We start from the raw sequence: 57671 nt of genomic DNA on the forward strand, positions 1-57671 counted from the left end.
CGCTAAAGATCTTCGCCATCTCCAGTGGTTTAAAAGACAAAGTTCCCGCACACCCTACCAAAATTGGCTGGATGGTCGGGGTCCCCGCTGACAGTCACTCCACCGTCCGCGGCGACCTTCGCCAGCACGCCGCAACCTACCCCGCAATAGGGGCAGGTGGTCCTCACCTCGCGCGCTTCGCCAGGTTCCATGCTTCAGGCCGCGCGGCTGGCCAGCGCTTTCAGCGCAATGAACAGGTGCTCGCCCTCGATCCGCACAGGAATGGTGCGCACCACGCCCTCGTCGGCGCCGAGCGCCTTGCCCGTCTCCAGCGAGATGACCCAATTGTGCAAGGGACAGGTGACGGCGGTGCCGTGGACGATGCCTTGGCTCAGCGGCCCACCTCTGTGCGGGCAATGATCGTCGATGGCGTAGACCTGATCGTCCTGCGTGCGGAAGACGGCGATCTTACCCTCGGGTGTGTCGACGCAGCGCGCGCCACGCCGCGGGATGTCGGAGAGTGAGCCGATCGATATCCAGTCCATTTTGATCACTCCGCCGCCTGCGCAAACCCGACAGAAGCCATTGGCCGGAACTCGTGCTTGTCCTTGCCGGAGACGCGTTCCGACCACGGGTCGACCTGGGCGAATTTCTGGCTGAAGACGAAGCGCTCGTAATAGGCCTTGCGCTTTGCACCGTCGTCCATGATCTGGCGCTTGATCTCGGGGATGCCGATGCGCTTGGCCCATTTGTAGATGCGCTCGAGATAGCGGCCCTGCTCGCGATACATCTGCGTCAGCGCCACGATATGCTCCAGCGCCTCGTCCTCGGTCTTGACCAGGCCAAGCACTTCGGTGCCCTTGATGTCGAGGCCGGCGGCGCCGGCGAAATGGATCTCGTAGCCACTGTCGACACAGATCACGCCGACATCCTTGCAGGTCGCCTCGGCGCAGTTGCGCGGACAGCCCGACACCGCCATCTTAACCTTGGCCGGGGTCCACGAGCCCCACATGAATTTCTCGATGCGAATGCCGAGGCCGGTCGAATCCTGCGTGCCGAAGCGGCACCAGTCGGAGCCGACACAGGTCTTCACCGTGCGCAGGCCCTTGGCGTAAGCATGGCCTGAGACGAAGCCGGCCTGGCCGAGATCGGCCCACACCGCCGGCAGATCCTCCTTGCGGATGCCCAGCATGTCGATGCGCTGGCCGCCGGTGACCTTGACCATCGGTATCTCGAACTTGTCGACGACGTCGGCGATGGCGCGCAGTTCGGCGGCGTTGGTGACGCCGCCCCACATGCGCGGCACCACCGAATAGGTGCCGTCCTTCTGGATGTTGGCGTGGACGCGTTCGTTGATGAAGCGCGACTGATAGTCGTCGGCGTAATCGTTCGGCCAGTCGCAGACGAGGTAGTAGTTGAGCGCCGGCCGACATTTTGCGCAGCCGCAGGAGGTCGTCCATTCCAGCTCCTGCATGACGGCGGGAATGGTCTTCAGGCTCTTGGCGATGATCAGCCGGCGCACCTCGTCATGGCCGAGCGTTGTGCAGCCGCACATCGGTTGCACGGCGGCCGGGTTGTATTTGTCGCCGATGGTCAGCACCATCAGCTTCTCGACCAGCCCGGTGCACGAACCGCAGGAAGCCGATGCCTTGGTGTGGGCGCGCACGTCGTCGAGCGAAGCCAGGCCCTTGGCCGTGATCGCGCCGGTGATCTTTCCCTTGCAAACGCCGTTGCAGCCGCAGATTTCCGCATCATCCGGCAAGGCTGCAACGGCCGCCATAGGGTCCAGCGGGGCACCCCCCTGGTAGGACTGGCCGAAGATGAGCGTGTCGCGCATCTCCGATATGTCGGTCTGCTTCTTCTTGAGATCGTTGAACCAGGCCCCATCCGCCGTCTCGCCATAAAGCACGGTGCCGATGATGCGGTCGTCCTTGAGCACAAGGCGCTTGTAGACGCCGGCGGCGGCATCGCGCAGCACGATCTCCTGGCGGTCCTCGCCTTCGGCGAAGTCGCCAAGCGAGAACAGGTCGATGCCGGTGACCTTGAGCTTGGTCGGCGTGTCCATGTGGACGAAGGCCGCTGCCTCGTTGCCGGCCAACTGGTTCGCGGCAACGCGCGCCATCTCATAGAGCGGCGCGACCAGCCCGTAGACCTGGCCGTTGACCTCGGCGCATTCGCCGAGCGCGTAGACGTCGGGGTCGTTGCTGCGCATGCCGGCATCGACGACAATACCACGATTGACGGCTATGCCGGCCTCCTTGGCCAGCGCCGCATTCGGCCGGATGCCGACCGCCATCACCACCAGCGTTGCCGGGATGATGGTGCCGTCGGCAAGCTCCACCTGCCCGACCTTGCCGTTGCCGGTGATCGCCTGGGTGTTGGCCTTGGTGATGACCTTGATGCCGCGCTGTTCCACCGCGCGCTGCAGGAGATAGCCGGCGGCTGGATCGAGCTGACGCTCCATCAATGTCGGCATGACATGCAGCACGGTGACGTCCATGCCTTGGGCGTTCAAACCTGCTGCCGCCTCCAGCCCGAGCAGGCCGCCGCCGATGACCACGGCCTTGGCGCGCGACTGGGCGGCAAGCATCATGGCCTGAACATCGTCGAGGTCGCGATAGGTCAGCACGCCCGGCAGATCGTGACCGGGCACCGGAATGATGAAAGGCACTGATCCGGTGGCGATGACGAGCTTGTCGTAAGGCTCGGTGACGCCGTGGTCGGAGGTGACGGTCTTGGCCGCCCGGTCGATGGCGACGATCTTGTGACCCTTGTAGAGGGTGATGTTGTTGGCGATGTACCAGCCGTCGCCGTGGATGATGATTTCCTCATAGGCCTTTTCGCCGGAGAGAACCGGCGACAGCATGATGCGGTCGTAGTTCACCCGCGGCTCGGCGTTGAAGATGGTCACGGTGTAGCGGCCCGGCGCCTGTTCGAGCAGATGCTCCAGCATGCGCCCAGGGGCCATGCCGTTGCCGATGATGACGAGCTTTTCGGTCATGGCGTTACTCCGCGGCTTCGACGAAGCGATGACGTTCATAGAGGAACTTCAGCACCGCTTCGCGGCAGCGCAAAAAGGTGCGGTCGGAAGAGAGTTCGACGCGGCGACGCGGCCGTGCCAGCGGCACCGCAAGCACCTCGCCGATGGTAGCCGCCGGACCGTTGGTCATCATGACGATGCGATCGGACAACAATACCGCCTCGTCGACATCGTGGGTGATCATGATCGTCGTCGAGCCGAGCCTGGAATGGATGTCCATGACCGCGTCCTGAAGATGGGCGCGCGTCAGCGCGTCGAGTGCACCGAACGGCTCGTCGAGCAACAGGATCTTCGGCTCCATGGCAAGCGCCCGGGCAATGCCGACGCGCTGCTTCATGCCGCCCGATATTTCGGCCGGCCGCTTGTCCTTGGCATGGGCCATCTGCACGAGATCAAGATTGCGCATGATCCAGTCATGCCGTTCGGTCCTGCTCTTGGAACGACCAAAGACTTTCGACACCGCCAGGCTGATGTTTTCGTAGACGGTGAGCCATGGCAGCAGGCTGTGGTTCTGGAACACCACGGCGCGCTCGGGTCCGGGGCTGTCGACCTCCTTGTTTTCAAGCAGCACGGCGCCGGCGGAAACCTTGGTCAGCCCGGCGATCAGATTGAGCAAGGTCGACTTGCCACAGCCGGAATGGCCGATGATGGAGACGAATTCGCCCTTGTCGATGGTCAGCCTGATGTCCTTGAGCACCTCGCTGACCTGACCGCCGCGGGCAAAGGATTTGTCGATATGGTCGAGCTTCAGATAGGCCGTCATCGCCCTCTCCTCACTTTGCCGTTGTGCCGCGGGTGACGAAAGCGCCGACCGCAGCGACCAGGCGGTCGAGGCAGAAACCGGTGACGCCGATATAGGCGAGCGCGACGATGATGTCGGGCAGCCGCGACGAGTTCCAGGCGTCCCAGATGAAGAAGCCGATGCCGACGCCGCCGGTCAGCATTTCGGCGGCGACGATGGCGAGCCAGGACAGGCCGATGCCGATTCTGAGGCCGGTGAAGATGTAGGGTGCGGCGGCCGGAACCATGATCTTGACGAAGAATTCGAACTGGTTGAGCCGCAAGATGCGTGAGACGTTGCGGTAGTCTTCCGGAATGTTTCGCACGCCGACGGCGGTGTTGATGATGATCGGCCAGATCGAGGTGATGAAGATAACGAACAGCGCCGACGGGCTGGAATCGCGGAAAGCAGCCAGCGACAGCGGCAACCAGGCCAGCGGCGGCACGGTGCGCAGTATCTGGAACACCGGATCGAGGCCACGCATGGCCCAGATCGACTGGCCGACCAGGGCGCCGAGCGCGACGCCGACGATCGCCGCCAGGCCGAAGCCGATGGCGACGCGCTGCAGAGAGATCAGCACCCGCCACGCAAGGCCGATATCCTGCGGGCCGTTGTTGAAGAACGGATGCGCGATCAGGTCATAGGCCTCGTTCCACACCTGGCTGGGCGGCGGTAGGCTGGCGGTCGGCGACGAGCAGGCGATCTGCCACACGACCAGCATGAAGGCGATAACGATGACCGGCGGCACCAGGGCGGTGGCCAGCCTGCCGGCGATCGCGATCGGGTCGAAGCGGCGCCGCGCTTTGGCGGTGAAAGCGATGACCGCGGCAGGCTTGGCGGGGAACGCCTTCACCGTGGTTTCCTCAATGGCTTGGATGGACATGTCTGACAATAACTCCGGGGTCGATGCGGGCGACAAACGGCGCAACGCGCCGTTTGCGCCGGTCAAGCCGATGCCTTGATCTTCAGGCTGTCGAGATAGGCCGACGGGTTGGCCGGGTCGAAAATCTTGCCGTCGAAGAAGGTCTCGACGCCACGCGACGACGAGGCCGGAATATCGGCTGCGGCAACGCCGAGATCCTTCGCCGCCTCGCGCCAGATATCCTCGCGATTGACCTGATCGACCAGCGTCTTGATGTCGGTGGTCGGCGCGAATTTTCCCCAACGGATGTTTTCGGCGAGGAACCAGCTGTCGTGGCTCTTGTAGGGATAGGAGACGCCACCCTTCCAGAATTTCATGTAGAGGTCAGTGCCGGTGGCCACGCGGCCATTGCCGTAGTTGATGTCGCCCTTGAGGCGGCCGATAATGTCGGCGACAGGCACGTTCATCCATTGCCGCTTGCCGATGATGGCGGCCATCTCGTCCTTGTTCTCCGTGGCCTCACACCATTGCTGGGCCTCCATGACGGCCATCACGATCGCCTTGGTGGCGTTCGGGTATTTGTCGATGAATTCGGCGCGGAGGCCGAGCGCCTTTTCGGGATGACCCTTCCACAGTTCGCCGGTGGTGGCGGCGGTGAAACCAACGCCCTGGTGGACGAGCTGTTCGTTCCACGGTTCGCCAACGCAGAACACGTCCATGTTGCCGACTTTCATGTTGGCGACCATCTGCGGCGGCGGCACGACAATGGTCGAGACGTCCTTGTCGGGATCGATGCCGCCGGCGGCCAGCCAGTAACGGAGCCACAAATCATGGGTCCCGCCCGGGAACGTCATGGCGGCCTTGATTTCCTTGCCGGCCGCCTTCTTGGCGGCGAAGGCGTCCTTCAGCTTGGAGGCGTCGAGGCCGACACCGGTGCCGGCGTATTCCTGCGCAACCGAAATGCCCTGGCAGTCGTAGTTGAGCCGCGCCACGATAGCCATCGGCATCGGCTGGTTGTTCTGCGTCACCTTGCCGATGTGCATGAGATAGGGCAGCGGCGTCAGGATGTGAGCGCCGTCGATGCCGTTGGCTTCGCCGCCGAGCATCAGATTGTCGCGCGTCGCGCCCCAGGAGGCCTGCTTGAGCACCTCGACGTCGGGCATGCCGAACTTGGCGAACAGCCCCTTCTCCTTGGCGATCATCAGCGGCGCCGCGTCGGTCAGCGCGATGAAGCCGAGCTTCGCGCCGGTGACCTCCGGAGCGGTCGTGGCGGCATAGGCGCCCGAGGGGAAGAGCTTGCGGGCCGCCACGAACAGGCCGGCCGTCATGGCGCTGCTGACAAGAAAATCGCGGCGCGTCACATCCTTGAGCGATGTTCCCGTCCCGATCCATTTCCCTATTTTTTCTTTCATCGTAATCTCCGGTTGAACGCGAGGGCTTCGTCGAGTGGCCAAAACAAAAAAGCCGCCGTCCAGGCCTCGCGCGTCCGTACATCCGGGATCGCGTCGTTGACCTGAGCGGCAGCTTTGCCTGTGGCGCCCGCCATTGGACGCCTGTTCCGTGACCCGCGAAGGGCCTGGCTAATTCAAAGCAGGAACCGTGCCAGTTCTGAGTGAAACGAAAAACCTAAATGAAATCAACATTACGCGCCAGACGCCGGCACGCGAGACGACATCGCAAGCAGGTCAAAGATTGTTCATTACAGCAATCGCACGCACATTTTTTGTGCAATGCACAAGAATGGCGCGAGAATGATCAGGCTTCCGCGCGAGCGGCTTTCTGGCGCGCTATATAGCCGTCGATCTCGTCGGGGTCGAAGGTCTGACCGTCGAAGAAGCCGTCTGGCCCAAGCACCAAGCCTGCCCCGGTCGCACCGACAGCCGTAGCGACCTTAAGCGCGCCCTCGACCTTCGCATTGGCGCCGGGAAGTGCAACGCCAAGCGGCTTTAGCGCCGAGCGGTAGAGGTCGGGACGGTAGCAGTCACGGGCGATAGCAAGGTTTTCCGGCGTGTGCTCGACATGCCCCCAGCGCACCATCTGCGTATAGAACCACAGCGCATGGCTCTTCCACGGAAAGTTCGCCGCCTTGTCGAAGGGCAGGAAGAAGTCGTCGACATCCAGTTCGGCGCCGCCGCCCAGTTCAAGATGGCCGGTCAGGATCGGCATCTGGACAGCTGGTGGCAGGCCGAGGAAGCCAGCTTGAGCCATCACACCAGCCAGTTCGGCGTGGTTGTCCCGATCCTGGCACCAGCGCGCCGAATGATGCAGCGCGCGCAGCAATGCTGCCAGCGCGACCGGGTTCTCCTGCGACCAGGCCTTGCGCACGCCGATCACCTTCTCCGGACTGTTGCGCCACAGCAGCGCCTTGACGGTGACGATATGGCCGGTGCCGGCGGCGACCGAGGCGCTGTTCCAGGGCTCGCCGACGCAGTAGCCGTCGATCCGCCCGGCGACCAGCGCATCGGCCATGAAGGGCGGTGGCACGATGACGATCTCGATCTCGCGCTCCGGATCGATGCCGCACCCGGCAAGCCAGTAGCGCAGTTCGTAATTATGCCCCGAATGCGGGTGCACCACGGCAAAGCGCAGCGGATCGCCGCCAGCCCCGGCGCGGTCGCGAATGAAGGCACCGAGGGCTGCGCCCGCGCGCGCGGGCTCAAGATCGGGTATGGCGCCGTGTGCCGCCATGCCTTCCCAGACGGCGTTGGAGATGGTGATGCAATTGCCGCCAAGCCCGAGCGAAAACGGCACGATGGTCTCGGAAGCAAGCGGCGTCAGCCCGAGATTGCAGGCGAGCGGCATCGGCCCCAGCATGTGCGCCAGGTGGAAATGGCCGATGGCGATGCGGTCGCGGATGTTGGCCCAGGAGGTCTCGCGGTGCAGTGTGAGATCGATGCCCTCGCGTGCGGCAAATCCAAGCTCACCCGCCGCAACCAGCACGGCACTGTCGAAGAGCGGCATGAAGCCGGCGGTGATCTGGTGCTCGGCGCTCATGCTCATTCGTCCTCCGACGGCCCGAGCAGCCCGGCGGCAGTCACCAGGCTCTGGGCAATGTCGCCGATCTTGCGGTTCTGGTTCATCGCCGTCTTGCGCAGCAGCGTGTAGGCGGCCTCTTCGGTCAGGCCGCGCGACTTCATCAGGATGCCCTTGGCACGGTCGATCACCTTGCGGCTCTCAAGCTCCCCTCGAACCTCTTCCAGCTCGCGCGCCATGCGCGAGAAAGCGTTGAAGCGGCTGACCGCCATGTCCAGGATCGGCTTGACGCGCTCTTGCCTGAGGCCGTCGACCACATAGGCCGAAACGCCGGCATCGACCGCCGCTTCGATCGATGCCTGGTCCGATCGGTCGACGAACATGGCGATCGGCCGCTTCACCGCACGCGACAGCTGGAACATGTTTTCCAGCATGTCGCGGTTCGGGTTTTCCAGATCGATGACGATGACGTCCGGCTCGATCTCGGCGATGCGCCGCGCAATGCCGGTCACGTCGTGGATGACGGTGACCCGCTCATGGCCGGCCTCGCGCAAACCTGCCTCGATGATCGCGGCGCGGATACGGTTTTCGTCGATGACCAGGACGGCGAGTGAGCTGCGGACCATGCGTGCATTGTGGGCAAGGTCGCAAAATTGTGCAATGCGGCATGGTCACAGGCTCCCGCCGCGGAGCAACCCCCGACCGACAACGACCCGGTCTAGGTGGTCGGGACAAGGAATGCAGCGCAACGCTGGCACTGGTGATGACAGCCTTGCCGGTCGCCTGGTGCCCTACCCAACGGTCTAGGTGCGATGAGACTTGCACCGCAACATCGGCTTGTTAAAGGTGGGGGCAACGACGGACATAGCTGTCCTTGCTCGCCGATCTGACCGGAAGGTTACCGCACGATGCTGCTCATGAATCGACGATTGGGAGCCAGCAAGCTGGCGCGCCCGGCACGGCGTCTCGGAGGCCTGACGACGAAGTTTGCCCTGATTGCCGGGCCGTTCGTCCTTGGGATCGCCCTCCTGCTGGCTGGCCCGGCACAGGCGCAGTCACCGGCCGCAGTCGCGCCCGACAAGGTCAAACAGCTGTTCGAGCTTCTCGACGATCCGTCGGTGAAGGCCTGGGTGGCCGAGCAACGAAATCCGGCCGCTGGATCAACGGAAGCGCCTGCTGCGGCTGGCGCTCCGCCGGCCGACGCCGTGGCCGCACCGGGCCAGATGAATACAATGGCATCCTCGACGCTCGATCGGATCAAGCATCACATCGAGAAAATCGTGCGAACCGTGCCCACACTGCCAGGCCAGTTCGCGCGCGTCCGGGCCCAGACAATGGACGATATGTCCAGCAAGGGCCCCGTCAGCATATTGGTGCTGATTGCGATCTTTATCGCTGCCGGCCTGGCGCTCACCTGGGCAATATACAAGCTCACCCGTCCATTTCGTCTTTGGATCATCGCGCAACCCAGAGATACGCCCATCGGGCGGGCCAAGAAGATCGGCGGCCGCACGCTTTATTCCAGCATGATGATCGGCTCGTTCGCGCTGGGCAGCGCCGGTGCGTTCATGCTGTTCGACTGGCCAGCGCTCATCCGCGAGATTGTGCTGACATTTCTGATGGCTGCGGTCTTTACGTGGGCTGTGCGCCTATACGTGATGGCCACGCTCGTCCCTTCTTTCATGGAGGTCGAGCACGCCATCGAGGTTCGTGCCCTGCCGATCACCAACGGAGCTGCTGACCATTGGGCTTATTGGCTGCCCCGGATCGTCGGCGTTTTCGCCTTCTTCGCCGCCGCGTTTGTCCTCTTGCCGGGTCTCGGCATAGACCAGGACGGAATGATGGTCCTGTCGGTGGGCGCCGATTTCATCCTGCTGTTGCTCTTCCTGCTGGCCATTTGGCGTCGGCCAAGAACGCAGCGAGACGGCGCGCGCCACAGCGGTCACACGGCAGTGACATGGTTGTTGACGGCTTACTTCGTCGTTCTGTTCCTCGAACGCATTGCCGGCCTCTACACATTCTTCTGGTTTACCTTCACCGCATTCTTCCTGCCTTTGGCAATTGTGCTGACAGAGCGCGGGGTTAATTTCGTCCTGCGGCCCGGTTCGGAAGATGCCGGCCGGCCGACGATCCCGGCGGTGACGATCGCTGTCATCGATCGCGGTATCCGGATGATTTTCATCCTCGCGGCGGCTTACCTTCTCGCACGCGTACTGGGCCTGGACATGCAATCCATGCGCGGCAGCGATACGACCACCATGCTCATATTGCGCGGCTTGATCAACGTCGTGGTCATTGCCCTTGCTGCCGATTTCGGCTGGTCGATCATCAAAGCCTTGATCGAACGAAAGCTGGGCGTCGCGATACCGCAAGCGGTGGTGAGCGAAGAAGACATCCTCACCCTCGATCCGCATCAGGCGCGGCTGCACACGCTGTTGCCGATCATCCAGAACATTCTGCTAGCAGTGATCATCGTGATGGCGGTGCTGATGATGCTCGCTTCGATCGGCATCCAGATCGGCCCGCTGATCGCCGGCGCCGGCGTCGTCGGCGTCGCCGTGGGTTTTGGCGCGCAAACCATCGTCAAGGACGTGATCTCTGGCGTGTTTTATCTGCTCGACGATGCTTTCCGTGTCGGCGAATACATTTCATCGGGCAGCTACAGGGGTACGGTGGAGAGCTTTTCGCTGCGCTCGGTGAAGCTGCGCCACCATCGTGGTCCGCTGTTCACGATACCTTTCGGCGAACTCGGCGCCGTGCAGAACCAGAGCCGTGACTGGGTCACCGACAAATTCAACATCACCGTTGGCTATGACACCGATATCGACTTTGCTCGCAAACTGATCAAGCGAATTGGCCTGGAACTGGCGGAAGATCCGGAGTTCAAACACTGGGTGATCGAACCGATCAAGATGCAGGGGGTGCAGGAGTTCGGCGAGTACGGCATCGTCTTGAGGGTCAAGGTCACGACCAGACCTGGAGGCGCCTTCAGCATGAAAGGCAGGTTCTTTTTGCGCCTCCGCCAGGCCTTCAAGGAGCAGGGCATCGAGCTCCCATTCCCGACCGTCCACGTCCAGGGGCTGCAAGACCCGCATGGGACAGAGAATGCGCGTTTGGAGGTCACACCTGAATTACGAATGGCCGTCGCCCAGTCGCACACCAATCGGCGCAGAAAAAAAGCCGGCACAACGGAGTAGGACGCTGTGATACCCGCCGGTCGCAACACGGCTTTCCGCGCAAAGCCTGGACCCGCGACACCACGCTAGTCGAGCTGCCGATAGCGACGACCTGATCGCCGCCAACCAGCACCAGCGTGGCGTTCTGAGGCCAAGCTTGACGAAAAGAGCAGATATGCTGGCCTTTCCGCGAGGCTCAGAGCGCAATCCAGGCGGTCTTGAGGTCGACAAATTTCTCCAGCGCATGCAGCGACTTGTCACGGCCGAAACCGGACTGTTTGACGCCGCCAAGCGGCACGGTGATATCGGCTCCGCCATAGGTGTTGACGTGGACGACACCGGCGTTGATGGCGCGCACCATGCGATGGGCCGTGGAAAGATTGGCGGTCCACACCGCCGAGGCAAGTCCGTAGACAGTGGAGTTGGCCAGATGCACCGCCTCCTCCTCGGTCTCGAAGCGCATCACGCCGAGCACCGGTCCGAACACCTCCTCGCGCGCCAACTGCATCTTTTGCGTCACGTTCTCGAAGATCGTCGGCGCCATGTAGCTGCCGCCGGTCTCGGTCAGTATCCGTTCGCCACCGGCGACGAGACGGGCGCCTTCGGCTTGCGCCATGGCGACGAAGCCGAGATTCTTGTCCAGCTGTTCGGCGCTCGATACCGCACCGATATCGCTGGCGAGATCGAGCGGGTCGCCGACCTTGAGCCGCGTGGTTGCCGAGACAAGTTCGTCCATGAAAAGATCATAGACCGACGACTGGACGAGCAGACGCGAGCCCGCCACGCAGACCTGGCCTGAATTGCGAAAGATGCCGTTAGCCGAGACGACCGCCGCCTGCTTCAGGTCCGGAGCGTCGGCAAAGACGATGTTGGGCGACTTGCCGCCAAGCTCGAGGAAGACCCGCTTCAAATTGGAACGGGCGGAGTATTCGAGCAGCCGCCGGCCGACCGGCCCCGATCCGGTAAAGGCGATGGCGTCGACATCCATATGGAGGCCAAGCGCTTCGCCGGCGACAGCACCATGACCGGTAACGACGTTGAACACGCCTTCGGGAAGTCCAGCCTCGCTTGCGAGTTCGGCCAGCCGCAGCAAGGTCAGCGAGGCGATCTCCGGCGGCTTGACGACGACGCTGTTGCCGGTGGCCAGTGCGGGCGCAATCTTCCAGGCACCGATCATCAGCGGGAAGTTCCACGGCACGATGACGCCGACGACACCGAGTGGCTCCCTGTGGATCAGCCCGAGCACATTGTCGGCCGTCGGCGCGATCTCGCCATAGACCTTGTCGATCGCCTCGGCGTAGTAGCGGATGGTGCCGGCCGCCGACAGCGGCTCGGCCTTGTAGGCCATGCCGATCTCGGTGCCGTTGTCGCGCACGCCAAGCACGACCAGCTCATCGACATGTTTTTCGATCAGCTCGGCAAATTTCGTCAGCACCTTCTTGCGAAAGGCAGGGGCGGCGCGCGACCATGAACCCTTCTCGAATGCTTTTCGCGCCGATCGGACCGCGCGATCGATGTCGGCGGCATTGCCGTCGGCGATGCTGGCAAAAGGGCGGCCGTCGATCGGCGAAATCACCGCCAGCGTCGCGCCGCTCGTCGCTGCGGCCTGTACGCCATCGATAAACAAGCCCCGCTCGCCGATCTCCGTCTTGCGCAGCGCGTCGATGGCATTCTGGCTGATCATTGGTGGCGGACTCCCAGGAAAACATACAACGTGGTTGGCGCTCGGAATTCCCAGCCGCGAAACACCGGCACCTTGCCCGGCACCAGGCTGAGATCGGGGAAGCGCAGGAGCAGCAGCCTTAATGCAAGGCACATCTGCTCGCGCGCGAAAAACCGGCCCGAACAGAAATGATGACCAAAGCCGAAGGCGGCATGATTGCCTTCCCTGCGGTTGATGTCGAAGCGGTCTGGATCGGCAAAGCGGCTCTCGTCGCGGCTTGCCGAGGAGACAAGTGCAGCGACCGCGGCGCCGGCAGGGATCGTTACGCCGCCAAGCTCGACCGCCCGCGTCGTCTGCCGCGTCTGGGTGCCGATCGGCGCCACCCAGCGCAAGCCTTCATCGACAGCCCTGGGCACAAAGGTCTCGGGATCGGCGAGCACCTGCCGCAATTGTTCGGGATGCGCAAGCAGGCCGGCGAGGATCGAACCGGCACCATGTCCGGGCTCCTGCATGCCGCCAAGCAGGATGACCTTGATGCTTGGCATCAAGAAATCGATCGGCCGCGTCGTGCCTTCCGGCATGCCGTCATGCAGCATATGCGACAGCGCCGAGTCGTCGGGTGCGCGCGCCAGTCTATCCAGAGTCGGCCGGATGGCTGCGCCGACCTCGGCGCTGATCGCGTCGGCGATCTCTTGCCGCTTCGGGTCGTTCTCGAAATTGATGGCGCCCTGCGCAAGGCCATAGAACCAGCGGCGCAGCGTCGGCATGTCGATGTCGGCAAGGCCAAGCGAGCGCGCCAGGCTGAGCGTCGACACCGGCTCGAAATAATCCGCCATCAGCTCGGCGGAGCCTTGTTCGGCGATCCGGTCGAGAAAAGGTTCGGCAATCGACCGTACGAGATCGCCGGCATAGGCGGCGACGGTGCGCGGCCGGTATTTCGGATCGACGCCTTGGCGCAGCTGTCTATGCGTTTCGCCGTCGGTGGTCAGGATGGTCGGCTTGCCGAACGAGCGTTCGACCGGAGACGTACCGACGACGGCGGAGAAGATGTCGGGTGACTTTGCGACGGTCTCGACGTCCTTCCAGCGGGTGACGAACCAGAGATTGACCGCCGGCACGAAAGCGACAGGCGCACTGCGCCGCAGTTCCGCATAGATCGGATACGGATCGGCTTCCAGCGCCTCAACGGTGATGCTCTCGGCAAAGCTCAACGCCGTTACTCCCTTGCGATGGAAAGGGGCGGCGCCGAACGCGCTACCCCCTTGTCCTTTGTCCTAGTCCTTCAGCGGCACGCCGAGATTTTCGAAGGCAACCGGATCCCGGCTCTTCAACGCACCGGCAAGCAGCAGGCCGACCACCGCGGCAATCAGCACCAGCCCCGGCAGCAACACGCCAAGGAAGCCACCGGCCCCGGACAGGCCACCGAAATTAATGACGATCAGGTAGATGATGACGACGAAAGCGATGAAGGCCAGCCCAGGCAGGATGGTGGTCTTCAGCGCATTCTCCTGCGTCGACGGGTTGGCGCGGAAGTACATCACCACGGCGAGCGAGGCCACCGCCATCATGACGATGACTCCCAGCGTCGCGACATTGGTCAGCCAGGAAAACAGCGCCAGAACCGGATCGAGGCCGAGTATCGCGAACAGTCCGATAACGATCGCTGCCAACACGCTCTGGATGACGGAAGCGACATGCGGGCTCTGGTGCACTGAATGCGTCACGCCGATCGCTTCAGGCAACAGCTTCTCGCGGCCCGAGACGTAGATGTAGCGGGCAACCGCGTTGTGGAACGCCAGCACGCCGGCAAACAGGCTCGACACGAACAGGATGCCCATGGCGTGCGACAGCATGGTTCCGGCGTAGCGGTCGGACAGGCCGAACAGGAAAGTCGTCGGATCCTGAAGCGCCTGCAGTGCCGGCAACAATTTGTCGACGCCGGCGCCGACCGCCATCAGCCAGGCCGTGACCATGTAGAAGACGCCGATCAGCAGCACGGAGAAATAGGTGGCGCGCGGAATGGTCACCTTGGGGTCGCGGGCTTCCTCGGCGTAGATCGTCGTCGCCTCGAAACCGATGAAGGCGGCGAAACAGAACAGGATGGCGATGGCGGGCGAGCCGCTGACGATCTGGCTCCAGCTGAACGGCGCCGCAGAGAGACCACTGTCGCCACCGGTCTTGAGGATGGCGAGGTCTAGCACCAGCACAACGATGTATTCGCACAGCACCAGCACCGTCAGGATCTTGGCCGACAGGTCGACCTGGCGGTAGCCCAACACCGCGACGATGGCAACGGCGATGAAGCTCCACACCCACCAGGGCAGGTCGATGCCCCAGCCGGCGAACAGGCCGGCGGTCGCGGCCCCCAGCAGGCCCATGACCCCGATCTGCATGGCGTTGTAGGACAGGATCGCGATGATTGCGGTTGCGCCGCCGGCAAAACCGCCCAGCCCGCGCGCGGCATAGGCATAGAAGGCGCCGGCATTGCCGACATGGCGCGACATGGCGACGTAGCCGACCGCAAACAGCAGCAGCAACACGGTCACGATAAGATAGGTGCCGGCAAAGCCCGCCCCATTGCCCATAAGCATGCCGAGCGGCGTGCCGCCGGCGACCGCGGTGAGCGGCGCCGCCGCCGAAATCACCATGAAGGTGATAGCGCCGACGCCAAGACTGTTCTTGCGCAGCCTGTTGGCGGGCACCTGTTCCGAAACTGCTGACATTTGTCCCTCCAGTCTTACGAACCCCTGGGTTCGCGGCCGCTCGGCCTGTTCCCTGAATGCCATTGGTTCATTATTTGAACCCTTATTTTGAATATAGACTTGCAAAGAATGCGGATGCCTGTCAAGTTAATTCACACATTAAGTTTCTATCCGAGCGGGAGGCTGGATGGGTACGGTCGGCAAGGCGATTTCACTTCTGGAGCTGTTCACGGCGGACGAGCCCGAGCTCGGACTTTCCGATCTCGCGCGGCGGTGCGCCTTGGACAAGGCGACGACGCGGCGGCTGCTGATGGCGCTTGGCGGCCATGGCTTCGTCGAGCAGGATGCCGGCACGCGGCACTATCGCCTCGGCGCCGGCCTGTCGCGGCTGGCGCGTATCCGCGAAGCCTGCTTCCCGTTCCTGCAAACGGCAATTCCCGTGGCGCAGGATTTGGCGGGTTCGACAACCGAGACGGTGCATCTGTCGGAATTCGGCGTCGACAGGCTGATCACCGTTTATGTCGAGCATTCAAGCTGGGCAAACCGGGTGAACATCGATGTCGGCCAGCTTCTGCCGCTGCATTCCACCGCCTCCGGCATCGCCTATCTCGCCTTCGCCGACAACGCGACCGTGAAAGCATGCCTGACAGGTTCGCTTGAGGCCTTCACCGATCATACCCTCGTCGAGCCGGCCGCCATTTCAAAGTCGATCGGCGAGGCGCGCGACCGCGGCTATTCGATCTGCGACCAGGGCCATGAGGACGGCGTGATCGGCGTCGCGGCTGCAATCCGCGCCGCCGATGGTCTTGCGCTGGGGACAATTGCGGTGGCAGCCCCGAAGGCCAGGACGACACCGGCTACGATCGTGGAACGAGGGCTTGCGGTTGTGACCGCGGCACGGGAGATTTCGATGCGCCTCAATGGCGAAAACCTGCAAACCCTGAGGAGGCAGGCCTGATGTCTGCAGATATGGCGACGCCCCGCATCCTGGTCATCGGCACGGGCGACACCAAGACCGACGAACTGCTGTTCATGAAAGCGTGTATCGAGGCATCCGGTGGCCGCGCCGTGATGATGGATGTCAGCGTGCTGGGCGCCCCCGCCTATAGTCCCGATCACGACAAGCATGCCGTTGCGCGGGCCGCTGGCGTGACGATGGCCGAAATCGTCTCGAGCGGCGACGAAAACACCGCCATGACATTGATGGCCGTCGGCGCCGTTCAGCTGGTGCGCCAGCTTCACCAGCGCGGCGAGATCGACGCCTTCATCGCCATCGGTGGTTCGATGGGAACCGATTTGGCGCTCGATGTCGCGCTGTGCCTGCCGCTCGGCGTGCCGAAATTCGTCGTCTCGACCATCGCCTACTCGCATCTCATTCCGCCCGAGCGCGTCGCGCCCGACCTGATGATGATCCTGTGGGCAGGCGGGCTCTACGGCCTCAACACCATCTGCATGCTGGTCCTTTCCCAGGCCTGCGGCGCGGTGGTCGGTGCGGCGAGGATCGTGCTTGCATCCCGTGCTTCGGCCCCGGCGGTCGGACCGACCATCGGCATGACTTCGCTGGGCAGCAGTTGCCTGCGCTATATGAAGACGCTGAAGCCGGCGTTGGAGCAGCGCGGCTATGACGTCGCAGTCTTTCACACCACCGGGATGGGGGGCCGGGCCTTCGAATCGATCGCCAGCCAGGACCATTTCTGCGCGGTGTTCGACTTCAGCCTGCAGGAGATCACCAATCATCTTGCCGGTTCGGTCGTCAGCTCCGGCGCCGACCGGCTCGAGAATGCCGGCGCCCGCGGCATTCCGCAGATCGCAGCCCCTGGCGCCGTAGACATGGTCGATTTGCCGACCTGGCAGGCGCTGCCGACAAAGTTCGCGCAGCGGCCATTCCATGCTCATAACAGGTTGATCGGCTCGATCACCGTCGATGCCGCCGACCGCCGTGAAGTCGCCAGGACCATCGCCGCCAAGCTCGGTGCGTCGAAGGGGCGCTCCGCTTTCATCCTGCCCTCCGGCGGCATCCAGGAATGGGATGCGCAGGGCGAGCCGCTGTACGAACCCGAAGCCCTCGCGGCGTTCACCGATGAGATGCGCAAGGCCATTCCCGCCGGCGTCGAGTTCCACGAGATCGACGCCCACATCAACAGCGACGAGTTCGTCGGCAAAGCGCTCGAAATCTTCGACCGCTGGGTCGAGGAAGGCATCATCCCGCGCGGCATGCCGGCCAAGGGAGTGGCTGCGTGAGCGCTGTTCCTGCCCAGGCGCTCGTCCTCGATTTCGGCGGCGTCGTCACCCGGACCCTTTTCGAGACCCATGCCTTGACCGAACAGGCGCTCGGCCTCGCGCCGGGAACGCTGCAATGGTACGGGCCGTTCGACCCGGATTCAGATCCGCTGTGGCGCTCAATGCAGGCCGACGAGATCAGCGAGCGCGATTATTGGCGCACCCGCACCAGCGAAGTCGGCCGGCTCGTCGGCGAGGACTGGCAGGCGATGGAGACATTCGTCCAGCGCGCACGCGGAGCCGAGCCGGAAAAGATCGTGCGGCCCGAAGCCGTCCGCGCCATCCGGACCGTGCATGCGGCGGGATTTCGCCTGGCGATCCTGTCCAACGAGCTAGATCTGTTCTATGGCGCCGGCTTCCGTCAGCGGCTGCCGTTGCTCGAGCTGTTCGACACCATCGTCGACGCCACCTATACCCGCATCCTCAAGCCCGATCCGCGCGCCTATGCCTTGGTGACCGAGGCGCTTGGCCTGCCTGCCCGCGCCTGTGTGTTCGTTGACGACCAGCAGCGCAATGTCGATGGCGGCCGTGCCGCCGGCATGCGCACCGTTCATTTCGACGTCGCGCGGCCGGCACTTTCCTATGCCGAGGCCCTCGGCCATTTCGACCTCATCTCCTGAGACATTTGCGGAGCCTTGCGATGCGCGACATCAATTTCCTCACCGAGAAAAACGCCAAGCCGATCTGGCATCCGATGGCACACCCGGCCGAGATGCGGGCCAACCCGCCAAAGGTGATCATGAAAGGCGAAGGCGTGATGGTCACCGACATCGACGGCAACACCGTGCTCGATGCGGTTGGCGGACTGTGGAACGTCAATCTCGGCTACTCCTGCGACCCGATCAAGAAGGCCATCGCCGACCAGCTCAGCGCCCTGCCCTACTATTCCGGGTTTCGCGGCACGTCGACCGGCCCGTCGATCGAGCTCGCTTACGAACTCAGCGAATGGTTCGAACCGGAAGGCATGGTGCGGACCTTCTTCACCTCGGGCGGCTCGGATTCGGTCGAAACCGCACTGCGGCTCGCCCGCCAATACTGGAAGATCCGCGGCCAGGGCGACCGGACAAAATTCCTCGCGCTGAAGAAGGGCTATCACGGCACCCATTTCGGTGGCGCGTCAGTCAACGGCAACGCCAATTTCCGCCGCAACTATGAGCCGCTTATGCCCGGCGTCTTCCACATTCCCGCACCCTGGACCTTCCGCAATCCGTTCGATGAGACCGATCCGGCGCGGCTGGCCAAACTGTGCGCCAAAGCGCTGGAGGATGAGATCGCCTTCCAGGGCGGCGACACCATTGCCGCCTTCATCATGGAGCCGGTTCTCGGCGCCGGCGGCGTCATCGTTCCGCATGACAGCTTCATGCCGCTGGTGCGCGAGATATGCGACCGCCACGAAATCCTGCTGATCGCCGACGAGGTGGTCACGGGCTTCGGTCGCACCGGCGCCTGGTCGGGTTCGCGGCTATCCGGCGTGAAGCCGGATTTCATGACCATCGCCAAGGCGATCACCTCGGGCTATTTCCCGCTCGGCGCCACCTTGATCGGCGCCAAGGTCGCCGACGTCTTCGAGGCCGACAAGACCAGCTTCGGGGCGATCGGTCATGGCTATACCTATTCCGGCCATCCTGTCGGCTGCGCGGCAGGGCTGGCTGCACTTGCCGAGACCAAACGGCTTCGCCTGGACGAGAACGCAGCCGCGCGCGGCATCGAGCTCGCGGCGACGCTGGAGGGGCTAAAAGCCAAGCACGCGATCGTCGGCGACATCAGGTACAAGGGCCTGATGGCTGCGCTAGAGCTGGTCTCCGATCGCACGACGAAAAAGCCGGTGGACAAGAAGACCATGGCCGTGGTTTCGGAAGCCACTTATGACGCCGGCGTCATGCTGCGCGTGTCCGGCAACAACATCATCCTGTCGCCGCCGCTGATCATCGGCGCCGCCGACGTGGCAAAAATCGGCGAGGCCATCGATGCAGGTCTGTCGAGGGCCTGATGGACCCGCTGACGCAATGGAGTTTGGTACGCAATGACCCAATCTGAGAAGAACCCGAGCGAGGAAGCGCTCGTCAAGCGGCGTGCCCGCCTGCTCGGCGCGAAATCGCAATTGTTCTACGACGAGCCCGTGCACCTGGTGCGCGGCGAAGGCGTCTGGCTCTACGATGCCGACGGCCGCAAGTATCTCGATGCCTACAACAACGTCGCCCATGTCGGCCATTGCCACCCGCATGTGGTCGAGGCCTTGTGCCGTCAGGCAAGCCTGCTCAACACCCACACACGCTATCTGCACACCGCAATTCTCGACTATGTCGAGCGGCTGACGGCGACCTTCGATGCAAGCCTCGCCACCGCAATCCTGACCTGTACCGGCAGCGAGGCCAACGACATAGCGCTGCGCATGGCGCAGGCCGCCTCCGGCAATATGGGCATCATCGCCACCGACGCCACCTATCATGGCAACACGGCGGCGGTTTCGCAGCTCAGCACGCGCATGCCTCCGATCCGCGGCCGCGCCCCCCATGTCAGGCTGGTGCCGGCCCCCGACAGCTATCGCCATCCCGATGCGATGGCCAATGGCAAGGCCTTTGGCGACGCCGTGCGTCAAGCGATCGCTTCGCTGGCACAGGACGGCATTGGCCTGTCTGGCATCATCTTGTGTCCGCTGCTCGCCAATGAAGGTTTCCCGGCTCTGCCCACCGGATTTTTCGACGACGCCTTGGGGGCCGTGCGCGAAGCCGGTGGTCTGGTCATCGCCGACGAAGTGCAGCCCGGCTTCGGCCGCACCGGCAGCCATTTCTGGGGCCATCAACGCGCCGGCTTCGTCCCCGACATCGTCACCATGGGCAAGCCGATGGGCAATGGCCATCCGATCGCGGCCTTGGTCACCACCAAGGAGATACTGGCGACCTTCCGCGACGCTTTCCGCTACTTCAACACCTTTGGCGGCAACCCGGTCTCCTGCGCGGTCGCGAACGCCGTCCTCGACGTCATCGAACAGGAGAACCTTGTCGCCAACGCACGCGATGTCGGCGCTTATGCGCTTGGCCTGCTGCGCCCGCTGGCCGATCGGCATGAGTGCATCGGCGAGGTCAGGGGCGCCGGACTGTTCTTCGGCGCCGAGCTGGTCCACGACCGCGACACGCGCGAACCGGCGCCCGACATTGCCGAGCAGGTCGCCAATCGCATGCGCCATCGCGGCGTGCTGATGGGCAAGACCGGCATCCACGGCAATGTGCTCAAGATCCGCCCGCCCATGCCGTTCTCGCGTGACAATGCCGACTTCCTGATCGGCCTGCTGGACGAGGTGCTGGGCGAAGTCGGCGGAGTGCCGGCGTGAATTCTGTTTCCACCCAATCCGAGCCCGAAACGGCAGCCGATGTCACGGAGCTCGCCAGGCGTGCGCTCGAACATTGGGGCGTCCGCAACTCTGAGCCGGAACTTCTGAAGCACCGCGAGAACGCCGTCTTCCGCGTGCGGCTGCCGGATGGCCAGCCGGCAGCCATGCGCATCCACCGGCTCGGCTACCACACGGACGCCGCGCTGCGTTCGGAACTGCAATGGATGGGCTTCCTGCAATCCGCCGGCATCGCCACGCCGTCTTGCGTCGCAACACAGGCCGGCGATCCGTTCGTACTTGTCAGCACGGCCACCTCGGCGCAGCCCCGGCAGGCCGATTGCCTGAGCTGGCTGGAGGGCCGCGCCGTGGGCGCACGCGGCGTGCCACTGGTCTACACGGCCGACCAGTCGATCCAGATCTTCACGGCGATCGGGCGGACCATCGCCCATATGCACAATGTCACTGCCTCGTGGGCGCCGCCCGCGGGCTTCGCCCGCCATGCATGGGACTTCGACGGCTTCTTCGGTGCGAACCCGGTCTGGGGCCGGTTCGAGACCTCGCCCTTTCTCGATGGTCCTCGCCGCGCGCTGGTCTTGCAGGCGCGCGAGAAGGCAGTGAAGGCGCTGTCGGAACATGAGCGCAGCGCGCGCAATTTCGGCATCATCCACGCCGATCTGGTGCGCGAAAATGTGCTCATTCATGATGGTGCGGTGCGCATCATCGACTTCGATGATTGCGGCCATGGCTGGCACATGTACGACCTTGCCGTCGCCCTCTACCAGAACCGCGAGGAGGCGATCTACCCGCTGATCGAAACCGCTTTGCTTGACGGCTACCAGCAAGAGCGTGCGCTGATCCCGCAGGACATCGCCGCATTGCCTCTATTCGCCGCCTTGCGTGCCTTCGCGTTTCTTGGCTGGGTGCAAAGCCGCGTCGAAGGCGACATCACCAGGGATGTCGGCTTGCGCATGTCGACCATCGCAGCCGATGTGGTGATTGACTACTTGCGCGGCGAACAGCCCAACTGACGAGCCGATGAGAGCCATCAGCTCTTGGCGAAATGGATGCTGACCGTTCCCGAGCTGCCGAAGTCGGCGACGATCGTATCGCCGGGCCGCGCCTCGACCGGGCGCACAAACGATCCGGACAGCACCACCTCGCCGGCCGCGATGGACATGCCGTAGCGGGCGAGCCTGTCCGCCAGCCAGGCAATGCCCATCGCCGGATGGTTGAGCACGCCGGCGCCAAGCCCGGTCTCCTCGACCTCCGCATTGCGCGAGACGATGGCGCCGATCCAGCGCATATCGGCTTCATCGGGTCGTTGCGGCCGGCCGCCGACGACAATGCCGGCATTGGCGGCGTTGTCGGAAATCGTATCGAAGAAAGTGCGCGCCTTCTTTGTCTCGGCATTGACGCGTTCGATGCGCGTGTCGAGGATTTCGAGCGCCGGCGTGATATAATCGGTGGCGTTGAGCACGTCGAAGATGGTCACGCCTGGGCCCCTCAGCGGCGCCTTCATGACGAAGGCTATCTCGGCCTCGACGCGCGGCTGGATGAAGCGGCCGACGGGTATCGTCGCGCCGTCGTTGAAGAACATGTCGTCGAACAGCACGCCCGAATCCGGCGTGTCGATGGCGAGCGCATATTGCATCGCCTTCGATGTCAGGCCGATCTTCCAGCCCTTCGGGGTCAGCCCGGCATCGGTCTTGCGTTTCACCAGCGCTGCCTGGACGCGATAGGCATCCTCCATCGTCGCGTCGGGAAAATCGAGGCTGAGCAGACGGATCTGGCGGCGCGAACGCTCGGCTTCGAACAGCCTTGCCGCGGCATCTTCAGCTTGCTCGGGGGTCACGATGCTACCTCGTCGACGACGCCGTTGCGGAGCACGCCGATGCCGTCGGCTTCGACTTCGATCACGTCGCCCGGCTTCAGCCAGATCGGCGGGTCGAAGCGGGCGCCGGCGCCGGTCGGCGTACCGGTGACGATGATATCGCCTGGCACCAGCGTGGTGAAGGTGGAGACATAGGCGATGATCTTGCGGAACGAGAAGATCATCCGGCTGGTGCGGTCCTGCTGGCGCAATTCGCCATTGACGCGGGTGGTCAGCGCGATGTCGGCAATCTGCGCCTCGTCGGTGAACGGCACCAGCCACGGACCGAGCGAGCCGGTGCGGTCGAAATTCTTGCCCTGCGTGACGTTGAACTTGGCGTGCCGTACCCAATCGCGAATGGTGCCTTCGTTGCACAGGGATAGTGCCGCGATATGGTCAAGCGCATCCCTCTCGGCGATGCGTCGTCCACCCTTGCCGATGACGATGACGATCTCGCCCTCATAGTCCAGCTGCGGCGATTCCGGCGGCCGCACCAGCGGCGCGTCGTGGCCGACGAAGGAGCGGGGGAAGCGGATGAACAGCGACGGGTTGGAAGGCGCGGCCTGGCCGTCCTTGTACTCTTCGTTGCGGTCCGGGTAGTTGACGCCGACGCAGATGATCTTTTCTGGCGACGGCACAGGGATTTCATAAGCGATGGCGCCGACTGGAAAATCGACGGCGTAGGCTTCGGCCTCTTCCGCCAGCCGCCGTAGCACGCCGGCCTCGATCACTTCGCGCAGCGTCGGCCACTGGCTGTGCCGCGCCGACAGGTCGACGACGCCCTTATCTGTGACCACGCCATAGCGCGTCTTGCCGCCGACGGTGAAGGTGGCGAGCCGCCCATGTGCAGTCATCCCGGTCTCCGTCAGGTTCGCGTCTGTGGTCACGGTGCGATGATCGGCGACGCCGCCAAATCCGGTTGGCGTGCGGCCGCGCCGGCAAAGGTGCTGCCCTCCTCGAACCAGCTTTTCGGCGCCGGCGCGCCCCATAGCGTCTGGCGCTGCGGGTCCTTGAGGTCCCACTTGATCGGCTCCAGATCCGGATCGACCGTCTGGTAGTCCGAGCAGTAGATCTCGATGCGGTGATTGTCAGGATCGCGAACATAGAGGAAGAAGGCGTTGGAAATGCCGTGCCGGCCTGGGCCGCGCTCGATGTTTGCGAGGTAACCGGTCGTCGCCATCAGGTCGAGCAGGTCGATGATGTTGAGCGGTGTCGGCACCCAGAAGGCGACGTGATGCAGGCGCGGACCCACACCGTTGGTGAAGGCGATGTCGTGGACGCCGCCCTTGCGGTGCGTCCAGGCCGCCCACAGCTTTCCGCTACTGGCATCCTCGGTGTATTCGGTGACGCGGAAGCCAAGCTCGTTGTAGAAGGCGACGGACTCGTCGACATTGGGCGAGAAGCAGTTGAAGTGGTCGATGCGCAGCGGCTTCACGCCCTTGTAGAGCGCATATTTCTGATGAATCGGCGGCAGCCTTTCCATTTGGGCAAAGAACTCGAGCGGAATGCCGTGCGGGTCGCGGGTGCGGAAGGTGCGCGACTGGTACGGTCGCTCGACCCACTCGACCGGCAGGCCTTTTGCCTTGAAGAAGTGCTCGGCCTTGTCGAGATCCTCATCCGAGAAAACCTTGAAGCCGAGATCGCGTGCTTCGGCGCTGCCGGCCTTCTTCAGCACGATGCAGTGGTGTCCGCGCTCTTCCAGGGCCCTTAGATAGATGACGTCCGATGTCTCGTCGGTAACCTGCAGGCCGAGCGTGTCGACATAGAAGGCGCGGGATTTCGCAAGGTCGGTGACCGCCAGTTCGACATGGCTGAGGCGCACGATGTTGAAGGCGGGATAGAGGTTTGGTTTGGGCAGTGGCATCCGATGTCCTCCGGTCAGCCGCCGAGTTTCTGGATCGTGTGCGCTGAAGTGGCGAAGGCGATGTTCTTCGTCTCCATGTAGAAATCGAAGGAATGGTCGCCGCCGTCGCGGCCGATGCCGGAATTCTTGACGCCGCCGAACGGCGTCGGCAAATGCCGCACATTCTCCGAATTGACCCAGATCATGCCGGCGTCCAGCGCATCGGTGAAGCGGAAGGCGCGGGTAACATCCGACGTCCAGAGATAGCCGGTCAGGCCGTATTGGGTGTCGTTGGCCAGCGCCAGCGCTTCGGCCTCGTCCTTGAAGGAAATGGCGGTCAGCACCGGCCCGAAAATCTCTTCCTGGGCAATGCGCATCCTGTTGGTGGCGCCGGTAAACAGCGTCGGGCTGACATAGCAGCCACCGCCCGGACCGGCGAACTTGCCGCCGCCGGCGGCTACCACCGCGCCTTCCGATTTGCCGATCTCGATATAGGAAAGCACCTTTTCCTCGTGCACCGGATGGATCAGCGGACCAACCACCGTTTTGGGATCGAGCGGATGGCCAACCTTGATGCGCTTTGCCTTCTCCGCAACCAGATCCGTGAATGTGTCGTAGACCGAGGCTTCGACCAGAAGCCGCGACGATGAGGTGCAGCGTTCGCCGTTGAGCGAGTAGATCATGAACACGGCCGCATCCGCCGCACGTTCGAGATCGGCGTCGGCGAAGACGATCACCGGGTTCTTCCCGCCCAGTTCGAAATGCACGCGCTTCAGCGTATCGGCGCCTTGTTTCATGATCATCGAGCCGGTGCGGCTCTCACCGACAAAACCGATCGCCTTGATGTCAGGGTGCTCGGTCAGCGCCTTGCCGGCGTGCTCGCCGAGGCCGTTGACCAGGTTCCACACGCCTTTCGGCAGGCCGGCCTCCTCGGCGATCTCGACCAGCAGGCGAGCGGTCAGCGGCGAAAATTCGGCCGGCTTGTGGACGACGGTGCAGCCTGCCGCCAGCGCCGGCGCGATCTTCCATGTCGACAGCATGAACGGCGTGTTCCACGGCGTGATGATGCCGACCGGGCCGATCGGCACGCGCGTGGTGATGTTGACCTGGCCTGTCGTGCGCAGCGTCTCGCCGTCGCGCGCTTCCGGCGCGCGGTCGGCGAAGAAGCGGAAATTCTCGGCGCCGCGCAGCGCGGCCTTGGCCATGAATTTCAGCGCCTGGCCGGTGTCCATGCACTCGACGAAGGCGATCTCCTCGGCGCGCGCTTCGATCGCATCGGCTATCTTGTGCAGCAGCTTCTTGCGCCCGTCGCCCGGCATGGCGGCCCAGGCCGGGAACGCCGCCTTTGCCGCCTTGGCGGCGCGGTCGATATCGGCGGCACTGCCACGCGCGACCTTGGCCAGCGGCTTGAGATCGACCGGCGACATGCTCTCGAAGGTCGAGCCATCCACCGCCGGCACCGCTTCGCCGCCGATCTGGTTCAGCACGCCGTCGCGCTTGAAACGGGCCAGATAGGCCTCGGCCTTTTTCAGATTGCCTTCGAGGTTGGACATATCAGCTTCCGTCACTTGCCGCGCAGTCGCGGATGGATTGCGTTTTTCTTCCAGCTCAGTACCGGGTCGATCTCCCTGATCTCCAGGGAAAGAGCGAAATGCGGGGTATCGAACAGGGGGCCAAGGTATTCGCTCACCGCGGCGAAGACCGCCTCCCCGGTTCGTTTCTTGTCCTGGGCGCTGCGCCCGGTTCCAATGCGAAACGACATGTCGAGGAAAGCGTTTTCCGGCAGGCTGTCGGCGATGGCATAGGCTTCCGCACGGAAGGCCCGCACCCGCACCGCGCCGGTTTCAAACAGCCCGGTGCCGAGCACGGTGCGCAACACCAGCGCGCACAATTCGCTCATGTCGACCTTGGCATCGAGGTTGGCCGAATACTCGATGGAAAAGTGAGGCACCGCGTCTCGCCTCCCGGATTGTTGCGCTGCTGTAGTTAACGCGTTAATTACATGCAGCATCACTGAAGTCAAGCCTTGCATCCAAGTTGAGGCGGCGATACGGGATGGAAAGCTCAGGTTTTGGCGTGCGGTCCCGCCGACCGCCCGCATCATTGGGGACGCTGCTTCTTGCTGCCTGAAAACACCCGTCGTTCTCTGCCGATGGCGCTGCTCCATGCCCGCGAAGTGGTGATGGCGCGGTTTCGCCCTATGCTGGCGGCGCATGATGTGACCGAACAGCAATGGCGTGTGCTGCGCGTTCTGAGCGAGGCCGGCCCTGTCGAGGCGACGGAACTTGCCGATCGCGCTTCGGTGCTGCCGCCCAGCCTGACACGCATCATCAAGACGCTCGAGGGCCGAAAATTCATCACCCGCAACAAGGCGGAAGGCGATGGCCGCCGTGTCGTGCTGACGATCGCCCCGGCGGGTTCCGCCCTGATCGATGCCTTGTCGCCGGAACGCCTCGTCATCTACCGCGACATCGAACAGCGCTTCGGACATGAGAGGCTCGAGCAATTGCTCGATCTGCTGGAGAGCCTGATCGCTGGCGAGAGCTGATTGCCGCGGCTCAGCCGCCAAAACTGCCAAGCCGCGTCGGCTGCGTGTAATTGCGGTCGACATAAAGCAGCGCCGAGCCGCCGCTGCCGTGCCTGACGTCGATAACGCGGCCGATCATGACATTATGCGTGCCGACTATGTGCACATCCTCGATCTCGCAATCGAAATTGACGATCGCATCGGACAGCGCCGGCGTGCCTGAGGCCAGCGTTTGCCAGCGCGCCGCCGAATAGCGTGCCTCCATGTCCCTGGTCGCGCCGGCGAACTTGCCGGCCAGGTGCATATGGTCATGCGTCAGCACGTTGACGCAGAAGCGCCGGTTGGCGAGGAACATGGCGGCCTGCGTCGAGCGGCCGTTCATGCACACCAGCAGTGTCGGCGGTTCGTCCGACACACTGCACATGGCGGTGGCGGTGAAGCCGCCGCGCCCGGCCGGACCATCTGTCGTGACGATGTTGACCGGCGCGCAGACCCTTGCCATGGCGTCGCGGAAATCGGCCTTCGAAATCTGCGTGGCCATCTGACATCACCCGGCCGTAGAAGCGAGCGGATTGAGCCAGGTATCTCCCGTCCAGCCGTTCTCGTCATAGTCGGCCATGCAGGTGTCGACCAGTTCTTCCATGGCCTTCAGCCGGCCGCCGCGTTCGGCGCCCTTCAGCACCTGCAGCCGCACCTCTTCCGGCGCACCGGCATAGTTGAGTTCGTAGAGCGCGTGGCGGCCGCCGAACTCGGTGCCGGTCGCGTCCCACAACAGTTTCATGATCTTGATGCGCTCGACATGGCCCATGTCGTTGGAACCGCGCACATATTGCGCGAGGTATTTGTCGATCTCGGGATTGTTGAAGTCGCGCACTGATGACGGCAGGTAGATCAACCCAGAAGCGATCACCCGGCGCACCGTGTCGATGACGCGCGGATAGGCTTCCGACATGAAAGTCCGGTAGGCAAGGGCTGCTTCCAGGTTGGGCAGGACAGCGCCATTCGCCCAGGGGATCGGATTGTAGGCCATGGCGTTGGAGAAACTCCAGAACATGTGCCTGAGCGCGATCACCTCGCCCAGCGCCGCCTGGTTGCCGCGGAAGGCATCGCCGCCGGTGGCGCGCAGCGCCTTTGCCAGCAGGCCGGCGAGGAAGTCGAGCTTGACGGCAAAGCGTGTACAGCCCTGGAAGCAATAGCCATGCATGAAGCCCGAAGCCGGATGGAAGGACAGGATTTTCTGCGCCTCGCGCAGCACCAGCACGTCCTCCCAGGGGATGAAGACATTGTCGAGCACCAGGATGGCATCGTTCTCGTCGAAGCGCGACGACAACGGATAGTCGAACGGAGCCGCCGCCGTGTTGGCCGTCTGCTCATAGGAGACGCGGCAGAACATCTTTACCCCCGGCGCATTCATCGGCACGATGAACATGACCGACAGCGACGGATCTTCGGTGACCGTCGCCGAACTCTGCGCCAGGAAATTGTAGTGGGTCAGCGCCGAGGACGTCGCCACCACCTTGGCGCCGGAGACATAGATGCCGGCGTCGGTCTCCTTGGTGATGTGGACGAAGACATCCTTCACCTGTTCGGCCGGCTTGTGGCGGTCGATCGGCGGGTTGACGATGGCGTGGTTCATGAACAGCACGGCTTCCTGCGCACGCTTGTGCCAGGCGAGCGCATTGTCCTTGAACGGGCCGTACCAGTCGGCATTGGCGCCGAGCGTGTTCATCAGTGCCGCCTTGTAATCGGGCGTGCGGCCCATCCAGCCATAGGACATGCGTGACCACTCGGCGATCGCGGTCTGCTGGGCCGCGAGTTCGCCGGAGGATTTGGCGACGCGGAAATATTTGTGGGTGTAGCCGCCCGAACCGGTATCGGTAGGCGAGGTCAGCGTGCCCTGCCGCTTGGGATCGTGCAGCGCATCATAGAGGCGCGCCAGCGACCGCGCCGAATTGCGCATGGCCGGATGGGTGGTGACATCGGCAATGCGCTCGCCGTTGATGTAGACCTCGCGGCCGTCGCGCAGGCTCTCCAGATACTCGGCCCCGGTGAACGGGCGCCCATTGTCGGCACGAAAGTCTTCCGATCGCATGATGTTCCTCCACTTATGGCATCAACTCTAGCGCTCCTGGCAAGGATCGGTTAGGACGTAACGGCAAAACCGATTGGACTTTTTCCGGCGCCATGAGCCTCAATTCCATTCCTGATTTCTTTGTCTATGGCGAGCCGGTGCGGCCGCTCGATGTCGGCTTCCTGCATGTCGAGACAGTGCTTGCGCGCAGCAACATTCATCTCGGCCAGGTTGCCGCGCACAAACATCCGCAAATGGGCCAGATCACCTACTGGACAAGCGGCTCCGGCACTTATCGCATCGAAGACCAATCCTGGGACTTTTCGGCACCGGCCGTCAGCTTCGTGCCGAGCACTATCGTGCATGGCTTCTCGATCGGGCCCGGCACCGACGCCATCGTCGTTTCGGTCGCCGATGATGCGCTTGCGGCAATAGCAGCTCACAGCCTGCTGCCATTGGACCGGCCCGTCTTTGCCGATAGCCTTCCTCAGCACGTCGCGTGGAAAAGGCTTGCGGCGGTGCTGGAGATGATCGCCACCGAATATGCCGAGGCGCAGGCCGGGAGTGACAAGACCCTGCCGGCGCTGATTGCCGTCGCGCTCTCCCACGTCGCGCGTCTTGGTCCCGAGGTAATGGATGCGACTGGCTCTTCCGATGCTGCATTGGCGCGCGGCTTGCGCCGTCTGGTCGATGCGCATTTCCGCGACAACTGGCCCGTCGACCGCTACGTCGAGGCGCTGGCCACGACACCGCATCTTCTCGACAAGGCCGCCCATACGGTGCTTGGCAGCGGCGTCAAGCGACTCATCGGCGAGCGACGGTTGCTGGAGGCCAAGCGCTTGCTGCTGTTCACCGTGCGCACCGTCGAGGACATCGCCTACGAAATCGGCTTCGAAGATCCGGCCTATTTCTCACGCTTCTTCCGGGAGCGGGTTGGCCAGGCGCCCGCCGCCTGGCGCCGCGCGCAGCTGGGGCAGAGTTGAAGCTTCCGCGCCGGCCAGGATCAGGCGTTTGGGCCGACACGCCGGCTAGGCGCAGCGCCGCCGAGTTGATCCACCTGTTGATAGGTGTTGCCGCGCAGCATCACCCCGCGCACGGCGCGGCATCGAGATTGATGTCGCCGCGAAACTTGCTGGTGTTTTTTTGTCGCTTCCAAACGGTTCGTTATTTGAACCACCATTTTATGTGCTATGAGCGGACTGCAAGGTGGATTGGCTTCCGTCCCATGCGAAGTATCTTGAGGATGCACGATGAGCACAGTCGGCAAAGCGATATCGCTGTTGGAGCAGTTCACGCTCGGCGAACCGGAGATCGGCCTGTCCGAGCTCGCCCGCAAAACCGGCCTCGACAAGGCGACGGCGCGGCGCCTGCTGATGGCGCTGGCCGACCACCGCTTGATCGAACAGGAGCCGGCAAGCCGCCGCTACCGGCTCGGCGCCGGCCTGTCGCGGCTGGCCCGCTTTCGCGACGCGCATTTTCCCTTCGTGCGCGTGGCAGCATCTGTGGTTCGCGAGCTGGCGCTGGAAACCGGCGAGACGGTGCATCTGTCGGAATTCAGCGCCGGCGCACTGCTGACGGTCCATGTCGAGCTGTCGGCAAAGGCCAACCGGGTCAATGTCGATGTCGGCCAGGTGCTGCCCTTGCACGGCACCGCCTCCGGCATCGCCTTTCTCGCCGCTTCGCCTCGGGAAGCGGCCGAGGCCTATGTCGACAAGCCGTTGCCGACCTTCACGCCACACACGGTGACGCAGCCCGACAGGCTGATGAAGGCGATCCGGCTTGCCGCCAAGCGCGGCTATTCCTCGAGCTCCCAAGGCTATGAAGAAGGCGTGCACAGCATAGCCGCGGCAATCCTCGGCTCCGATGGGCGTCCTCTCGGTGCGCTCGCGGTGGCCTCGCCTGTGTCACGCGCCGATGACAGCATGGCGGCCAGCCAGGGCGAAGCGGTGATCAAGGCGGCGCGGCTGATTTCAGCGCGCCTGGCCGGCGAAGCCTGACACCTCTACCGTCGCAGGGGAGATGATTAGCAGGTTAAGTTCCCAGCGGCGCACCGGCTTGCTGCGAGACCGGAACGCTTCGTCTGGGACAGGCGGCTGGAGCGCAGCAAGGAAGAATTGTTGCCGCCCGCCCGCGCGTCGCCCACGATCTCGGAAATCGTCTTTGCCTGCGGGGTCAATTCGAGTGCGCATTTTTCGCGCGCGTTCGAGAGCCGGTACGATGTGGCCCCGCGGGAGTTGCGCCAGAGGCTGAGGGCGGTGGTGCATTAAGGGGTGGGCCGTTTGCCGGATCTCGGAGAGCGCCCTAGCCCGCCGAAAGCCGGCATCCGGCAGCAAGTTCTACATATTGGCAGCGGTTGGCCGCACGATCACTTCGTTGACGTCGACGCCGTCGGGTTGATCAAGCGCAAAACGGATCGCCCGTGCAATGGAGTCCGGTGTGAGCGACTTCTGCCGCCATTCTTTCAGAGCCATGGCGACCTGAGGATCGCTGATATCGTCGCCCAGTTCGGTTGCGGTCACTCCGGGGGAGATGATCGTGGCGCGGATGTCGTCATGCTCCTGCCGCAGCCCCTCGGTGATTGCCCAGACGGCATATTTCGTGCCGCAATAGACCGCCGCGGTAGGCAGCACGATATGCGCACCGACCGAGGCGACATTGACGATATGCCCATTCTTCTGGGCGACGAAGCGCGGCAGCACCGCGGCGATCCCGTTCAGCACGCCGCCGATGTTGACATTGATCATGCGAGACCACTCATCGCGCTTCAGCGCGGCAAGCGGCGACAGCGGCATGACGCCTGCATTGTTGACCAGCACATCGATCTGCCCGAATTCGGCATGAGCGGCATCGGCAAAGGCGTCGAAATTCGCCGCATCGGTCACGTCGAGTTCGCGCCACGCGACGCCTTTGCCTATTTCTGCGGCCAGCGCCTTGAGCCGCTCGGTGCGGCGGGCCCCGATGAACAGTCTGGCGCCGGCACCGGCAAGTTCCCGAACCGTCGCTTCGCCGATGCCGCTGGAGGCGCCGGTGATGAGTACAACCTTGTCTTTAAGTCCCGTCATGATCGTTCCTTTTTCGCTGCGGTGACGGGGAGATAGATGGTCGCGACCCGGCAAAGGCCGGTAGCGTGATCGTCCAAAGAGTTTGCACGATCCTCCAAATGAACTCGAAATGCCTTGCAACATTTTCGCGCCATGAAGATTTATGCGGCATGGAGAAAATCAATGAACTCGCCGAGCTGATCACCCGCTTTGCGCCGAAATCTGGCATGGCCGGCACTGCGGTGCCGCGGCTGTCGCTCATTCGCGCCAACCAGCCCAGTGCACCCGTGCCTGCGGTCTACGAGGCGTCGCTTTGCATAATCGCCCAAGGATCGAAGCGCGTCTCGCTGGCCGACCAGAGCGTGGTCTATGACGCATCGAGCTACCTGCTCGTCTCGGTCGACCTGCCGCTGGTCGGGCATGTGTTGGAGGCGAGCCCGGCGGCGCCCTACCTCTGTTGCAAGATAGATTTTGATTCCACCGCGCTGGCCGAACTGCTTGTGAAAGAAGGACGTGCATCCCCCAGCAGGGATCTGCCGGTGTTAGCTGCCTATCCAAGTGACCCCGACCTGATTGATGCCGCCTGTCGGCTTGTCAGGCTGCTCAATCGCCCCGAGAGCATCACCGTGCTGGCGCCGCTGATCGAACGCGAAATCCTTTACCGGCTCCTCACCGGACCGCACGGTGACACGCTTCGCCAGATGGCGTCGGTGGACAGCCACTTGAACCAGGTCAGCCGCGCCATCGCCACGATCCGCAATCATTTCCAGGCACAACTGCGCATCGAAGAGATTGCGGCGGCATCAGGCATGAGCGCGTCGTCCCTTCATGCCCATTTCAAGGCGATTACGCGCATGACCCCGCTCGAATACCAGAAGCAGCTGCGCCTGCAGGAGGCGCGAAGGATTATGCTTGCCGGCGGCGCAAACGCAGGCACGGCCGGGTTCGCGGTGGGCTATGACAGCCCTTCGCAGTTCAGCCGAGAATATCGTCGCCTGTTCGGTGCGCCGCCCCGGAAAGATATTGACCGCCTTCAGGCGACACCCAGTTCGGCTGCGGCTTATTGAGTTTTCCGAGCGGCATGCGCCAGCCATGGCTGGTCAGGAGCCAGCCGCCTCCAGGTGGCGAAGCGTCCGATCATGCTCGGTAGAACTCCCGGTACCATTCGACAAAGCGCGGAACCCCTATTTCGATCGGGATTTTGGGCTTGAAGCCGGTCGCCTCCTCGAGCGAGCTGACATTGGCGAAAGTTGCCGGAACGTCGCCTGGCTGAAGTGGCATGAGGTTGCGGTTTGCCTTGCGTCCCAGCGCGTCTTCGAGCACTTCGATCAATCGGTTCAGTTGAACGGGCGAATTGCCGCCGATGTTGTGAATCCTGAACGGGGCGTTGCTGGTCGCTGGGTCTGGCGCGACACTTTTCCACTCAGGATTGGGTGTCGCGGGTTGCTGCATGACGCGGATAATACCTTCGACAATGTCGTCGATATAGGTGAAATCCCGCTGCATGTTGCCATAGTTGAAGACCTCGATCGGCTCGCCGGCGAGGATAGCCTTGGCGAAGATGAACAGCGCCATGTCCGGCCGCCCCCACGGACCATAGACGGTGAAAAAACGCAGCCCGGTGGTCGGCAGTCCAAACAGATGGCTGTATGTGTGCGCCATCAGCTCGTTCGCCTTCTTGCTTGCGGCGTAAAGGCTGAGCGGATGGTCCGCCGGATCGTGCACGGAAAACGGCATGCGGGTGCTGCCGCCATAAATCGAACTCGACGATGCATAGACCAGATGGCCGACGGACGCCTGCCGGCATCCTTCCAGGATGTTGACAAAGCCGCTGAGGTTGCTTTCCACATAGGCGTGCGGATTGCTGATCGAATAGCGTACGCCGGCTTGCGCCGCGAGATTGACGACAACCTCCGGCGCGGCCGAAAGGAAGAGCTCCGAAATACGGTCCCGCTCCGTGAGATCGGCATGCTCGAAACAAAAATTCGAAAACGCTTTCAGCCGCTCGAGACGAGCCTGCTTCAGGCTGACGTCATAATACTCGTTCATGGAGTCGAGGCCGATAACCTGGCCTCCTTCGGCAAGCAGCCTCAGGCAAAGATGAAACCCTATGAACCCGGCTGCGCCGGTGATCAGTATCGGCCTGCTTGATGTCACTGCATATCCTAGCGTTAATTTCAGGCGAGCTTTACAAGCTCCAGTATTTTATGTTGTCGGGAACTTCATTGGGCTTGATGGCCGACTTGACATCGAACAGTGTCCCCCCCGGCCTGATCATTTGAAAAAGACGCGCTCTTTCGTTGGTGAGATATTGCCTGTGAGGCACCGCCAGAACAAGCGCCTGCAAATCGTTTATCTCATCGAGCGGCAGGATTGTTTCGCCGTGATCACGCCGAGCGGTTTCGACATCGGCAAGGGGATCATGGACTTTGGGGATAATTCCGAACTGCCTTAGTTCCTTGACCATGTCGAAAACGCGGCTGTTGCGCAAATCCGGCACGTCCTCCTTGAATGTCAGCCCGAGAATGCCGACAGAAGCCCCTTTGACGGGCGTGTCAGAACCAATCAGCCGTTTGACAACCTGCTGGGCGACGAAGGCCCCCATTCCGTCATTGATGCGACGTCCGGCGAGGATGATCTGCGGATGGTAACCTTCGGCCTCGGCCTTGGCGGTCAAATAATATGGATCGACGCTGATGCAGTGGCCGCCGACGAACCCCGGTTTGAAGGGAAGGAAGTTCCATTTCGTCGACGCAGCATCAAGAACATCCTGCGTCCGGATATCGAGCCGCTCGAAGATCATTGCCAGTTCGTTCATCAGCGCGATGTTCAGATCGCGCTGGGTGTTCTCGATAACCTTCGCTGCCTCGGCCACCTTGATCGACGGGGCGCGGTAGACGCCGGCATCTATGATACGGCCATAAACGTTCGCGACGCGCTCCAGCGTCTCGTTATTCTCGCCGGAGACGACTTTGACGATCTTTTGCAGCGAGTGTTCCCGATCGCCGGGGTTGGCGCGTTCGGGCGAATAGCCGAGGGCAAAGTCGCGGGGATGTCGCAGGCCGGAAACCTGCTCGATGATCGGCCCACAGAAATCTTCGGTCACACCTGGATAGACTGTCGACTCAAAAACGACGACGGCGCCTTTGCTCACCGCCTCGCCGACGAGTTCGGACGCCAGTTTCAAAGAAGCCAGATCGGGAGCGCGATTTGCGTCGATAGGGGTTGGCACGGCAACGATGAAGAAAGTAGCGCCTTTCAACATCTCCCGGTCGGTCGTCAGCCCTATCGAGGTCTCCTTGAGCGCCGTTGCATCAACTTCTCCCGTACGATCGACGCCGCCACGCAATTCCCCGATCCGACGCTCGCTGATGTCAAAAGCTATGGTGCCGGGGAAAACCTTCCCGAAGGCGATGGCTACCGGCAGGCCGACATAACCCAGGCCGATAACTGCAATGCGTTCGGACATCCGTGGGGTTCCTCGAGCCACCTGTTGAGCCGACGTGCTTGTATGGCAGGCTGTTGGCCAATTCAACGATGCTCTATCGCGAAGAGGAATGTCTCATGAAAAATGGTCGTTGCCATGTTTCATGTTGCCATCCGCCGATGCCATCGATGTTGTGGATAAAATCCAGCAGGACCGTGTTTCGAGCCACTCTCTGCTGCGGATTGGGGTGAACCGTCAGGTTCTGCCGGCCACCTACGCAGCGGCGGCCCTGACGACAGGGCTGATATTCTCTGCTGCCAATCCATAGGCCACTATCGGCCTCAATCGTGCCTTCTGATCAAACCAAATGCCCGGATCGGAATTCGCATCGCCACCGAGCGGATCTGCGAAATTTCAGTTTGGTCCTTGTGCATTGGCTGCGGACACGTCGTATCCTGCGTGTGGCGACCGATATCTGGTCGATCAGCATTTGCCTGGGAGCAGAAATTGGCCAGACTCTATGACAGCCGCAGACGCATTCTCGTTACCGGGGGCGCAGGGTTTATCGGCTCGCATCTTATTGACCGCCTGTTGGAACGAGGCGACGAAATCTTGTGTGTCGACAACCTTTTCACCGGATCAAAGCGCAATATCGACCATTTGGCCAAGCATCCCCGCTTCGAATTCATGCGCCATGACGTGACCTTTCCGCTCTACGTCGAAGTCGATGAGATTTACAACCTGGCGTGTCCGGCCTCGCCTGTTCACTACCAGTACGACCCGGTTCAGACGATCAAGACCGCCGTGCACGGCGCCATCAATGTTCTTGGACTGGCAAAGCGGCTGAAATGCAAAGTCTTTCAGGCCTCCACCAGCGAGGTCTATGGTGACGCGTCTGTGCATCCGCAGCCCGAGAGTTACTGGGGCAATGTAAACCCGATCGGGCCGCGCTCATGCTACGATGAAGGCAAACGCTGCGCCGAAACGCTGTTCTTCGACTATCACCGACAACATGGCTTGTGGGTCAAGGTCGCGCGGATTTTTAATACGTTCGGGCCGCGCATGCACCCGGCAGACGGCAGGGTTGTCTCAAATTTCATCGTGCAGGCGCTTCGTGGTGAACCGATAACCATTTTCGGCGACGGCTCACAGACAAGGTCGTTTTGCTACGTCGACGACCTGGTGAGCGGCATGCTGCGCCTCATGGATACGGGGCCGGAGGTGACCGGTCCAGTAAACATCGGCAATCCAAGGGAAGTAACGATCAGGCGCTTGGCCGAACTGACGACGCAGATGACCGGATCAGGTTCGGATATAATTTACCGCGATCTTCCGCAAGACGATCCGCGGCACCGCCAGCCCGATATCACCCTTGCCAAAAGGCTTGTCGGCTGGGAGCCGACAGTGACTTTGGAAGCCGGGCTGCAACAGACGATCGACTATTTCAAAGCCCTGCTGCCGAAGGTTTCCACAAACTCGCCTTGACCCGGCACCGCAGTGCAACCGTCAAGTCTGACCGATCACCGTCGTGGTAGCGACGCCTTTTGCAGTCGACTCCGGTAGGCTTGAAGTTTTTCGAATTCTAATTATTTTAAGCTTGAAATTATTTTGAAGATCCATAGCGCTTCATCCGTCCGAGCCGGGACACCGGCATTTGGCGGAGAGCAGAAGGAGGAGGAAGATTTGCCGTTGTTCCGGAATAAAACTCCATGAACACAGCACGATTTTCCGAGAGTGTCACAGGCAAGATCGTCGATGGCGTTCTCATCGTCACGATCGAAAATCCGCCGGTCAACGCGCTGTCCCTCCATGTCAGGGCCGGACTGATGGCTGCGCTTGGGCGTGCGGCGTCGGATGAAGTGTCTGCCGTGGTGCTGACCGCCATTGGGCGCACCTTCATCGGTGGCGCCGATATCAAGGAATTCGGCAAGCCCGCTATCGGGCCCACACTGCCTGACGTGATCGAAGCGATCGAGAGCTTCGCGAAACCGATCGTCGCGGCAGTAGGCGGCGCGGCGCTCGGCGGCGGCTGCGAGATTGCGCTGGCCTGCCACTACCGGGTGGCCAGCAAGGCGGCCAGCTTCGGCCTGCCCGAGGTCAAGCTCGGGTTAGTGCCCGGGGCCGGCGGAACCCAACGCCTGCCCCGCCTCATCGGCACGGTCGCCGCAATTGACCTGATCGGCACGGGTCGGCCCGCAAATGCCGACGAAGCGCTCGCTCTCGGTCTGATCGATGCCATTGCGGACGATCTTCCCGAAGGCGCGCTCGATGTCGCCCGCCGTCTCGTTGGCCAACCGCTGTGGCGCACGGGCGCGCTTTCCGTCCCGCGCTCGCAACCTGAGGCCGACGCGGCAGCCGCAAAGAAGGTACTTTCCCGCAACCGAGGGCAGATGGCGCCTGCAGAAGCCGTGAGACTGGTCCAGGCCGCGTCCACGGCCAAACTTGAGGACGGTCTTGCGGACGAACGCGCGACCTTCCTGCGCCTCCGGGATTCTCGCGAAGCGGCAGCGTTGCGCCACGTCTTCTTTGCCGAGAGGCAAGCCAGCAAAGTCGACAGGCTGGAGGGTGTCACGCCTCGCAAGGTCGAGACCGTCGGTATCGTCGGAACCGGCCTGGTGGGTGCAGGCATCGCGGTCTCGGCCTTGAATGCCGGCTATCGCGTAATCGGCATCGAGCAGAACGACGACGCCGCGGCAAAAGGATACGAGCGTATCGCCGGGCTTCTCGACAAGTCGGTCCAATCCGGCCGTCTCACCGATCATGCGCGCAGGGAGGCGCTGAGCCGGTTTGAAGCGGCCAGCGACGCCGGCAGGCTGGTGCAGGCCGATCTGGTCATCGAGGCAGTGTTCGACGATCTCGCGGTAAAAACCGAACTCTTCCGGAAGCTCGAACGTATCGTCCGCCCGGACGCCATCCTTGCGACCAACACCAGCTACCTCAACCCCGACGAGATCGCCTCTGCAACCGCCCGGCCCGAACGGATCGTCGGCCTGCATTTTTTCTCCCCGGCCAACGTCATGCGGCTCACCGAAGTGGTGGATTGCGCGGCGACGGCGCCCGATGTGCTCGCCTCGGCGATCGCCTTCGCCAGGAAGCTCGGCAAGCTGCCTGTCGTGTGCGGCGTTACCGAGGGTTTCATCGGCAACCGCATCTATTCCGCCTACCGCCGCGAGGCGGAGTTCATGGTGGAGGATGGCGCAGCACCCGATGAGGTGGATGCCGCGCTGGAGGCCTGGGGCTTCCCGATGGGGATCTTCGCGGTCAACGATATGGCTGGGCTGGAGATAGCCTGGGCGCGGCGCAAGCGACAGGCGGCGATGCGCGATCCGCAAGCACGTTATGTCGAAATCGCCGACCGGCTGTGCGAGGCCGGCCGCTTCGGCCGCAAGACCGGGCGCGGCTGGTACGATTATTCGGACGGCGAACGCAGGAGCGACCCGCAAGTAACGGCGCTGATCGAGGCCGTGCGAGCGGCCAAGGGCATCGTGCCGCGCCGCTTTTCGCCCGATGAGATCGTCACGCGCTTGCTGGCGGCAATGGCCGACGAGGGCAAGGCACTACTCGCCGAAGGCATCGCGGCGCGTGCCTCCGACATCGATCTGGTGATGATCAACGGCTATGGCTTCCCGGCCCACAAGGGCGGGCCGATGTTCCGCGCCGGAGAGGTTTAAGGACCAGCTACGACAGCCTTGCGATGACGGCGCGCAGTGCCTCGCCGAAACGCCTGACCTCGTCGACCGTGTTGTAATGGACCAGCGAGGCGCGGATGGCGCCGCTGTCCATCGACAGGTTGAGACGCTTCATCAGCCGGGGCGCATACATATGGCCGTCGCGGATGCCGATCTGCATGTCAGCCATTTCCTCGACGATCCGCTGCGGCGACAGCTTGCCGATGTTGAAGCAGAATGTCGGCACGCGTTCGTTGATGCGGTCTTCCTCGGCGACGCCGTAGATCGTGGCATTGCATCCCTTGAGCACGGCGAGCATCTCGCGCGCCAAGAGCATTTCATAGTCGCGGATGGCGCCCATGCCGGCAACGATGTTGTCGCGCCGCGAGCGGTTGTTGGAGGGCGCCAGATTGCGGCCGATCAGTTCCAGGTACTGCACCGCGGCATCCATGCCCGAGACGTTTTCGTAGATGAAGGTGCCGGCCTCGACCTTGTAAGGCGGCTCGTCGGGGATGAAATCCTCGCGGAAGGTCGGCAGCCGCTTCAGCGTTTCGAAGCGGCCCCACAGAAAGCCCATATGCGGCGAGAAATTCTTGTAGCCGGAGCAGACTAGATAATCACAGTCCCAGGCCTGCACGTCGATCAGCCCGTGCGGTCCGTAATGCACGCAGTCAAGGAACACTTCGGCGCCGGCCGCATGCGCGATCCCGGCCACGGAAGCGACATCAACGATCGAACCGATCGAGTGCGCCGTCACCGTGCAGGCGACGAGACGGGTGCGCTCAGAAACCAGCGGCTTGAGGTCGTCGACATGCAGGTTGCCGTCCTCGCGCATGCGCCACCACTTGAACTTGGCTCCGGCGGATTCCAGCGCCAGCCACGTCGCGATGTTGGCGTCGTGGTCCATATCGGTGATGACGATCTCGTCTCGCTCTGTGTCCTTGGCCAGCATCTGGCCGATGCCGAGGCTGACCAAGCGGATGAATGAGGTGGCGTTCATGCCGAAGCAGATTTCCGACGGACTGTAGGCGTTGATCAGCAAGGCCACGCTCTCGCGCGCATTGGCGACCGATTGGTCGACCGCGACGCTGCGGCCGTAACGTCCGCCGCGCTGCACATTGTGCGAGACCAGGTGGTTGGTCACCGCATCGAGCACGCTCTGCGGGATCTGCGCGCCGGCGGCGTTGTCCATGAAGATGAAATCACCGGCGCGCTGCAAGGCCGGAAACATGGCGCGGATGGTGTCGACCGGAAAGCCGCCGGCGGCTTGGGAATTGCTCAACTGTATCTCCTGCGAATGGCTTGGGAAGCGGGACGGTTGATGAGGTCAGCGCGTCTTCTCGGTCTTGAAGCGGTCTTCGAGCAGGCTGACGAGGCGGACCATGGGCCAGAGGAAGATGAGATAGACCAAAGCGGCGCCGATCAGCGGCGAGGGATTGGCGTAGAGCGACTGCGCGTTGGTCGCTTCCTTCAACAGTTCAGGCAGCGCAACGGTGGAAGCGAGCGACGTGTCCTTGAACATCGAGACGCAATTGCTGGTCATCGGGGGGATGACGACGCGGATCGCCTGCGGCAGCACCACCTTGCGCAAGGTCAAAAGGAAAGGCAGGCCGAGCGCCTGTGCTGCCTCGAATTGGCCTTTCGGAATGCTCTCAATGCCGGAGCGGAACACTTCTGCTGAATAGGCCGACATGATGATGGCGAACGCCGTCACGGCGGAGGCCCAGGACGACAGACGGATGCCGAGGAAGGGCAGCGCATAATAGATCAGGATCAGCACCACCAGCACCGGCAGGGCGCGGAAGATGTCGGTGTAGCCGACCGCCAGCCAGCGCAGCGGCTTCGGCGCATAGAGCCGCAACAGGCTGATCCCCAGGCCAATGGGAATGCCGATGCCGATACTCAAAATGCCGAGCAGCAGCGTGTTCAGGAAGCCACGCAACAGCGCCGGCAGGCTGGACATGATCACGTCAGGATTGAAGAAGGTGTCGATCAGCGACATGGGAGCGTTCCCGAACCCCAGAGCAAAGGATGCTCAAGTTAAAACCAATCGACCTTGCCTCCCATGAGGCTATCCGTGCGGCAGCAGGCGCCCGAGCGTGAAATGAATCGTGCCGGCCCGGGAGCCGGCACGATTTAAGTGCATTGCCGGTCAGGCCTTGGGCAGCGGCATTTCCTTGACCGTCGAGGAATCGGCTGGCGCGTCGCTGCCGAACCACTTCTTGTGGATCGCGGCCAGCGTTCCGTCCTTCTTCATCGCGGTCAGCGCGTCGTTCAGCTTGCCGAGCAGCGGATGGTCCTTGCTCATCATCAGGCCGTACTGTTCGCCGGTCTTAATGCGCTGCTTGACCTTCAGGTCCTTCATCTTGGTGAAGGAGTATTCCATGCCCGGAATATCGCTGACGGCGGCGTCCACGCGGCCCGCGCTGAGGTCGAGCAGAAGATTCTGCTGCGTGTCGTAGCCCTTCACGTCGCTGTAGCCGTCAGCCTCCTGATGCGCCTTGACCCAGGTCTCGCCGGTCGAGCCTGAAAGCACGCCGACGATCTTGCCTTTGAGGTCGGCCTCGGTGTTAACAGCGCTATCGGTCTTCGTCGCAATGCCCATGTCGGAGTCATAATAGGGCTGGGTGAAGGACAGCGTTTTCAGTCGCTCCGGCGTGATGGTGATCGAGGAGATCGCGACATCGATGCGGTTGGAACTGACAGCCGCGAACAGCGCCTGGAAGCCGAGGTCGGCAATGTCGGTGGTCATGCCGGCACGCTTGGCCGCTTCGTTGACGATGTCGACTTCAAAGCCCTCGAAAGTGCCGCTCTCGTTCTTGTATTCGAAGGGCGGATTGGTCGGGTAGGCGCCGACATTGAGCACATCGGCGGCAAAGGCGGTGGCCGGGCCGGCAGCGATGCCGATCGTGGCGGCGAGAAGAAGCAGGTTGCGACGAGTGAAGCTCATTTTGTGTTCCCTCTGGTTGTGATCGGGCGGGTTTGCTCCCGCACGGTTTGTTGCCGTCCCACCTCCCAGCGGGGCGTCAATTCATGGCGGCGACCATGCGCTCGAGCGCGGTCGCTATCTGGTCGCGTTCACGGCACACGCACATCCGCAGGAAGGCCGCTGCCGAATTTCCAAAGAGGTGGCCGGGAGCCAGCCCGACGCGCGCCGTCTCCAGTATCCTGGCGCAGGCCTGCCGGGCGTCGCTTTCGCCGTCCATGGCAAAGAAGGCATACATGCCTCCGCGCGGTTTCGTCGGCAGGATGATGCCGGGAATCTGGGCCAGCCTGTCATAGGCAAGGTCGAGGCCGGTTTTGATCCGCTGCCTGATCTCCTCGACCAGCGGCTCGCCTTGGCGGATGGCGGCGACAGCGCCTGCCTGGATAGGCGCGGCGGTGCCGCTGTTGATGTACTGCGTCATGGCGCCAAGCTGGTCGGCCACCCCCGACGGATGCGTCAGCCAGCCGATGCGCCAGCCGGTCATCGCCCACGCCTTCGAAAAACTGTTGACCGACAGCACCCGGTCGCCATCCTCGGCGATCTGCAGGATGGAAGGAGCAACATTGCCGTCGAAATAGAGCCGGCCATAGACCTCGTCGGAGATGATCCAGATGCCGGTGCGCCGGCTGAAGTCGAGCAGCGCCTGCATCTCCTCGCGCGACGCGGTCCAGCCGGTCGGGTTGGACGGCGTCGACAGGAAGATCGCGCGTGTGCGCGCATCGCAAGTGGCGAACAGCCGGTCGAGATCGAGATGCCAGTCGCCCTTGAAGTCGAGCGAAAACGGCCTTGGCTCGCCGCCGATCAGATGGATGGCGTTGTGGATGTTGGGCCATTGCGGCGCGACATAGACGACGTTGCTGCCGATATCGACCAGTAGTTCCAGCGCCAGGTACAGCGCCTGCATGCCGCCGGGCGTGACCGTGGTGCGCGCAATCGGGATCGTCCGGCCGTGAATGCGCGTTTGGTATTCCGACAGCGCCTCGTTCAGTAGGGGGTGCCCACGCATGTTAGGGACGTAGAACGTCTGGCCTTCATCGAAGGCGGCCTTCGCCGCGTCGCGGATGAAAGCGGGCGTCACCATGTCGCCTTCGCCGTACCAGAGCGCGATCACGTCGCCCAGTTCTCGGGCGCGCACGGCAAGGTTGGCAATGTTTTCGGTGTGCAGGTCACGGATCTGGGCACGTACGCCGTCGAAAGCATAACGCGCGCTGGACGATGACTGGGGCAGTATGAACGACAAGGACTGAAACCCCTCCCACCCGGAGCACCGCGACGGACTGCCCGGCAAGCCCCACCGGCACGACAGTCGCCATCGAGTTTGGATGCTATCCAATGTGCTGCGCTTTTCAAGGAAAAAGTTTTAAGCTTAAAAAGTTTTTGCCCGATCCCGCCCGTCTACCGCAGCTCGGCGCGCGCAGCGGTGCAGTTGGCCGCAGCGCCGGCGCCAAGAAACATCGTATCGCTGGCCAGCACGAAGAAGCTCGCGCCGATAGCGGCCCACTGGCTGATCGTCTGTGGGCTGGCGCAAAATATACCCGATGTCCTGCCATGCGCGACGGTCGCGCGGATGATCCTTGTGATCGCCTCATTGAGCTTGTCCACGCCTTTCGGCCCGATCGCATCGATCGACACGGAGAGATCGCCGGGGCCGACGAAGACCACATCGATGCCGTCTATGGCCGCGATCGCCTCGATATTGGCCAGCCCCTCCGATGTCTCGACCTGGACCGCGACGACCACCCTGTCATTGGCCGCGGCCAGATATTCGGGAATGCGATAGCCATAGCCAGCCGCGCGGCCAGGCCCGACGCCGCGCTCGCCCAGCGGCGGATAGCGCGAGGCTTTCACCGCCGCCTCGGCCTGAGCAGCGGTCGAGACGCGCGGCACGAGCACGCCTTGTGCGCCGCTGTCGAGCGCCGCCTGGATAGCTTCCGGCGCATGGCCGGGAACACGCACCATGGCCGGCACGCGATGCACGTCGGCCGCGCGCACCATGGTTTCGATCGTGTCGCGCGCGATCTGGGCATGTTCCCAGTCGATGCAGACGAAGTCGAGGCCGGTGAGCGCCATCACTTCGACGGCGACGGGATGGGGAATAGCGGCGAAGGAGCCGACGAGATTGGTCTTGCCGATGCACTTCTGACGGAACCCACTCATATCCATCCCCTTTTCCCCTCCAAATTCATATCCGCAATCGGCGGCGAGGCGAAGCTATTTCAGGCTTGAAATATTTTTGCGCGGGCCTAGCGTGTCGGTCTCCCGCCACGGGTTCCCATGATGATCAAAACGCATCCCCTGCACGGCTCGAACAAACTGAAGCTCGGCGTCTTTTCGACCAATGCCGATGGCGGTCTGGCCATCACCGATGTGCCGGAACGCTGGACGGCAAGCTGGCAGGACAATCTGACGGCGGCGCAGATCGCCGACCGCGCCGGGCTGGAATTTATGCTGCCGATCGCGCGCTGGCGTGGCTTTGGCGGCCGCAACAAGGTGCGCGAATGGTCGTTCGAGACCTTCACCTGGGCAGCAGCTCTGGCGGTGGCCACCGAGCAGATCGGCCTGTTCATGACCGTGCATGTGCCGCTGGTGCATCCGCTCTATGCCGCCAAGGCGCTGGCAACTGTCGACCATATCAGCCAGGGCCGCGCCGGCTTGAACATCGTCTGCGGCTGGAACCCGAAGGAATTCGGCATGTTCGGCACGCCTTTGGTCGAGAAGGGCTACGACCAGGCCGCCGAATGGATCGAAATCCTGGAAAAGCTTTACGCCTCGGACCAGCCTCTGGACTATGAAGGCCCCTACTATCGGCTGAAGGAAGCGGTCAGCCGGCCGGCGAGCCTGCAGGTTCCACGCCCGGTGACCATGAACGCTGCTTTCGGTGGCCCGGGCCGCGATTTCGCCGCCGCCCGATGCGATTATCTGTTCACCACCTTTTCGGAAATGGGCGATGCCGGCAAGCATGTCGCCGACATCAGCGAGCGGGCCGACAAGGTTGGCCGCAATGTCGGCGTCTACACGGTGGCGCATGTCGTCTGCCGACCAACCATGGAAGAGGCGCAGGCCTACTACACGCGCTATGCCGTCGATCTGGCCGACCACGATGCGGTCGATGCCCATATGGCCGGCAAGAAGGAGTTCTCGCAGTCGCATGACCCGCATGCCTATGACCGCTACCGGCAGCGTTTCGCCGGCGGCGCCGGCACCTACCCGCTGGTTGGAACGCCGGAGACGATCGCCGCCGAGATGGCTGCCATTGCCGGGCATGGCTACCAGGGCATCGCGCTGTCGTTCGTCAACTACACCCAGGAACTGCCCTATTTCTGCGACCACGTATTTCCGCTGCTGAAGCGGGCGGGGCTGCGCTGCTGATCAATCCGGGAATAACGAATTCGTTAATCCGGAATGACGGCGGTTGCCTGAATTTCGATCTTGGCGCGATCTTCCACCAGCGCCACCACCTGCATGGCGGCCATCGCTGGGAAATGCCGGCCGATCACCTCGCGATAGGCCTCGCCTATACCCTTGAGATTGCCGAGATATTCGGCCTTGTCGGTGAAATACCAAGTCATCGCGGTGATGTGCCGTGGCTCCGCGCCAGCTTCCGCCAGCACGGCGACGATGTTTTGCAGCGTCTGCCGCACCTGGCCGGCGAAATCGTCGGTCTCGAACTGGCACTGCCCGTTCCAGCCGACCTGTCCGCCCACGAAGACGAGCCTGCCGCGCGCAGCAATGCCGTTGGCGTAGCCGACCGGTTTCGCCCAGCCCTCCGGCTGCAGGATCTCGTGCATTTTCAAGCCTCCCCGGTATTCTTAAAACCAAATCTCAAAATCAAATACGTCGCTGTCAGGCCGCGCCCATCACCTGCCGTGCGATCACCACCTTCTGCACATCGGATGCGCCCTCGTAGATGCGTAGCGCGCGGATCTCGCGATAGAGGCTCTCGACGATATGGCCCTTGCGGACGCCGTCCCCCCCATGCAGCTGCACAGCCTTGTCGATCACCTCTTGCGCCTTGTCGGTGGCGAACAGCTTGGCCATCGCCGCCTCGCGGGTGACACGAGCCGCGCCCATGTCCTTGGTCCAGGCAGCGCGGTAGACCAGCAGCGCTGCGGCATCGATGTCCAGCGCCATGTCGGCGATATGGCCTTGCACCATCTGCAGCTCTGCCATCGGAGCGCCGAAAAGTTTGCGCTCGGCCACCCTGCTGATGCTTTCGTCCAGCGCCCGGCGGGCAAAGCCGAGTGCCGCCGCGCCGACCGTGGAGCGGAACACGTCAAGCACCGACATGGCGATGCGGAAGCCGTCTCCCGGTTTGCCGATCAGCGCCGAGGCCGGCACCCGGACCTGATCGAAGGAAAGCCGCGCCAGCGGATGCGGCGCGATCACTTCAAGGCGCTCGGCAATGCCAAGCCCCTTGGTATCAGCGGGTACGAGAAAGGCGGAAAGTCCCTTGGCACCCGGTGCCTCGGCGGTGCGGGCAAAGACGACGTAGAGATCGGCAATGCCGCCATTGGAAATCCAGGTCTTCTCGCCGCTGAGGATATAGAAGTCGCCATCGCGGCTCGCCATCATTTCGGTGTTGGCGACATCCGACCCGGAGCGTGGCTCCGAAAGCGCGAAGGCGGAAATCGTCTTGCCGGCCCTGGTCTTTGCCAGCCATTGCTGCTGGCCGGGCGTGCCGAACAGGCTGAGCGCGCCGGTGCCGAGGCCCTGCATGGCGAAGGCGAAGTCGGCCAGGCCGTCATGGCGCGCCAGCGTCTCGCGCGTGATGCACAAAGTGCGGACATCGAGTGGTCCGGGATTGTCGGTATCGAGCGCCGTCGGCTTCAGCCAGCCGTCGCGGCCAAGTTTGGCCACAAGCTCACGGCAGGCGGCATCGACGTCATGGTGATCGACCGGCAGGTTCCTGGCGCACCAGGCATCAAGGCGCTCGGCGAGTTCGCGGTGGCGATCTTCAAAGAACGGCCAGCTGAGGAAACTCTTGTCAGCCATCAATTGCCCTCGAACACCGGTTTTTCCTTGGCGACGAAAGCCTTGTAGGCGCGCTCGAAGTCACGCGTCTGCATGCAGATCGCCTGCGCCTGCGCTTCCGCTTCGATCGCCTGGTCGAGGCCCATCGACCATTCCTGGTTGAGCTGCGTCTTGGTGATGCCGTGCGCGAAGGTCGGGCCGGAGACGATGCGCGCCGCCATCTCGAGCGCGTCGGCCTCGAGCACTGCGGCATCGACCAGCCTGTTGTAGAAGCCCCAGCGCTCGCCTTCCGCCGCCGTCATCGTGCGGCCGGTGTAGAGCAATTCGGCGGCACGGCCCTGGCCGATGATGCGCGGCAGGATCGCGCAGGCGCCCATATCGCAGCCGGCAAGCCCGACGCGGGTGAACAGGAAAGCGGTCTTGGCCTCCGGCGTGGCGATGCGGATGTCGGCGCTCATGGCGATGATGGCGCCGGCGCCGACCGCGACCCCGTCGACCGCCGCGATGATCGGCTTGCCGCAATTGAGCATCGCCTTGACGAAATCGCCGGTCATGCGGGTGAAGGCGAGCAACTCCTTCATGTCCATCTTGACCAAGGGGCCGATAATGTCGTGGACATCGCCGCCAGAGCAGAAATTGCCGCCATTGGGCAGGAACACCACGGCGTCGACGTCGTCGGCATAGACGAGATCGCGGAACGTATCGCGCAGTTCCGCATAGCTGGCGAAGGTCAGCGGATTCTTGCGCTCCGGCCGGTCGAGCCGCACCCTGGCGATCCTGCCTTCGACTTCCCAAAGGAAGTGCTTCGGCTTGAGGCCGGCCATCGAACTCATTCGCGTCCCTCCCAGTTGCTGCGGAACGAGGTCAGCATGCCGGTCAGCCGGCGCGCATCCTCCTCGCTGACCTTGGCCAGCAATTCTCCGATCCAACCCTCATGCGCCGCGGCCATTGCGGCAAAAGATTTGGAACCCTCGTCGGTCAGTCGCACCATGGATGTGCGGCGATCGCCATTGCGGCGCGCGCGCGCGACCACCCCTTCCGAAACCAGCCGGTCGACAATGCCGGTGACATTGCCGTTGGATACCAGCAGGAAGCGCGACAGATCGCTCATCAGCATGCCTTCCGGCGCGCGGTAGAGGGCGGCCATGACGTCGAAACGCGGCAGTGTCGTATCGAATTCCTTCTTCAGGCGCTCGCGCAGCTCGGCCTCGATCGTGCGCGAGGCGCGCAGCAGCCTGATCCAGAGACGCAGCCGGTCCTTGCCGGGTCCCGACGGCGCGGGCAATGGGCCGGCTACCATGTTTCGCCTCCTGAGATCGAAATCGCTTGTCCGGTAATCGACGCAGCCGCATCGCCGCACAGCCAGAGCACCGCCGCGGCAACTTCCTGCGGCTGGATGAAACGGCCTTGCGGGTTGGTCGAGGCAAGGCTCGCCCGCGCCTGCTCGACTGAGCGGCCGGTCCTTTCGACGACGCGCTGAATGGAGTCCACCAGCATGTCGGTCTCTACGAAGCCCGGGCAAACGGCGTTGACGGTCACGCCGGATTTCGCCGTCTCGGCCGCCAGTGCCCGCATCAGCCCGACCACCCCATGCTTGGCCGCGACGTAGGGCGCGACATAGGCGTAGCCTTTCAGCCCTGCGGTCGAGGCGACGAAGACGATCCGGCCCGCCTTGCGCGCGGCCATGCCGGCCAGCGCCGGCTTCACCGTCAGGAAGGCGCCGGTCAGATTGACGTCGAGCGTCCGCTGCCAGTCGGCAAGCGAGGTCTTGTGCGCCGGCGTGCTGCCGGCCATGCCGGCATTGGCGACGACGATGTCGAACGGGCCGCGCACGGCTTCCGCTTGCGCGTAGAGCGAAATCATCGCCGCCTCGTCGGTGACATCGGCTGACATGGCGTGGATGCGGTCGTTCTCGCCGGCCAACTTGGCAAGCTCGGCGTCGCGCCGCCCGCATATGGTCACCTCGATACCGGCTTCGGCCAGCACGAGTGCGATGACCCGGCCGACGCCGGAGCCGCCGCCGGTGACCAAAGCATGCTTGCCGGGGATCGTCGAGGCCGTCGTCATACTTTCAACCCCGCCGCCGCATCGCGCTCGGCCAGCCGGTAGATCTGGTCGCGTCCGGGCAGATAGGGATCCGGCCATTTGACACCACGATCACCGAGCGTCACGGCGGCATGCAGCGTCCAGTAGGGATCGGCGAGATGCGGCCGTGCCAGGGCCACCAGGTCGGCGCGGCCTGCCATCAGGATCGAATTGACATGGTCCGGCTCATAGATGTTGCCGACCGCCATCGTCGCCATGCCGACCTCGTTGCGGATGCGGTCCGAGAATGGTGTCTGGAACATGCGGCCATAGACAGGCTTGGCGGCAATCGAGGTCTGACCTGCCGAGACGTCGCAGATGTCGACGCCGGCTTCGTGCAGCATGCGCGCGATCTCCACCGCATCGGCCGGCGTCACACCCTCGATGCCGACCCAATCATTGGCCGAAATGCGCACAGAAATCGGCTTTCGCGCCGGCCAGGCGGCGCGCACCGCATGGAAGATTTCCAGGGGATAGCGCATGCGATTTTCGAGGGAACCGCCATATTCATCCGTGCGCTGGTTGGTGACCGGCGTGATGAAGGACGACAGCAGGTAGCCGTGCGCGGCATGGATCTCCAGCATGTCGAAGCCGCAGCGATCCGCCATCTCTGCGGAGGACACGAACTGGTCGCGCACCAAATCCATATCGGCGCGGTCCATGGCTTTCGGCACCTGATTCTGCGGCGACCATGCAATCGCCGAGGCTGCTATGACCGGCCAATTGCCCGAGGAGAGCGGCACGTCGGTGCCCTCCCAGCCGACACGGGTCGAGCCCTTGGCCCCGGAATGGCCAATCTGCGCGCAGATTTTCGCCTCGGTCTCGGCGTGGACGAAATCGACAAGCCGCTTCCACGCCACCTCATGTTCGGACGCATAGAAGCCGGGACAGCCGGGCGTGATGCGTCCTTCCGGGCTGACGCAGGTCATCTCGATATAGACAAGCCCGGCGCCGCCCTTCGCACGCTCGGCATAGTGGGCGAAATGCCAGTCGGTCGGGCAGCCATCGACGGCCTTGTACTGCGCCATCGGCGAAACGACGACCCGGTTGTTGAGCTGCATGTCGCGCAGCTTGAACGGCGCGAACATCGGCGCCCGGCGCTGCCTGTTGCCGCCTGCCCCCGCCTGGCGCTGGAACCATTCCTCGGCGCTCTCAAGCCATTTGGCATCGCGCAGCCGCAAATTCTCGTGGCTGATGCGTTGCGAGCGGGTCAGCAGCGAATAATTGAACTGCACCGGATCGAGGCCGAGATAGCGCTCGACCTCCTCGAACCACTCCAGCGAATTGCGCGCCGCCGACTGCAGCTTCAGCACCTCGGTGCGGCGCGCATCCTCATACTTGCGGAAGGCGGCGTCGAGGTCCGGTTCGGTTTTGACATATTCGGCCAGCGCCACCGCGCTTTCCAATGCGAGCTTGGTCCCGGAGCCGATCGAGAAATGTGCCGAGGCCGCCGCGTCGCCCATCAGAGCCAGGTTCTTGTAGGACCAGCGTTCGCACAGCACGCGCGGGAAATTGATCCAGGCCGAACCTCTGATGTGATTGGCATTGGTCATCAGCGCGTGGGCGCCGAGATGTTTCTCAAAGATGCGCTCGCAGACGGCGATGGATTCCTGCTGCGACATGGCGCCGAAGCCGAAGGCAGCCCAGGTCTGTTCGCTGCACTCGACAATGAAGGTCGCTGTCTCGCTGTCGAATTGATAGGCGTGCGCCCACACCCAGCCATGCTCGGTCTTCTCGAAGATGAAGGTGAAGGCGTCGTCGAATTTCTGGTTGGTGCCGAGCCAGACGAATTTGCATTTGCGGGTGTCGATGTCGGGCTTGAAGACTTCGACGAAGGTGTTGCGCGCCCTTGAGTTCAGCCCATCGGCGGCGACGACCAGATCATGCGTCTCCATATAGGGCTGAGGGTCGGCGATATCGCTCTCGAACATCAGCCTCACGCCAAGTTCGCGCGCGCGTCGCTGCAGCAGGACCAGAAGCCGCTTGCGGCCGATGCCACAGAAACCGTGGCCCGACGAGACCGTGCGCACGCCGTCATGGATGACGGCGATGTCGTCCCAATAGGCGAAATGCTTCTTGATCCAGACAGCGCTGACCGGGTCGTTTTTGGCAAGGTTGTCGAGTGTTTCGGCCGACAGCACGACGCCCCAGCCGAACGTATCGTCGGCGCGATTGCGCTCGAACACCGTGATCTCGTGGGCGGCGTCCCGCAGCTTCATTGAAATGGCAAAGTAGAGGCCGGCTGGTCCGCCACCGAGAACCGCAACCTTCATCCGTGCGATCTCCTCTTCGCTTGCTGCATATCAAGTATCGCGCCGGAGATAAAATATTTCAAGCTTAAAGTTTCATGTTGGAAAGATTGCTGGAAACGGGTGGCGCGCCTGCGGGCTGGCCCCGCAAGCGCGCTCTGGAAATCACTTGTCCGGGTTCTTCGGGCTCCACAGCACAGTCTCGGCACCCTTCTCATAGGCCATCCCATCGGGATAGCTGATCGCCTCCAGTTGCAATCCCCATGGCGCCTGGAAATAGAGAATGGTCTGGCCGGCCGCCGGACCTTCCTTGACCGGCAGCGGACCCATCCGCGTCTTCACCCCCTTGCCGTCGAGATAGGCTTTCGCCGCGGCGACATCATCGACATACATGGCAATGTGGAAGCCGCCGATATCGCTGTTCTTCGGAGTCAAATCCTTCTGGTCAGGCGCGGTGTACTTGAACAGCTCGATGTTCGATCCATAACCGCAACGCACCATGGTGACCTGCTCGATGACAGCCTTCGGATCGACGCCCAGAAGATCCTGCATGAAGGTGCCCTTGTCATCGGCGAACGGACCGAACGACATCGCCTTCTTGCAGCCGACGACTTCGGTGAAGAAGTCGACTGCCTGCTTCATGTCGGGCACCGTGATGCCGGTGTGGTCGTGGCCGCGCATGCCGGGGATCGCATCGGCCGAAGCCGTTCCCATCGAGCAGAACAGGATCGCGGCAAGCATCGTGCCGCGGGCTGCGTAGTTCATATTACCCTCCGTTCGCGGGCTGATTTTGCCCTCATGCACGTCCGAAGCCCGCTGTTCGGCGTGGTGGGTGAACAGTCCTATGCCGGCGCTTTCGTTGCTGGCCGCAACCAGTCCGCGTCGATCTCAGGCAGTGGGATGGCGGCAAGCAGGTCGCGCGTGTAGGTCTCCCTGGGATTGTCGAACAGCGCATCGGTGGCGCTCGCCTCGACGATCCTGCCCTCGCGCATGACGATCACTTGTTGGCACAGCCGCCGGATGACCGACAGGTCGTGGCTGATGAAGGCGACGGTCAGCCCCATCTCCGCGGCCAGTCTCTCCAAAAGGGTGAGGATCTGCGCCTGCGTCGATACGTCGAGGCCGGAGACGATCTCGTCGGCCAGCACGAATTTCGGCGAAAGCGCCAACGCGCGCGCAATTCCGACGCGCTGGCGCTGCCCGCCCGACAGTTCATGACGATAGCGACTAGCGAAGCTTTGCGGCAGGCCGACGCGATGCAATGCCTCGGCGACGCGTTCCTTGAGCCTGTCGCCAAGCCCATTCTGCTTGAGCGGCGCGGCAATGATGCCGGCGATGGTGCGACGCGGGTTGAGCGACGACATCGGGTCCTGGAAGATCATCTGCAGGTCGCGGCGCAGAGGTCGCAGCTCCGCATCCGGCAGATGGGCGATATCGCGGCCCTCGAAATGGATGCTGCCGACGCTCGGCTCCAGAAGTCTGACAAGCGTGCGGCCGAGCGTCGATTTTCCGGACCCGGATTCACCGACGATGCCGGTCACCAAGCCCCTCGGCAAATCGAAATCCAGGCCTCTCAAAATCTCGGCCAGCGGCGCGCGCCCGATCAGCGGCTTGCGGGTCATGTCGGGCAGCGCCACCTTCAGCCCGCGCACGGAAAACAGCGGCTCAACCATGCGGCCGCCTCCACGCCTGGTCTGCCGCGCCGATCTCGGCGGCAAGCCCGGCCAGCACGGTCTCGTCCACCGGCTTCAGCGAGGCCAAGGGATGGGTGTAGCGTGGCGTGGCGGCTATCAATGCCCGCGTATAGGGATGCTCAGGCGCCGCGAAGAGAGCGGCTGTATCAGCCTCTTCCACCACCTTGCCGGCGTAGAGCACAGACACTTGCTGGCTGATCTTTGCAACGACGCCGAGATCGTGGGTGACGAACAGGATCGCGGTGCCATGCTCGCGTTGCAACTCGGCGATCAGGCGCAGGATCTGCTTTTGCACGGTCACGTCGAGCGCGGTTGTTGGCTCGTCGGCAACGATCAGCCGTGGCTCGGCGGCGAAGGCGGCGGCGATCAGCACACGCTGGCGCATGCCGCCGGACAGCTCGTGCGGATAGCATTTCAGCACCCGGTCGGGATCGCGGATCTGCACCTCATCCAACAATTGCCGGATACGCTTGTCCGCCTTGTCACCGTTCCAGCCGAGAATGCGCACCAGCCGGTCAGTCATCTGCGGACCGATGCGGCGCGACGGGTTGAGCGCAGTCAACGGATCTTGCGGGATCAGCGCCGTGCGAGCGCCGATCAGCGTGCGCCTTGCCTTGGGCTGCAGCCTGCCGAGGTCTTCGCCTTCGAGCTGCATGGCGCCTTCGACGATGCGCACGCTTGACGGCAGCACACCGAGCACCGCCTTGCCGATCATCGTCTTGCCGGCGCCGCTCTCGCCAACAAGAGCACGCACCTCACCCGGCTGCACGGAGAGCGACACCGACCGCAGCACGCGCTGGCCGTTCGGCAGCACGGCGCTCAGATTGGCAATATCCAAGCAAGCGCTCATCGCAGCACCGGATCGAAGCGTGTCTTCAGCGCCTCACCGAACTGGCTGAACGACAGCACGGTGAGGATCAGCGTGACAAGCGGAAACACCAGCACCCACCAGGCCTGATGGATCGACAGCCGGCCCTCGGCGATGATGCCGCCCCAGGTCGGATCGTCGGTCGAGATCGACAGATTGACGAAGGACAGGATGGCCTCGACGATGACGGCGATGCCCATCTCCAGCGACAGCAGTGCCACGATCGACGGCACCACATTGGGCAGCACCTCGCGCAGCATGATGCCGATGCGGCCATAGCCGGCGATGCGGGCGTTCTCGACATAGTCCATGCGCGACTGGCCCATCGCTTCGGCGCGGATCACCCGGCAAAAGCGCGTCCAGTCGATTATGACGATGGCGAGGATGACGGAAGTGAGGCCGGTGCCGAGCACCGCGACCAGCAGGATGGCGAACAGCACCGGCGGGAATGCCATCCAGACGTCGACGATGCGTGAAATGATGCGGTCGGCCCAGCCGCCGAAATAGCCGGCGACCAGTCCGAGCGTCGAGCCGACAAGGCAGGCGGCGATCGCCGCCGCGAAAGCGACGATGAAGGCGATACGGCCGCCGAAGATCAGCCGGGAGAGGAGATCGCGGCCGAGGCTGTCGGTGCCCAGCCAATAGCCGGATTCCGCACCACTCATCCAGAATGGCGGCAGCCGTTCCAGCATCAGGTCTTGCGCCAGCGGGTCCTGCGGTGCGACCAGCGGCGCGAAGATCGCGGCCAGCAGCGCCAGCAGCAGCCAGCCGCCGGCCAGCGACAGCCTCGGGCCGAGTCCGCGCCGGGCGATGCGTGCCTCATCCATGGCGCAGCCTCGGATTGAGCAGCGCGTACATCATGTCGACGCCAAGATTGATCAGCACGAACAGCAGCGCGAACACCAGCACGATGCCTTGGATCAGCGGCAGGTCGCGGTTGATGACGGCATCGATCGCCATGTTGCCGAGCCCTTCGTAGGAAAACAGCCGCTCGACGATGACCGTGCCGCCGACAAGGAAGGTGAACTGGACGCCGACGAGAGTCAGTGTCGGCAAGGCAGCGTTCTTCAGCGCCTCGCGCAGGATAACCTGCGTTTCCGAAAACCCCTTCACCCGGGCCAGCACGACATAGTCGAGGTCAAGCACTTCCTTCAGCGACTGTTTCAGCAACTGCGCGATGATTGCCGCCAGCGGCAATGCCAAGGCTACTGCGGGCATCAGCATGTGTTTCAGCAGATCCCAGGTCAGGTCGAAGCGCAGCCGAAGCAAGCTCTCGAAGAAATAGAACTGGGTGACGAAGGGCAGATCGAGCTGCGGCGACACGCGGCCGGAGATATCGAAGATCGGCACCAGCACGCCAAACAAAAGGATCAGCACGAGGCCCCACAGGAAATCGGGAATGGAAAGGGCGGCGCCGCTGGCGATATCGATGCCGGCTTCGACCGCCGTGCCGCGCTCGCGGGCTCCGAGGATCGCCGTCGTGCCGCCGAGCCCAACCGCCATGACGAGCGCGATGATGGCAAGTTCCAGCGTTGCCGGCAAACGATTGAAGACAAGGCTGAGCACATCTTGCCTGAGCGAAATCGAGGTGCCGAAATCGCCCCTGACGACGCCGGACAGCCAGATGAAGAATTGCTGCACGATGGTCTTGTCGAGCCCGTAGAGTGCACGCAGCCGGTCGATGTCGGCATCTGTCGCACCGGGGGGCAGCATCATGGCGATCGGGTCACCAGGCGCGACGCGGATCACGACGAAGACGACGACAGCCACGCCGAACAGCGTGATCAGTATCGTCAGCAGACGGATCAGGAATCGTTGCAGGAGCATTCTGGTGTTGGCCCAGTGCGTTTCTAACGAAGAGCCCCCTCATTCGTCCGCTTCGCGGCCACCTTCTCCCCGAGGGGAGAAGAGGTCACGGACAGCTGAGCTGGTCTCTTCTCCCCAGCGGGGAGAAGGTGGCCCGAAGGGCCGGATGAGGGGGCCGCTCAGCGAAGGGTGGCGCCCACAAGCCGATATCAGGCCGGGGTCATCAGCGCCGGCAGCAGCGCGCCGGACACATGCTGCACCACGTTGACGCCCTTGGCATGCACGATAGGTTGCGCATACTGAATCAGCGGCAGCACATAGGCCTGCTCGGCGATATACTTGTCGACAGCCTTCCAGCCGGCGATGCGCTTGGCCTCGTCCTTCTCGCCCCAGAGCGGATTGATCATGTCGATCAGGTCCTGGCTGTCCCACACCGAGTGCGGGCTCGGCCCATACATGGCAAAACCCGTCGACGTCGTCGGGTCGCCGATGGCGTTGCCCCAATTGTAGAAGGCGGCCGGCGCCAGCTTGTCGGCGGCGCGCAGTTCATAGTGCTTGGCGATCTCGTAGACCTCGATCGTCGCCTCGATGCCGACCTTACGCCACATGCCGACGATCGCCTGGATCATCTCATAATCCTTGGGCTTGAAGCCCTTGGTCGTCTGGATGGTGAACTTGACCGGTTTTTCCGGCGAATAGCCGGAAGCCGCGAGCAGCTCCTTGGCCTTTTCCGGATTGTGCTCGACCTTGATCGAGGGGTCGAAGGCCGTGTACTCCGGGGTCTCCAGCGTAGCGATCGGTTGGCCATAGCCGCGCAGCAGCCGCTTGACCAGAAGCTCCTTGTCCACAGCCATGACGGCGGCCTGGCGGACGTTCTTGTCCAGCATCGCTTCGATGTCGTTGAAGAAGATCATGCCGATGTCGGAAACGGGCTTGCACGAGCCGGCAAGCCCGTCCTTGGCGATCAGCCGGTCATACTCTTCATAGGGGACCTCCAGCGTCACCTGCGAGGAACCGGATTCGATTTCGCCAACGCGGCTCGCCGCATCAGTGACGAACTTGATCGTCACATTCTCGAAGGCCGGCTTGTCGCCCCAATAGTGCGGGTTGGCCTTCAGTCGGAGGAAAGCATTTCGCTCGAATTTTTCCACCATGTAAGGGCCGGTGCCGATCGGCGCCTTCTCGAAACCTTCGGCGCCGACCTTCTCATAATAGGCCTTCGGCAGGATGTAGCCGGTCAGGAACGACATCCATTTAAAGTAGACCGGATCGAACTGCACGACGTCGCCGGTGATCTTGTTGCCGTCGATCTTGAAATTGTTGACGTTCTTCCAGACGAACTGGATCGGATTGCCGGTCTTTTCGTCGCCCGCCCGCTGCAGCGACCAGACCACGTCCTCGGGCGTGAAGGGCGAGCCGTCATGCCAGGTCACGCCTTCGCGCACCGTCATCGTCACCTTGGTGCGATCCTCGTTCCAGCCCCATTCGGTGAGCAGGCCAGGCGCAAAGGACAGGTCCGGCTTTTGCGGAATGAACTGGTCGAACACTGACTGGTAGAGGCCCTGGATCGTCGGGTTGACGGCCGAGGGTCCGGTGGTCGGATCCCAGGACGGCAGGTTGACGTTATAGGCGATGGTCAGTTCGCCCGCTGCCTTGGCGATCTGCGGCAGGCCGATTGCGGCCGCACCAAGTGCCGCGGCACTGTATCCCAGCAATTCGCGTCTGTTGATTGTCATGGTCGTTCCCCTTGTTGTTTGTTGTCTTTGCGCGGCACTACC

52 protein-coding genes and 3 pseudogenes are annotated in these 57671 nt (G+C 63.1%); 16 read left to right on the forward strand and 39 right to left on the reverse strand.

What is annotated here, in order from left to right; genetic code table 11:
- Positions 1-47: 47 nt before the first annotated feature.
- The 8 genes and pseudogenes from NKI32_RS25600 to NKI32_RS25635 form a co-directional block, all read right to left on the reverse strand.
- Positions 48-191: pseudogene (locus NKI32_RS25600) on the reverse strand (hypothetical protein); the annotation flags it as partial.
- Between the two features lie 3 nt (positions 192-194).
- The gene (gene nirD / locus NKI32_RS25605; protein WP_031197979.1) at positions 195-524 is read right to left on the reverse strand and encodes a nitrite reductase small subunit NirD; all 330 of its coding nucleotides are present in this window, start codon (positions 522-524) and stop codon (positions 195-197) included.
- 5 nt (positions 525-529) lie between these two features.
- Positions 530-2980, reverse strand: a complete 2451-nt coding sequence (gene nirB, locus NKI32_RS25610) for a nitrite reductase large subunit NirB (protein ID WP_023708118.1) — start codon at positions 2978-2980, stop codon at positions 530-532.
- Between the two features lie 4 nt (positions 2981-2984).
- Positions 2985-3782, reverse strand: a complete 798-nt coding sequence (locus NKI32_RS25615) for an ABC transporter ATP-binding protein (RefSeq protein WP_023682696.1) — start codon at positions 3780-3782, stop codon at positions 2985-2987.
- Between the two features lie 10 nt (positions 3783-3792).
- Entirely contained in the window at positions 3793-4683 is an 891-nt protein-coding gene (gene ntrB, locus NKI32_RS25620) for a nitrate ABC transporter permease (protein WP_023682697.1), read from the reverse strand.
- Between the two features lie 62 nt (positions 4684-4745).
- Positions 4746-6074, reverse strand: coding sequence for a CmpA/NrtA family ABC transporter substrate-binding protein (locus tag NKI32_RS25625; RefSeq protein WP_031196724.1), 1329 nt, complete (start codon positions 6072-6074; stop codon positions 4746-4748).
- A gap of 343 nt (positions 6075-6417) precedes the next feature.
- Positions 6418-7656, reverse strand: coding sequence for a CmpA/NrtA family ABC transporter substrate-binding protein (locus NKI32_RS25630; RefSeq protein ID WP_352519560.1), 1239 nt, complete (start codon positions 7654-7656; stop codon positions 6418-6420).
- A gap of 2 nt (positions 7657-7658) precedes the next feature.
- Positions 7659-8261 (reverse strand): ANTAR domain-containing response regulator, encoded by a 603-nt coding sequence (locus tag NKI32_RS25635; protein ID WP_023667842.1) that lies wholly within the window; start codon positions 8259-8261, stop codon positions 7659-7661.
- A 282-nt stretch (positions 8262-8543) separates the two neighbouring features.
- Between NKI32_RS25635 and NKI32_RS25640 the strand changes: the two genes are divergently transcribed.
- Complete coding sequence (locus NKI32_RS25640) at positions 8544-10832, forward strand: mechanosensitive ion channel family protein (protein ID WP_023714908.1); 2289 nt, start codon at positions 8544-8546, stop codon at positions 10830-10832.
- 175 nt (positions 10833-11007) lie between these two features.
- Here the strand turns inward: NKI32_RS25640 and NKI32_RS25645 are convergent, their stop codons facing one another.
- From NKI32_RS25645 to NKI32_RS25655, 3 genes are all read right to left on the reverse strand, one after another.
- Entirely contained in the window at positions 11008-12495 is a 1488-nt protein-coding gene (locus tag NKI32_RS25645) for an aldehyde dehydrogenase (RefSeq protein ID WP_353004170.1), read from the reverse strand.
- Entirely contained in the window at positions 12492-13685 is a 1194-nt protein-coding gene (locus tag NKI32_RS25650) for a cytochrome P450 (RefSeq protein WP_353004171.1), read from the reverse strand. The genes NKI32_RS25645 and NKI32_RS25650 overlap by 4 nt, the downstream gene beginning before the upstream one ends.
- A gap of 63 nt (positions 13686-13748) precedes the next feature.
- Positions 13749-15197 (reverse strand): APC family permease, encoded by a 1449-nt coding sequence (locus tag NKI32_RS25655; RefSeq protein WP_352762877.1) that lies wholly within the window; start codon positions 15195-15197, stop codon positions 13749-13751.
- 166 nt (positions 15198-15363) lie between these two features.
- On the opposite strand from NKI32_RS25655, the gene NKI32_RS25660 reads away from it, so the two are divergent.
- Genes NKI32_RS25660 through NKI32_RS25685 form a run of 6 tightly spaced genes read left to right on the forward strand, consistent with a single transcriptional unit; the run spans position 15364 to position 21815 of the window.
- Positions 15364-16134 carry an IclR family transcriptional regulator gene (locus NKI32_RS25660; protein WP_352446547.1) on the forward strand — a complete coding sequence of 257 codons (771 nt, stop codon included), beginning with the start codon at positions 15364-15366 and terminating at the stop codon, positions 16132-16134.
- Positions 16134-17417: a Tm-1-like ATP-binding domain-containing protein gene (locus NKI32_RS25665; RefSeq protein ID WP_353004173.1), complete on the forward strand. Its 1284-nt coding sequence runs from the start codon at positions 16134-16136 to the stop codon at positions 17415-17417. Before NKI32_RS25660 ends, NKI32_RS25665 begins: the two co-directional genes overlap by 1 nt.
- Complete coding sequence (locus NKI32_RS25670; protein ID WP_023738352.1) at positions 17414-18076, forward strand: HAD family hydrolase; 663 nt, start codon at positions 17414-17416, stop codon at positions 18074-18076. The genes NKI32_RS25665 and NKI32_RS25670 overlap by 4 nt, the downstream gene beginning before the upstream one ends.
- A 20-nt stretch (positions 18077-18096) precedes the next feature.
- Positions 18097-19446 carry an aminotransferase class III-fold pyridoxal phosphate-dependent enzyme gene (locus NKI32_RS25675; RefSeq protein WP_023708115.1) on the forward strand — a complete coding sequence of 450 codons (1350 nt, stop codon included), beginning with the start codon at positions 18097-18099 and terminating at the stop codon, positions 19444-19446.
- Positions 19447-19479: 33 nt separating this feature from the next.
- Entirely contained in the window at positions 19480-20787 is a 1308-nt protein-coding gene (locus NKI32_RS25680) for an aminotransferase class III-fold pyridoxal phosphate-dependent enzyme (protein WP_353004176.1), read from the forward strand.
- Positions 20784-21815 carry a phosphotransferase enzyme family protein gene (locus NKI32_RS25685; RefSeq protein ID WP_353004179.1) on the forward strand — a complete coding sequence of 344 codons (1032 nt, stop codon included), beginning with the start codon at positions 20784-20786 and terminating at the stop codon, positions 21813-21815. The genes NKI32_RS25680 and NKI32_RS25685 overlap by 4 nt, the downstream gene beginning before the upstream one ends.
- Before the next feature lie 17 nt (positions 21816-21832).
- On the opposite strand, the gene hpaH is transcribed toward NKI32_RS25685, so the two are convergent.
- Genes hpaH through NKI32_RS25710 form a run of 5 tightly spaced genes read right to left on the reverse strand, consistent with a single transcriptional unit; the run spans position 21833 to position 26451 of the window.
- Positions 21833-22642, reverse strand: a complete 810-nt coding sequence (hpaH, locus tag NKI32_RS25690; protein WP_023686938.1) for a 2-oxo-hept-4-ene-1,7-dioate hydratase — start codon at positions 22640-22642, stop codon at positions 21833-21835.
- Entirely contained in the window at positions 22636-23511 is an 876-nt protein-coding gene (locus NKI32_RS25695) for a fumarylacetoacetate hydrolase family protein (protein ID WP_023823570.1), read from the reverse strand. The genes hpaH and NKI32_RS25695 overlap by 7 nt, the downstream gene beginning before the upstream one ends.
- 29 nt (positions 23512-23540) lie before the next feature.
- Entirely contained in the window at positions 23541-24521 is a 981-nt protein-coding gene (hpaD, locus tag NKI32_RS25700) for a 3,4-dihydroxyphenylacetate 2,3-dioxygenase (protein ID WP_353004181.1), read from the reverse strand.
- Positions 24522-24535: 14 nt separating this feature from the next.
- Positions 24536-26053 carry a 5-carboxymethyl-2-hydroxymuconate semialdehyde dehydrogenase gene (gene hpaE, locus NKI32_RS25705; RefSeq protein ID WP_353004183.1) on the reverse strand — a complete coding sequence of 506 codons (1518 nt, stop codon included), beginning with the start codon at positions 26051-26053 and terminating at the stop codon, positions 24536-24538.
- An 11-nt stretch (positions 26054-26064) separates the two neighbouring features.
- Positions 26065-26451 carry a 5-carboxymethyl-2-hydroxymuconate Delta-isomerase gene (locus tag NKI32_RS25710; RefSeq protein WP_023747997.1) on the reverse strand — a complete coding sequence of 129 codons (387 nt, stop codon included), beginning with the start codon at positions 26449-26451 and terminating at the stop codon, positions 26065-26067.
- A 201-nt stretch (positions 26452-26652) separates the two neighbouring features.
- On the opposite strand from NKI32_RS25710, the gene hpaR reads away from it, so the two are divergent.
- Positions 26653-27048: a homoprotocatechuate degradation operon regulator HpaR gene (hpaR, locus tag NKI32_RS25715; protein ID WP_023704722.1), complete on the forward strand. Its 396-nt coding sequence runs from the start codon at positions 26653-26655 to the stop codon at positions 27046-27048.
- A gap of 10 nt (positions 27049-27058) precedes the next feature.
- Here hpaR and NKI32_RS25720 read toward each other — a convergent pair whose 3' ends face one another.
- Positions 27059-27568, reverse strand: coding sequence for a flavin reductase (locus NKI32_RS25720; protein WP_023692271.1), 510 nt, complete (start codon positions 27566-27568; stop codon positions 27059-27061).
- A gap of 6 nt (positions 27569-27574) precedes the next feature.
- The gene (locus NKI32_RS25725; protein WP_023804440.1) at positions 27575-29119 is read right to left on the reverse strand and encodes a 4-hydroxyphenylacetate 3-hydroxylase N-terminal domain-containing protein; all 1545 of its coding nucleotides are present in this window, start codon (positions 29117-29119) and stop codon (positions 27575-27577) included.
- A gap of 92 nt (positions 29120-29211) precedes the next feature.
- On the opposite strand from NKI32_RS25725, the gene NKI32_RS25730 reads away from it, so the two are divergent.
- The 3 genes and pseudogenes from NKI32_RS25730 to NKI32_RS25740 all read left to right on the forward strand — a co-directional run.
- A complete protein-coding gene (locus tag NKI32_RS25730) occupies positions 29212-30081 on the forward strand; it encodes a helix-turn-helix domain-containing protein (protein ID WP_353004185.1) in 870 nt (289 codons plus the stop codon).
- A 267-nt stretch (positions 30082-30348) separates the two neighbouring features.
- Positions 30349-31095: an IclR family transcriptional regulator gene (locus NKI32_RS25735; protein WP_353004187.1), complete on the forward strand. Its 747-nt coding sequence runs from the start codon at positions 30349-30351 to the stop codon at positions 31093-31095.
- Positions 31096-31170: 75 nt separating this feature from the next.
- A pseudogene (locus NKI32_RS25740) lies at positions 31171-31365 on the forward strand (helix-turn-helix domain-containing protein); the annotation flags it as partial.
- A 69-nt stretch (positions 31366-31434) separates the two neighbouring features.
- Here the strand turns inward: NKI32_RS25740 and NKI32_RS25745 are convergent.
- On the reverse strand, positions 31435-32160 hold the full coding sequence (locus NKI32_RS25745; RefSeq protein WP_353004190.1) for an SDR family oxidoreductase: 726 nt from the start codon (positions 32158-32160) through the stop codon (positions 31435-31437).
- Positions 32161-32258: 98 nt separating this feature from the next.
- Between NKI32_RS25745 and NKI32_RS25750 the strand changes: the two genes are divergently transcribed.
- Entirely contained in the window at positions 32259-33206 is a 948-nt protein-coding gene (locus NKI32_RS25750; protein WP_353004192.1) for an AraC family transcriptional regulator N-terminal domain-containing protein, read from the forward strand.
- 70 nt (positions 33207-33276) lie between these two features.
- Here the strand turns inward: NKI32_RS25750 and NKI32_RS25755 are convergent, their stop codons facing one another.
- Together NKI32_RS25755 and NKI32_RS25760 are read right to left on the reverse strand one after the other, a co-directional pair.
- Positions 33277-34296 (reverse strand): NAD-dependent epimerase, encoded by a 1020-nt coding sequence (locus NKI32_RS25755; RefSeq protein ID WP_353004194.1) that lies wholly within the window; start codon positions 34294-34296, stop codon positions 33277-33279.
- 31 nt (positions 34297-34327) lie between these two features.
- Entirely contained in the window at positions 34328-35608 is a 1281-nt protein-coding gene (locus tag NKI32_RS25760; protein ID WP_023682723.1) for a nucleotide sugar dehydrogenase, read from the reverse strand.
- Between the two features lie 88 nt (positions 35609-35696).
- Here NKI32_RS25760 and NKI32_RS25765 point away from each other — a divergent pair, with 88 nt between their 5' ends.
- The 3 genes from NKI32_RS25765 (at position 35697) to NKI32_RS25775 (ending at position 39237) form a co-directional block, all read left to right on the forward strand.
- A complete protein-coding gene (locus NKI32_RS25765; protein ID WP_352498019.1) occupies positions 35697-35894 on the forward strand; it encodes a hypothetical protein in 198 nt (65 codons plus the stop codon).
- 179 nt (positions 35895-36073) lie between these two features.
- A complete protein-coding gene (locus NKI32_RS25770) occupies positions 36074-37051 on the forward strand; it encodes a UDP-glucuronic acid decarboxylase family protein (protein ID WP_023667815.1) in 978 nt (325 codons plus the stop codon).
- Between the two features lie 224 nt (positions 37052-37275).
- Complete coding sequence (locus NKI32_RS25775) at positions 37276-39237, forward strand: 3-hydroxyacyl-CoA dehydrogenase NAD-binding domain-containing protein (RefSeq protein WP_353004197.1); 1962 nt, start codon at positions 37276-37278, stop codon at positions 39235-39237.
- Between the two features lie 7 nt (positions 39238-39244).
- Here NKI32_RS25775 and NKI32_RS25780 read toward each other — a convergent pair whose 3' ends face one another.
- The 5 genes from NKI32_RS25780 to NKI32_RS25800 all read right to left on the reverse strand — a co-directional run bounded on the left by NKI32_RS25780 (position 39245) and on the right by NKI32_RS25800 (position 44377).
- On the reverse strand, positions 39245-40516 hold the full coding sequence (locus NKI32_RS25780) for a cysteine desulfurase-like protein (protein ID WP_353004199.1): 1272 nt from the start codon (positions 40514-40516) through the stop codon (positions 39245-39247).
- A 45-nt stretch (positions 40517-40561) separates the two neighbouring features.
- The gene (locus tag NKI32_RS25785; protein WP_023667812.1) at positions 40562-41236 is read right to left on the reverse strand and encodes an amino acid ABC transporter permease; all 675 of its coding nucleotides are present in this window, start codon (positions 41234-41236) and stop codon (positions 40562-40564) included.
- 150 nt (positions 41237-41386) lie between these two features.
- Positions 41387-42184: an ABC transporter substrate-binding protein gene (locus NKI32_RS25790; RefSeq protein WP_023682726.1), complete on the reverse strand. Its 798-nt coding sequence runs from the start codon at positions 42182-42184 to the stop codon at positions 41387-41389.
- 76 nt (positions 42185-42260) lie between these two features.
- The gene (locus tag NKI32_RS25795; RefSeq protein WP_353004201.1) at positions 42261-43460 is read right to left on the reverse strand and encodes a pyridoxal phosphate-dependent aminotransferase; all 1200 of its coding nucleotides are present in this window, start codon (positions 43458-43460) and stop codon (positions 42261-42263) included.
- 155 nt (positions 43461-43615) lie between these two features.
- Positions 43616-44377: an HpcH/HpaI aldolase family protein gene (locus tag NKI32_RS25800; protein ID WP_353004203.1), complete on the reverse strand. Its 762-nt coding sequence runs from the start codon at positions 44375-44377 to the stop codon at positions 43616-43618.
- 120 nt (positions 44378-44497) lie between these two features.
- Between NKI32_RS25800 and NKI32_RS25805 the strand changes: the two genes are divergently transcribed.
- A complete protein-coding gene (locus NKI32_RS25805; protein WP_353004266.1) occupies positions 44498-45589 on the forward strand; it encodes an LLM class flavin-dependent oxidoreductase in 1092 nt (363 codons plus the stop codon).
- A gap of 23 nt (positions 45590-45612) precedes the next feature.
- Here the strand turns inward: NKI32_RS25805 and NKI32_RS25810 are convergent, their stop codons facing one another.
- The 13 genes and pseudogenes from NKI32_RS25810 to NKI32_RS25865 all read right to left on the reverse strand — a co-directional run bounded on the left by NKI32_RS25810 (position 45613) and on the right by NKI32_RS25865 (position 57629).
- On the reverse strand, positions 45613-46008 hold the full coding sequence (locus tag NKI32_RS25810; RefSeq protein ID WP_023667806.1) for a RidA family protein: 396 nt from the start codon (positions 46006-46008) through the stop codon (positions 45613-45615).
- A gap of 55 nt (positions 46009-46063) precedes the next feature.
- The gene (locus NKI32_RS25815) at positions 46064-47212 is read right to left on the reverse strand and encodes an acyl-CoA dehydrogenase family protein (RefSeq protein ID WP_353004205.1); all 1149 of its coding nucleotides are present in this window, start codon (positions 47210-47212) and stop codon (positions 46064-46066) included.
- Positions 47212-48024, reverse strand: a complete 813-nt coding sequence (locus NKI32_RS25820) for an enoyl-CoA hydratase family protein (protein WP_353004207.1) — start codon at positions 48022-48024, stop codon at positions 47212-47214. The genes NKI32_RS25815 and NKI32_RS25820 overlap by 1 nt, the downstream gene beginning before the upstream one ends.
- Positions 48021-48491: a MarR family winged helix-turn-helix transcriptional regulator gene (locus tag NKI32_RS25825; RefSeq protein ID WP_023667803.1), complete on the reverse strand. Its 471-nt coding sequence runs from the start codon at positions 48489-48491 to the stop codon at positions 48021-48023. Before NKI32_RS25825 ends, NKI32_RS25820 begins: the two co-directional genes overlap by 4 nt.
- Positions 48485-49258: an SDR family NAD(P)-dependent oxidoreductase gene (locus NKI32_RS25830; protein WP_353004209.1), complete on the reverse strand. Its 774-nt coding sequence runs from the start codon at positions 49256-49258 to the stop codon at positions 48485-48487. Before NKI32_RS25830 ends, NKI32_RS25825 begins: the two co-directional genes overlap by 7 nt.
- Entirely contained in the window at positions 49255-51549 is a 2295-nt protein-coding gene (locus NKI32_RS25835) for a bifunctional salicylyl-CoA 5-hydroxylase/oxidoreductase (protein WP_353004211.1), read from the reverse strand. Before NKI32_RS25835 ends, NKI32_RS25830 begins: the two co-directional genes overlap by 4 nt.
- 141 nt (positions 51550-51690) lie before the next feature.
- Positions 51691-52290: a VOC family protein gene (locus tag NKI32_RS25840; protein WP_023699864.1), complete on the reverse strand. Its 600-nt coding sequence runs from the start codon at positions 52288-52290 to the stop codon at positions 51691-51693.
- Between the two features lie 77 nt (positions 52291-52367).
- Positions 52368-53198: an ATP-binding cassette domain-containing protein gene (locus NKI32_RS25845; protein ID WP_023695187.1), complete on the reverse strand. Its 831-nt coding sequence runs from the start codon at positions 53196-53198 to the stop codon at positions 52368-52370.
- Entirely contained in the window at positions 53191-54069 is an 879-nt protein-coding gene (locus NKI32_RS25850) for an ABC transporter ATP-binding protein (protein WP_023695186.1), read from the reverse strand. Before NKI32_RS25850 ends, NKI32_RS25845 begins: the two co-directional genes overlap by 8 nt.
- Positions 54066-54914, reverse strand: a complete 849-nt coding sequence (locus tag NKI32_RS25855; RefSeq protein WP_352498016.1) for an ABC transporter permease — start codon at positions 54912-54914, stop codon at positions 54066-54068. The genes NKI32_RS25850 and NKI32_RS25855 overlap by 4 nt, the downstream gene beginning before the upstream one ends.
- Positions 54907-55914, reverse strand: coding sequence for an ABC transporter permease (locus tag NKI32_RS25860; protein ID WP_353004215.1), 1008 nt, complete (start codon positions 55912-55914; stop codon positions 54907-54909). The genes NKI32_RS25855 and NKI32_RS25860 overlap by 8 nt, the downstream gene beginning before the upstream one ends.
- A gap of 42 nt (positions 55915-55956) precedes the next feature.
- Positions 55957-56069: pseudogene (locus NKI32_RS31590) on the reverse strand (endonuclease domain-containing protein); the annotation flags it as partial.
- 33 nt (positions 56070-56102) lie between these two features.
- Positions 56103-57629 carry an ABC transporter substrate-binding protein gene (locus NKI32_RS25865; RefSeq protein WP_353004217.1) on the reverse strand — a complete coding sequence of 509 codons (1527 nt, stop codon included), beginning with the start codon at positions 57627-57629 and terminating at the stop codon, positions 56103-56105.
- Positions 57630-57671: the final 42 nt, after the last annotated feature.

The organism is Mesorhizobium sp. M0761 (genome assembly GCF_040320205.1).
GTDB lineage: Bacteria > Pseudomonadota > Alphaproteobacteria > Rhizobiales > Rhizobiaceae > Mesorhizobium.

Coding starts and splice junctions, on each gene's coding strand:
- NKI32_RS25725 (WP_023804440.1), bottom strand. CDS start 29,119: ATGCGATCGGAAGACTTTCGTGCCGACAATGGGCGCCCGTTCACCGGG.
- NKI32_RS25810 (WP_023667806.1), bottom strand. CDS start 46,008: ATGCACGAGATCCTGCAGCCGGAGGGCTGGGCGAAACCGGTCGGCTAC.
- NKI32_RS25675 (WP_023708115.1), top strand. CDS start 18,097: ATGCGCGACATCAATTTCCTCACCGAGAAAAACGCCAAGCCGATCTGG.
- NKI32_RS25660 (WP_352446547.1), top strand. CDS start 15,364: ATGGGTACGGTCGGCAAGGCGATTTCACTTCTGGAGCTGTTCACGGCG.
- hpaR (WP_023704722.1), top strand. CDS start 26,653: ATGGCGCTGCTCCATGCCCGCGAAGTGGTGATGGCGCGGTTTCGCCCT.
- NKI32_RS25790 (WP_023682726.1), bottom strand. CDS start 42,184: ATGAGCTTCACTCGTCGCAACCTGCTTCTTCTCGCCGCCACGATCGGC.
- NKI32_RS25640 (WP_023714908.1), top strand. CDS start 8,544: ATGCTGCTCATGAATCGACGATTGGGAGCCAGCAAGCTGGCGCGCCCG.
- NKI32_RS25860 (WP_353004215.1), bottom strand. CDS start 55,914: ATGCTCCTGCAACGATTCCTGATCCGTCTGCTGACGATACTGATCACG.
- nirB (WP_023708118.1), bottom strand. CDS start 2,980: ATGACCGAAAAGCTCGTCATCATCGGCAACGGCATGGCCCCTGGGCGC.
- NKI32_RS25815 (WP_353004205.1), bottom strand. CDS start 47,212: ATGGCTGACAAGAGTTTCCTCAGCTGGCCGTTCTTTGAAGATCGCCAC.
- NKI32_RS25760 (WP_023682723.1), bottom strand. CDS start 35,608: ATGTCCGAACGCATTGCAGTTATCGGCCTGGGTTATGTCGGCCTGCCG.
- NKI32_RS25615 (WP_023682696.1), bottom strand. CDS start 3,782: ATGACGGCCTATCTGAAGCTCGACCATATCGACAAATCCTTTGCCCGC.
- NKI32_RS25805 (WP_353004266.1), top strand. CDS start 44,498: ATGATCAAAACGCATCCCCTGCACGGCTCGAACAAACTGAAGCTCGGC.
- NKI32_RS25735 (WP_353004187.1), top strand. CDS start 30,349: ATGAGCACAGTCGGCAAAGCGATATCGCTGTTGGAGCAGTTCACGCTC.
- NKI32_RS25695 (WP_023823570.1), bottom strand. CDS start 23,511: ATGACTGCACATGGGCGGCTCGCCACCTTCACCGTCGGCGGCAAGACG.
- NKI32_RS25625 (WP_031196724.1), bottom strand. CDS start 6,074: ATGAAAGAAAAAATAGGGAAATGGATCGGGACGGGAACATCGCTCAAG.
- NKI32_RS25785 (WP_023667812.1), bottom strand. CDS start 41,236: ATGTCGCTGATCGACACCTTCTTCAATCCTGACGTGATCATGTCCAGC.
- NKI32_RS25840 (WP_023699864.1), bottom strand. CDS start 52,290: ATGAACTACGCAGCCCGCGGCACGATGCTTGCCGCGATCCTGTTCTGC.
- NKI32_RS25665 (WP_353004173.1), top strand. CDS start 16,134: ATGTCTGCAGATATGGCGACGCCCCGCATCCTGGTCATCGGCACGGGC.
- NKI32_RS25750 (WP_353004192.1), top strand. CDS start 32,259: ATGAACTCGAAATGCCTTGCAACATTTTCGCGCCATGAAGATTTATGC.
- hpaE (WP_353004183.1), bottom strand. CDS start 26,053: ATGTCCAACCTCGAAGGCAATCTGAAAAAGGCCGAGGCCTATCTGGCC.
- nirD (WP_031197979.1), bottom strand. CDS start 524: ATGGACTGGATATCGATCGGCTCACTCTCCGACATCCCGCGGCGTGGC.
- NKI32_RS25635 (WP_023667842.1), bottom strand. CDS start 8,261: ATGGTCCGCAGCTCACTCGCCGTCCTGGTCATCGACGAAAACCGTATC.
- NKI32_RS25775 (WP_353004197.1), top strand. CDS start 37,276: ATGAACACAGCACGATTTTCCGAGAGTGTCACAGGCAAGATCGTCGAT.
- NKI32_RS25800 (WP_353004203.1), bottom strand. CDS start 44,377: ATGAGTGGGTTCCGTCAGAAGTGCATCGGCAAGACCAATCTCGTCGGC.
- NKI32_RS25680 (WP_353004176.1), top strand. CDS start 19,480: ATGACCCAATCTGAGAAGAACCCGAGCGAGGAAGCGCTCGTCAAGCGG.
- NKI32_RS25865 (WP_353004217.1), bottom strand. CDS start 57,629: ATGACAATCAACAGACGCGAATTGCTGGGATACAGTGCCGCGGCACTT.
- NKI32_RS25835 (WP_353004211.1), bottom strand. CDS start 51,549: ATGAAGGTTGCGGTTCTCGGTGGCGGACCAGCCGGCCTCTACTTTGCC.
- NKI32_RS25765 (WP_352498019.1), top strand. CDS start 35,697: ATGTCTCATGAAAAATGGTCGTTGCCATGTTTCATGTTGCCATCCGCC.
- NKI32_RS25745 (WP_353004190.1), bottom strand. CDS start 32,160: ATGACGGGACTTAAAGACAAGGTTGTACTCATCACCGGCGCCTCCAGC.
- NKI32_RS25850 (WP_023695186.1), bottom strand. CDS start 54,069: ATGAGCGCTTGCTTGGATATTGCCAATCTGAGCGCCGTGCTGCCGAAC.
- NKI32_RS25820 (WP_353004207.1), bottom strand. CDS start 48,024: ATGAGTTCGATGGCCGGCCTCAAGCCGAAGCACTTCCTTTGGGAAGTC.
- NKI32_RS25845 (WP_023695187.1), bottom strand. CDS start 53,198: ATGGTTGAGCCGCTGTTTTCCGTGCGCGGGCTGAAGGTGGCGCTGCCC.
- NKI32_RS25730 (WP_353004185.1), top strand. CDS start 29,212: ATGAGCCTCAATTCCATTCCTGATTTCTTTGTCTATGGCGAGCCGGTG.
- hpaD (WP_353004181.1), bottom strand. CDS start 24,521: ATGCCACTGCCCAAACCAAACCTCTATCCCGCCTTCAACATCGTGCGC.
- NKI32_RS25830 (WP_353004209.1), bottom strand. CDS start 49,258: ATGACGACGGCCTCGACGATCCCCGGCAAGCATGCTTTGGTCACCGGC.
- NKI32_RS25825 (WP_023667803.1), bottom strand. CDS start 48,491: ATGGTAGCCGGCCCATTGCCCGCGCCGTCGGGACCCGGCAAGGACCGG.
- NKI32_RS25855 (WP_352498016.1), bottom strand. CDS start 54,914: ATGGATGAGGCACGCATCGCCCGGCGCGGACTCGGCCCGAGGCTGTCG.
- ntrB (WP_023682697.1), bottom strand. CDS start 4,683: ATGTCCATCCAAGCCATTGAGGAAACCACGGTGAAGGCGTTCCCCGCC.
- NKI32_RS25645 (WP_353004170.1), bottom strand. CDS start 12,495: ATGATCAGCCAGAATGCCATCGACGCGCTGCGCAAGACGGAGATCGGC.
- NKI32_RS25720 (WP_023692271.1), bottom strand. CDS start 27,568: ATGGCCACGCAGATTTCGAAGGCCGATTTCCGCGACGCCATGGCAAGG.
- NKI32_RS25655 (WP_352762877.1), bottom strand. CDS start 15,197: ATGTCAGCAGTTTCGGAACAGGTGCCCGCCAACAGGCTGCGCAAGAAC.
- NKI32_RS25630 (WP_352519560.1), bottom strand. CDS start 7,656: ATGAGCGCCGAGCACCAGATCACCGCCGGCTTCATGCCGCTCTTCGAC.